General features: G+C 52.1%; 46 protein-coding genes and 2 pseudogenes. 28 read left to right on the top strand and 20 right to left on the bottom strand.

What is annotated here, in order from left to right:
* Positions 1 to 130: 130 nt before the first annotated feature.
* Complete coding sequence (locus HMPREF1051_RS05520) at positions 131 to 790, top strand: cytochrome b/b6 domain-containing protein (protein WP_003765509.1); 660 nt, start codon at positions 131 to 133, stop codon at positions 788 to 790.
* A 75-nt stretch (positions 791 to 865) separates the two neighbouring features.
* Here the strand turns inward: HMPREF1051_RS05520 and aspA are convergent, their stop codons facing one another.
* From aspA to ybaK, 4 genes are all read right to left on the bottom strand, one after another.
* Positions 866 to 2,263: an aspartate ammonia-lyase gene (gene aspA / locus HMPREF1051_RS05515; RefSeq protein ID WP_003765511.1), complete on the bottom strand. Its 1,398-nt coding sequence runs from the start codon at positions 2,261 to 2,263 to the stop codon at positions 866 to 868.
* Between the two features lie 178 nt (positions 2,264 to 2,441).
* Entirely contained in the window at positions 2,442 to 3,317 is an 876-nt protein-coding gene (locus HMPREF1051_RS05510; RefSeq protein ID WP_003765469.1) for a DMT family transporter, read from the bottom strand.
* A 160-nt stretch (positions 3,318 to 3,477) separates the two neighbouring features.
* Positions 3,478 to 4,089, bottom strand: coding sequence for a DnaJ domain-containing protein (locus HMPREF1051_RS05505; protein ID WP_003765505.1), 612 nt, complete (start codon positions 4,087 to 4,089; stop codon positions 3,478 to 3,480).
* A gap of 174 nt (positions 4,090 to 4,263) precedes the next feature.
* Complete coding sequence (gene ybaK, locus HMPREF1051_RS05500; RefSeq protein ID WP_003765517.1) at positions 4,264 to 4,746, bottom strand: Cys-tRNA(Pro) deacylase; 483 nt, start codon at positions 4,744 to 4,746, stop codon at positions 4,264 to 4,266.
* A gap of 237 nt (positions 4,747 to 4,983) precedes the next feature.
* On the opposite strand from ybaK, the gene HMPREF1051_RS05495 reads away from it, so the two are divergent.
* Together HMPREF1051_RS05495 and recA are read left to right on the top strand one after the other, a co-directional pair.
* Positions 4,984 to 5,334, top strand: coding sequence for a RidA family protein (locus HMPREF1051_RS05495; RefSeq protein WP_003765530.1), 351 nt, complete (start codon positions 4,984 to 4,986; stop codon positions 5,332 to 5,334).
* A 262-nt stretch (positions 5,335 to 5,596) separates the two neighbouring features.
* Complete coding sequence (gene recA, locus HMPREF1051_RS05490) at positions 5,597 to 6,643, top strand: recombinase RecA (protein ID WP_003758619.1); 1,047 nt, start codon at positions 5,597 to 5,599, stop codon at positions 6,641 to 6,643.
* Between the two features lie 83 nt (positions 6,644 to 6,726).
* On the opposite strand, the gene grxD is transcribed toward recA, so the two are convergent.
* Positions 6,727 to 7,038 carry a Grx4 family monothiol glutaredoxin gene (gene grxD, locus HMPREF1051_RS05485; RefSeq protein ID WP_003758621.1) on the bottom strand — a complete coding sequence of 104 codons (312 nt, stop codon included), beginning with the start codon at positions 7,036 to 7,038 and terminating at the stop codon, positions 6,727 to 6,729.
* Positions 7,039 to 7,329: 291 nt separating this feature from the next.
* Here grxD and HMPREF1051_RS05480 point away from each other — a divergent pair, with 291 nt between their 5' ends.
* The 3 genes from HMPREF1051_RS05480 to HMPREF1051_RS05470 are packed head-to-tail and all read left to right on the top strand — an operon-like array spanning position 7,330 to position 9,853.
* Positions 7,330 to 7,602 (top strand): ACT domain-containing protein, encoded by a 273-nt coding sequence (locus HMPREF1051_RS05480; protein ID WP_003765481.1) that lies wholly within the window; start codon positions 7,330 to 7,332, stop codon positions 7,600 to 7,602.
* A 19-nt stretch (positions 7,603 to 7,621) separates the two neighbouring features.
* Entirely contained in the window at positions 7,622 to 8,440 is an 819-nt protein-coding gene (locus HMPREF1051_RS05475; protein ID WP_003765467.1) for an NYN domain-containing protein, read from the top strand.
* A gap of 54 nt (positions 8,441 to 8,494) precedes the next feature.
* Complete coding sequence (locus HMPREF1051_RS05470; protein ID WP_003765496.1) at positions 8,495 to 9,853, top strand: PFL family protein; 1,359 nt, start codon at positions 8,495 to 8,497, stop codon at positions 9,851 to 9,853.
* 90 nt (positions 9,854 to 9,943) lie between these two features.
* Here HMPREF1051_RS05470 and era read toward each other — a convergent pair whose 3' ends face one another.
* The 3 genes and pseudogenes from era to HMPREF1051_RS14285 all read right to left on the bottom strand — a co-directional run.
* The gene (gene era, locus HMPREF1051_RS05465; protein WP_003765450.1) at positions 9,944 to 10,870 is read right to left on the bottom strand and encodes a GTPase Era; all 927 of its coding nucleotides are present in this window, start codon (positions 10,868 to 10,870) and stop codon (positions 9,944 to 9,946) included.
* A 67-nt stretch (positions 10,871 to 10,937) separates the two neighbouring features.
* Positions 10,938 to 11,657: a ribonuclease III gene (gene rnc / locus HMPREF1051_RS05460; RefSeq protein ID WP_003758637.1), complete on the bottom strand. Its 720-nt coding sequence runs from the start codon at positions 11,655 to 11,657 to the stop codon at positions 10,938 to 10,940.
* Positions 11,658 to 11,823: 166 nt separating this feature from the next.
* A pseudogene (locus HMPREF1051_RS14285) lies at positions 11,824 to 11,961 on the bottom strand (IS5/IS1182 family transposase); the annotation flags it as partial.
* A gap of 72 nt (positions 11,962 to 12,033) precedes the next feature.
* Between HMPREF1051_RS14285 and HMPREF1051_RS05455 the strand changes: the two are divergent.
* On the top strand, positions 12,034 to 12,357 hold the full coding sequence (locus HMPREF1051_RS05455; RefSeq protein ID WP_003765484.1) for a DUF2185 domain-containing protein: 324 nt from the start codon (positions 12,034 to 12,036) through the stop codon (positions 12,355 to 12,357).
* A gap of 76 nt (positions 12,358 to 12,433) precedes the next feature.
* On the top strand, positions 12,434 to 12,913 hold the full coding sequence (ribH, locus tag HMPREF1051_RS05450) for a 6,7-dimethyl-8-ribityllumazine synthase (protein WP_003765527.1): 480 nt from the start codon (positions 12,434 to 12,436) through the stop codon (positions 12,911 to 12,913).
* A 17-nt stretch (positions 12,914 to 12,930) separates the two neighbouring features.
* Here the strand turns inward: ribH and HMPREF1051_RS15455 are convergent, their stop codons facing one another.
* Complete coding sequence (locus HMPREF1051_RS15455; RefSeq protein ID WP_269208437.1) at positions 12,931 to 13,059, bottom strand: hypothetical protein; 129 nt, start codon at positions 13,057 to 13,059, stop codon at positions 12,931 to 12,933.
* Between HMPREF1051_RS15455 and nusB the strand changes: the two genes are divergently transcribed.
* The 5 genes from nusB to HMPREF1051_RS05425 all read left to right on the top strand — a co-directional run bounded on the left by nusB (position 13,058) and on the right by HMPREF1051_RS05425 (position 18,120).
* Positions 13,058 to 13,489: a transcription antitermination factor NusB gene (gene nusB, locus HMPREF1051_RS05445; protein ID WP_003758641.1), complete on the top strand. Its 432-nt coding sequence runs from the start codon at positions 13,058 to 13,060 to the stop codon at positions 13,487 to 13,489. The two genes, HMPREF1051_RS15455 and nusB, sit on opposite strands and share 2 nt — an antisense overlap.
* 6 nt (positions 13,490 to 13,495) lie before the next feature.
* On the top strand, positions 13,496 to 13,846 hold the full coding sequence (locus HMPREF1051_RS05440; protein ID WP_003765519.1) for a hypothetical protein: 351 nt from the start codon (positions 13,496 to 13,498) through the stop codon (positions 13,844 to 13,846).
* A 492-nt stretch (positions 13,847 to 14,338) separates the two neighbouring features.
* Complete coding sequence (locus HMPREF1051_RS05435) at positions 14,339 to 16,420, top strand: carbon starvation CstA family protein (protein WP_003758652.1); 2,082 nt, start codon at positions 14,339 to 14,341, stop codon at positions 16,418 to 16,420.
* On the top strand, positions 16,410 to 16,604 hold the full coding sequence (locus HMPREF1051_RS05430) for a YbdD/YjiX family protein (protein ID WP_003744600.1): 195 nt from the start codon (positions 16,410 to 16,412) through the stop codon (positions 16,602 to 16,604). The genes HMPREF1051_RS05435 and HMPREF1051_RS05430 overlap by 11 nt, the downstream gene beginning before the upstream one ends.
* A gap of 247 nt (positions 16,605 to 16,851) precedes the next feature.
* On the top strand, positions 16,852 to 18,120 hold the full coding sequence (locus HMPREF1051_RS05425; RefSeq protein ID WP_003765486.1) for a DUF945 family protein: 1,269 nt from the start codon (positions 16,852 to 16,854) through the stop codon (positions 18,118 to 18,120).
* A 298-nt stretch (positions 18,121 to 18,418) separates the two neighbouring features.
* Here the strand turns inward: HMPREF1051_RS05425 and HMPREF1051_RS05420 are convergent, their stop codons facing one another.
* The 3 genes from HMPREF1051_RS05420 to HMPREF1051_RS05410 form a co-directional block, all read right to left on the bottom strand.
* Positions 18,419 to 18,829 (bottom strand): MliC family protein, encoded by a 411-nt coding sequence (locus HMPREF1051_RS05420; protein WP_003761628.1) that lies wholly within the window; start codon positions 18,827 to 18,829, stop codon positions 18,419 to 18,421.
* 273 nt (positions 18,830 to 19,102) lie between these two features.
* Entirely contained in the window at positions 19,103 to 19,228 is a 126-nt protein-coding gene (ykgO, locus tag HMPREF1051_RS05415) for a type B 50S ribosomal protein L36 (RefSeq protein ID WP_003685279.1), read from the bottom strand.
* Positions 19,228 to 19,503: a type B 50S ribosomal protein L31 gene (locus tag HMPREF1051_RS05410; RefSeq protein WP_003765525.1), complete on the bottom strand. Its 276-nt coding sequence runs from the start codon at positions 19,501 to 19,503 to the stop codon at positions 19,228 to 19,230. The genes ykgO and HMPREF1051_RS05410 overlap by 1 nt, the downstream gene beginning before the upstream one ends.
* Before the next feature lie 150 nt (positions 19,504 to 19,653).
* On the opposite strand from HMPREF1051_RS05410, the gene hemH reads away from it, so the two are divergent.
* Complete coding sequence (gene hemH, locus HMPREF1051_RS05405; protein ID WP_003765500.1) at positions 19,654 to 20,664, top strand: ferrochelatase; 1,011 nt, start codon at positions 19,654 to 19,656, stop codon at positions 20,662 to 20,664.
* A gap of 213 nt (positions 20,665 to 20,877) precedes the next feature.
* The gene (locus HMPREF1051_RS05400; protein ID WP_003765473.1) at positions 20,878 to 21,279 is read left to right on the top strand and encodes a c-type cytochrome; all 402 of its coding nucleotides are present in this window, start codon (positions 20,878 to 20,880) and stop codon (positions 21,277 to 21,279) included.
* A gap of 82 nt (positions 21,280 to 21,361) precedes the next feature.
* Here the strand turns inward: HMPREF1051_RS05400 and rpoH are convergent, their stop codons facing one another.
* The 5 genes and pseudogenes from rpoH to cueR all read right to left on the bottom strand — a co-directional run bounded on the left by rpoH (position 21,362) and on the right by cueR (position 26,214).
* Positions 21,362 to 22,225, bottom strand: a complete 864-nt coding sequence (gene rpoH, locus HMPREF1051_RS05395; RefSeq protein ID WP_003744881.1) for an RNA polymerase sigma factor RpoH — start codon at positions 22,223 to 22,225, stop codon at positions 21,362 to 21,364.
* A gap of 273 nt (positions 22,226 to 22,498) precedes the next feature.
* Positions 22,499 to 24,040 carry an apolipoprotein N-acyltransferase gene (lnt, locus tag HMPREF1051_RS05390; RefSeq protein ID WP_036492030.1) on the bottom strand — a complete coding sequence of 514 codons (1,542 nt, stop codon included), beginning with the start codon at positions 24,038 to 24,040 and terminating at the stop codon, positions 22,499 to 22,501.
* 81 nt (positions 24,041 to 24,121) lie between these two features.
* Positions 24,122 to 24,988: a DUF808 domain-containing protein gene (locus tag HMPREF1051_RS05385; protein ID WP_003765458.1), complete on the bottom strand. Its 867-nt coding sequence runs from the start codon at positions 24,986 to 24,988 to the stop codon at positions 24,122 to 24,124.
* A 443-nt stretch (positions 24,989 to 25,431) separates the two neighbouring features.
* A pseudogene (locus HMPREF1051_RS05380) lies at positions 25,432 to 25,811 on the bottom strand (transposase); the annotation flags it as partial.
* Between the two features lie 10 nt (positions 25,812 to 25,821).
* Complete coding sequence (gene cueR, locus HMPREF1051_RS05375; protein WP_009311410.1) at positions 25,822 to 26,214, bottom strand: Cu(I)-responsive transcriptional regulator; 393 nt, start codon at positions 26,212 to 26,214, stop codon at positions 25,822 to 25,824.
* A gap of 147 nt (positions 26,215 to 26,361) precedes the next feature.
* Between cueR and HMPREF1051_RS05370 the strand changes: the two genes are divergently transcribed.
* From HMPREF1051_RS05370 to hisH, 3 genes are all read left to right on the top strand, one after another.
* Complete coding sequence (locus tag HMPREF1051_RS05370) at positions 26,362 to 26,571, top strand: heavy-metal-associated domain-containing protein (RefSeq protein WP_003674677.1); 210 nt, start codon at positions 26,362 to 26,364, stop codon at positions 26,569 to 26,571.
* Positions 26,572 to 26,670: 99 nt separating this feature from the next.
* Positions 26,671 to 28,836, top strand: a complete 2,166-nt coding sequence (locus HMPREF1051_RS05365) for a heavy metal translocating P-type ATPase (protein ID WP_003765507.1) — start codon at positions 26,671 to 26,673, stop codon at positions 28,834 to 28,836.
* A 347-nt stretch (positions 28,837 to 29,183) separates the two neighbouring features.
* Entirely contained in the window at positions 29,184 to 29,828 is a 645-nt protein-coding gene (hisH, locus tag HMPREF1051_RS05360; protein WP_003765462.1) for an imidazole glycerol phosphate synthase subunit HisH, read from the top strand.
* Positions 29,829 to 29,965: 137 nt separating this feature from the next.
* Here the strand turns inward: hisH and HMPREF1051_RS05355 are convergent, their stop codons facing one another.
* The 3 genes from HMPREF1051_RS05355 to gshA form a co-directional block, all read right to left on the bottom strand.
* Positions 29,966 to 30,685: an SDR family oxidoreductase gene (locus HMPREF1051_RS05355; protein ID WP_003761605.1), complete on the bottom strand. Its 720-nt coding sequence runs from the start codon at positions 30,683 to 30,685 to the stop codon at positions 29,966 to 29,968.
* A gap of 393 nt (positions 30,686 to 31,078) precedes the next feature.
* Positions 31,079 to 33,853, bottom strand: a complete 2,775-nt coding sequence (gene gyrA, locus HMPREF1051_RS05350; RefSeq protein ID WP_003765478.1) for a DNA gyrase subunit A — start codon at positions 33,851 to 33,853, stop codon at positions 31,079 to 31,081.
* Positions 33,854 to 34,105: 252 nt separating this feature from the next.
* Positions 34,106 to 35,458, bottom strand: a complete 1,353-nt coding sequence (gene gshA / locus HMPREF1051_RS05345; RefSeq protein WP_036492022.1) for a glutamate--cysteine ligase — start codon at positions 35,456 to 35,458, stop codon at positions 34,106 to 34,108.
* A 268-nt stretch (positions 35,459 to 35,726) separates the two neighbouring features.
* Between gshA and leuC the strand changes: the two genes are divergently transcribed.
* The 10 genes from leuC (at position 35,727) to HMPREF1051_RS05300 (ending at position 42,702) form a co-directional block, all read left to right on the top strand.
* A complete protein-coding gene (gene leuC, locus HMPREF1051_RS05340; protein WP_003765512.1) occupies positions 35,727 to 37,136 on the top strand; it encodes a 3-isopropylmalate dehydratase large subunit in 1,410 nt (469 codons plus the stop codon).
* Positions 37,137 to 37,260: 124 nt separating this feature from the next.
* Positions 37,261 to 37,482 carry a hypothetical protein gene (locus tag HMPREF1051_RS05335; RefSeq protein WP_003765475.1) on the top strand — a complete coding sequence of 74 codons (222 nt, stop codon included), beginning with the start codon at positions 37,261 to 37,263 and terminating at the stop codon, positions 37,480 to 37,482.
* Positions 37,483 to 37,590: 108 nt separating this feature from the next.
* Complete coding sequence (locus tag HMPREF1051_RS05330) at positions 37,591 to 37,956, top strand: VOC family protein (RefSeq protein WP_003765521.1); 366 nt, start codon at positions 37,591 to 37,593, stop codon at positions 37,954 to 37,956.
* A 54-nt stretch (positions 37,957 to 38,010) separates the two neighbouring features.
* On the top strand, positions 38,011 to 38,652 hold the full coding sequence (leuD, locus tag HMPREF1051_RS05325) for a 3-isopropylmalate dehydratase small subunit (protein WP_003742170.1): 642 nt from the start codon (positions 38,011 to 38,013) through the stop codon (positions 38,650 to 38,652).
* 104 nt (positions 38,653 to 38,756) lie between these two features.
* A complete protein-coding gene (locus tag HMPREF1051_RS05320; RefSeq protein ID WP_003765515.1) occupies positions 38,757 to 39,425 on the top strand; it encodes a DUF2625 domain-containing protein in 669 nt (222 codons plus the stop codon).
* Between the two features lie 37 nt (positions 39,426 to 39,462).
* Complete coding sequence (locus tag HMPREF1051_RS05315) at positions 39,463 to 39,924, top strand: YhcH/YjgK/YiaL family protein (RefSeq protein ID WP_003765492.1); 462 nt, start codon at positions 39,463 to 39,465, stop codon at positions 39,922 to 39,924.
* Between the two features lie 99 nt (positions 39,925 to 40,023).
* A complete protein-coding gene (locus HMPREF1051_RS15450; protein WP_003765453.1) occupies positions 40,024 to 40,155 on the top strand; it encodes a hypothetical protein in 132 nt (43 codons plus the stop codon).
* Positions 40,156 to 40,165: 10 nt separating this feature from the next.
* Positions 40,166 to 41,236, top strand: coding sequence for a 3-isopropylmalate dehydrogenase (leuB, locus tag HMPREF1051_RS05310; protein ID WP_003765488.1), 1,071 nt, complete (start codon positions 40,166 to 40,168; stop codon positions 41,234 to 41,236).
* A 186-nt stretch (positions 41,237 to 41,422) separates the two neighbouring features.
* Entirely contained in the window at positions 41,423 to 41,986 is a 564-nt protein-coding gene (locus HMPREF1051_RS05305) for a YceI family protein (RefSeq protein ID WP_003765464.1), read from the top strand.
* A 149-nt stretch (positions 41,987 to 42,135) separates the two neighbouring features.
* On the top strand, positions 42,136 to 42,702 hold the full coding sequence (locus tag HMPREF1051_RS05300; RefSeq protein ID WP_003765470.1) for a peptidylprolyl isomerase: 567 nt from the start codon (positions 42,136 to 42,138) through the stop codon (positions 42,700 to 42,702).
* Positions 42,703 to 42,799: the final 97 nt, after the last annotated feature.

Below are 42,799 nucleotides of genomic sequence, written 5' to 3'. Positions count from 1 at the left end.
CAGTACAGATAGTACGGCAAGGCGAGGCAACGCCGTACTGGTTTAAAGTTAATCCACTATATCGACTGTTGTTTTCACGATTCTACCGCCCCGTATAGGAACACTACAACCGCACAACAAGGAATATTTAATGAAACAAAAAGTCAAAGTCTGGGATTTGCCAACGCGCCTGTTTCACTGGCTCTTGGTCTTGTCGGTCGGATTTATGTGGTACAGCGCGCAGGCAGGCGGCGGGATGCTGGTTTGGCACTTGCGCTGCGGGCTGCTGGTGGCGGGGCTGATTATCTTCCGCCTGTGTTGGGGCTTGTGGGGCAGCGATACGGCGCGGTTTTCGCAATTCGTGCGCGGTCCGTCGTCCATCCGCCGCTACCTGCAAGGCAGCCTGACGGAAAATGAGCAGCCCGGACACAACCCTTTGGGCGCGCTGATGGTCATTGCGCTGATTGCGGCGGTTTTGCTGCAAGCGACGACGGGCTTGTTTGCCGCCGATGAAAACACGTTTACCGACAGCGGCTATCTGAACCATCTGGTCAGCTCGAACACGGGCAGCCTGATGCGCAAAATCCACGTCAATTTCTTCAACCTACTGGCGGCATTGGCAGGGCTACACATCGTTACGGTCTTGGCGTATAAGTTTTTGAAGAAAAAAGATTTGATCCGCCCGATGATCAGCGGCTACAAGTATATCGAGGGGCAAACCGTTGCCTTGAAATTTGCTTCCGCTGCCAAACTGATTGCTGCCTTAGTAGTCACGGCTGCGGCGGTGGCTGCGATTTTGATGTTGAAATAACAATTTAAACAAATAGAAAAAGGTCGTCTGAAACGGCAATTCCGTTTTCAGACGACCTTTTCTTTATGCCCTATCTTACAAATGCGGGTTCATCAGGTTTTCGGGCGACAGGATGCGGTCGAGTTCCGCTTCGCTCAACAGGCCGCGTTCGAGTACGACTTCGCGCACGCCTTTGCCGGTTTGGGCGCAGATTTTGCCGACCAAATCGCCGTTGCCGTGTCCGATATACGGGTTCAGGTAAGTGACCAAGCCGATGGAGTTGAACACATAACGTTCGCAGATTTCTCGGTTGACGGTAATGCCTTTGACGCATTTTTCGGCGAGGTTTACCGCAGCGTTGCCCAAGAGGGAGATGGTTTCAAACATACATTGTGCGATGACCGGCTCCATCACGTTTAATTGCAACTGCCCCGCTTCGGCGGCGAAGGTGATGGTGGTGTCGTTGCCGATGACTTTGAAGCAGACTTGGTTGACCACTTCGGGAATCACGGGGTTGACTTTGGCGGGCATAATCGACGAGCCTGCCTGCATTTCCGGCAGGTTAATCTCTTTCAAACCGGCGCGCGGACCGGATGACAAAAGGCGCAGGTCGTTACAGATTTTCGATAATTTCACCGCCGTTCGCTTCAATGCGCCGTGTACCATCACATACGCGCCGCAGTCGGAAGTCGCTTCAATCAGGTTTTCAGTCAGTTTGCAATCCAAGCCGCTGACTTCGGACAATTTTTTCACCGCCAAAGCCGCGTAGCCTTTCGGCGTGTTCACACCCGTGCCGATGGCGGTTGCGCCCAAGTTGACTTCCAACAACAAGGCGCGCGTGCGGTCCAGATTCAAAATCTCTTCTTCCAGCAACACTTGGAAAGATTGAAACTCCTGCCCCGCCGTCATCGGTACGGCATCTTGAAGCTGGGTGCGCCCCATTTTCAAAACATCTTTAAATTCATCGGCTTTGGCGGCAAACGCGTCTTTCAGCAACGCCAGTTTTTCCAGCAGTTCGCCGATACTGTAATACACCGCCAGCCTGAAGCCGGTCGGATACGCGTCGTTGGTGGACTGGCTGGCGTTCACATGGTCCATCGGATTGACGATGTCGTAGCGGCCTTTTTCGTAGCCCAATATTTCCAAAGCAAGGTTGGCGATGACTTCGTTGGTGTTCATGTTGACCGAAGTTCCCGCGCCGCCCTGATACACGTCGGACGGGAATTGGTCGAGGCAGCGGCCTTTGAGCAACACTTCGTCGCAAGCCTTTTCAATGGCGGCAGCGATTTCGGGTTTCACCGCACCCAGTTCGCCGTTTGCCTGCGCGGTCGCTTTTTTCACCATCACCATGCTGCGGACAAACTGCGGCACGTCGGAAATTTTTTGATTGGAAATTTTAAAGTTTTCCACCGCGCGCAAAGTATGGATGCCCCAATACGCCTCAGCGGGGATTTCGCGGTCGCCCAGCAAATCGTGTTCGATACGGACAGTCATTTCTCTTACCTTCTCATTCGTTGGTTTATCAAGTAATGTGCATATGCAGGCGGAACATTAGACCGTTTTGCATGGGTTGTCTAGCTGCAAATGCACCGTTGTTATCAAAGTAGGAAAAACACTCCCACCCGAAAGACAAAAGGTCGTCTGAAACCTTTTCAGACGACCTTTTACATGCTTACATACCGACCAGTCCCCGTAGCTGCGGCCAGTAAAACAAACAGGCGATGGCGCAGACGGCGACGCTGATGCCTGCGGCGTTGATGCTGCTGATTTTCTCTTTAAACGCCATCGCGCCGACCAGCGTACCCAAGACGATGACGCCGATGTTCATCCCTGCGAAGACCAGCGTCGGGTTTTCTTTCATCATTTGGTGGGCGGTGATGTAGGTAACGATGTTGGCAAAGTTCAAACCGCCCAAAACGATGCCACCGATAATGCCTTCTTTCGTCCATTTGGTCGATTGGGAGAAAAGGTAGCCGAACATCAAAATACCGGCGAGGCTGAAGGCGACCAAGAGGTTGCCTGAAAACGCCGTACCACTTTTGGCAAGCTGTTTGAAGAGGATGTCGATGATGCCGTAGCCCGCCCAAACGCCCGCAAGCAGCGTGATTTGCGTACCCAATCCGCCCGATTTCTTGCCGCCGTCGGCTTTCCACAACAGGCAGAACAGAGCCACAAACGCCAAAACGATGCCTATCAGCCTGCCTTCGGTCAACGCTTCGCCAAAAATCACGAACGCGGAAATAATCGGCAATATCAAAGACAAACGCTGCGCCGCATCGGACTTGACGATACCCGCCGCATCGACCGCCTTGCCCATAATCACAAACACCGAAGGCAGCAGCACGCCCAGTGCGCCAAACAGCCACCAAGTCGGCAAAAAGGCTTTCGGGTTGCTCAAATCGGGTTTCAACACCCAAGCCGTCAACGCCACTGCGACGATGTAGTTTACCGCCACCGCCTGCGCGACGTCGATTTTGTTCTTACGCGCCAATTTGAGCAATACCGACACAGACACGCTGCACAGTATGCTTGCCAATAAATAAATCATGTTTTTCCTTTGATTGAATGTGTCGGATGCGTGGACAAATTTTCAGACAACCTTCTTGGTGTCCTGTTTTGATATTTAGTTTTCCGCAAACGACCCATACAAAAATTTCAGACGACCCCGGGATGCGAAGGTCGTCTGAAAACAAGGCGGGCGGTTGCGCTTAGAACCAAGTATCCAAAGACATACGCTTGTTGTCCGTCAGTCTGACGAAACCTGCCGCCAGACGGTAAGCAAACCAAACCGATACCAAAAACAGCAGCACGGAGTCGATGCCGATAAACGCGGTAATTTTACTCAAAACAAACCCCGCCAGACCGCCCCAGAAGGTTTTAATCAGATAGTCTGCATGGTTATTATAAACCGAGTCGCCCATATCGCCACGTTTTACATACGCCAAAACGATGCCGGCAACAGGCATTACCAAGGTCGCAAATGCCAAGGCAAACAAGGCATACATCGCCATCACATAAGTCCGGTCGCCGTCTTGGCGCGGCGCTTCCGCCGTATGTTCGCTACCGGTCTGCTGGCTGGCGGTCTGCCCGCTTCTACCGCTGAATTCACGGAGCGACTCGTCGTACCATGCCCGACGTTCGGGATCGACCAGCGTATCGTAAGCCTGACGGATTTCCTTAAAACGCTCTTCCGCTTCGGGATTGCCGGGATTACGATCGGGATGGTATTTCATTGCCGAATCGCGATAGGCTTTTCTGATTTCTGCAATGTCCGCATCCGCCGAAATGCCGAGAATTTCATAAAAATTACGGTTTTCCATATTAGGGTGTGCCTCTTTGGTTTGTGTTTGCCAAAGCCCGATACCGTGAAATCACGCCAACAGGCTGTTTGACAGAATGAAAACAGATATAAAATCAGGCATTGTGTTCTTTTTATAAAACCTTCAAATTTGCCCGAATCTGCGTTTCCCGACTTAAAACCGTTTTGCATCCCTTTAGACGGCGACCTGTACATCCTGCGGATTCAAAGCCCGCAAAGCCTGCGGACTGACACCGATGATAAATCCGCGCTTGCCGCCGTTGATATAAACTTTCTCCAAATCCCAAATACTTTTTTCAACATAAACCGGCAACCGGGTTTTCATACCGAAAGGCGTCGTCCCGCCCACCAGATAGCCCGTCCATTTGTTTGCCTGTTTCGGATCGGCAGGCTCGATGTGTTTCATGCCCAAATCGCGTGCCAGATTGCGGGTCGAAATCTGCTTGTCGCCGTGCATCACGACGACCAGCCCTTTCTTCGCTTCGTTTTGCAGCACGATGGTTTTGACTACCTGATGCTCGTCCACGCCGAACAACTGTGCAAACTGCCCTGTCCCGCCGTGTTCCTCATAAACATAAATATAAGGCTCAAAATCAATTTGATGTGTACGCAAGAAACGGACGGCAGGAGTAACCGGATAATCGGTATTTTTGCTCATGATGCAGTTCCAATAATATTCAGACGACCTAAAATTAATATGACAATGACGCGTAAAAATAGTTTCCGCATCTTTTCAAAAACAACAAAACCGCCCGCCTGCTGTGGCAGACAATCAAGCTGAATGTTACCATAAGCCCCTGCCCAATATCCGCCGTCCTGTTCCGACAAAATCGGAAAGCCGAAATCCGACAACAGGACAGAATGCCCCGTACGCCCCAACCTCAAGGAATATCAAATGAATATCCGATACCTCGGTACCACCGAACGCTACTCCGAAGCCGTCTGCGCCGGAGGATTCGTCTTCCTCTCAGGCATGGTTCCCGAAAATCCCGAAGCCGATGCCAAAGCCCAGACCGAAAACGTTTTGGCGCAAATCGACCGCTGGCTTGAAGAATGCGGCTCCGACAAAGCACACATCCTCGAAGCCACCATCTTCCTGACCGATATGAACGACTACGCCGCCATGAACGAAGCCTGGGATGCCTGGACAGCCACCGGCCGCACCCCTGCCCGCGCCTGCATCGAAGCCAAACTCGCCAAACCGGAATGGGCGGTCGAAATCAAAGTATCTGCCGTGTGCAAGTGATTGGATTGGACAAGGGGTCGTCTGAAAACTGTCGCTGATTTTCAGACGACCTCTGCGACAAATAAAATCTGCAACAACGATACGCTCAAAAACCAGAAAACATTTAATTTTATTAGAAACAAATAGTTATTTAAAATCTTCCGAGTAAACCCGCCTACACTTCAAAATAAAATCGAAATAAACTATACTTTTTCTTAATTTATGAGATAATAGCTAAACAAATTCTTAGCTAAATTCATCAACATCAAACGAGAACAACACTATGTCAGACGAAAAAAGCAAAGCCCTAGCCGCCGCCCTTGCCCAAATTGAAAAAAACTTCGGCAAAGGTTCCATCATGAAAATGGACGGCAGCCAGCAAGAAGAAAACCTTGACGTCATCTCCACCGGTTCGCTCGGTGTGGACTTGGCGCTCGGCGTCGGCGGTCTGCCGCGCGGTCGCGTTGTCGAAATCTTCGGCCCTGAATCCTCCGGTAAAACCACGCTCTGTCTCGAAGCCATCGCCCAATGCCAAAAAAACGGCGGTATCTGCGCCTTTATCGACGCCGAACACGCCTTCGACCCCGTTTACGCCCGCAAACTCGGCGTTAAAGTAGAAGAACTCTACCTCTCCCAACCCGACACCGGCGAGCAGGCTCTGGAAATCTGCGACACGCTGGTACGTTCCGGCGGCGTGGACATGGTCGTTGTCGACTCCGTAGCCGCCCTCGTGCCCAAAGCCGAAATCGAAGGCGAAATGGGCGACAGCCACGTCGGCCTGCAAGCCCGTCTGATGAGCCAAGCCCTGCGCAAACTGACCGGCCACATCAAACGCACCAACACACTGGTCGTCTTCATCAACCAAATCCGCATGAAAATCGGCGTGATGTTCGGCAGCCCCGAAACCACCACCGGCGGTAACGCCCTCAAATTCTACGCCTCCGTCCGCCTTGACATCCGCCGAACCGGACAAATCAAAAAAGGCGACGACGTCATCGGCAACGAAACCAAAGTCAAAGTCATCAAAAACAAAGTCGCCCCTCCGTTCCGCCAAGCCGAATTCGATATCCTGTACGGCGAAGGCGTAAGCTGGGAAGGCGAACTGATCGACCTCGGTGTCAAATACGACATCGTTGAAAAATCAGGCGCATGGTACAGCTACAACGGCGCCAAAATCGGACAAGGCAAAGACAACGTCCGCGTATGGTTGAAAGAAAACCCGGAAATCGCTAACGAAATCGACGCCAAAATCCGCGCTGCCGTGGGCATCAACATCGATATCACCGAAGGCAAACTGGACGACACCGACGGCGAACGTCCCGAGGAATAAACCCCTCTTGAGTCTTGGTTAAAATGAAAAGAGGTCGTCTGAAATATTTCAGACGACCTCTTCATGATTCCGTATCAGACAAATCAAGCTTTCAGCAATTCTTGCAGCTCACCTGCTTCGTACATTTCCATCAAAATATCGGAACCGCCGACAAACTCTCCGTTTACGTAGAGTTGCGGGATGGTCGGCCAATCGCTGTATTCTTTGATACCTTGGCGGACAGCATCGTTTTCCAAAACATTCACGGTAACGTAATCAGTGCAGCCTGCGGCGCTGAGGATTTGTACGGCGCGTGAAGAGAAGCCGCATTGCGGAAACTGCTTCGTACCCTTCATAAACAAAACAACGCGGTGTGTGGTAACAACTTCTTTGATTTGGTCGTGGATAGATGTCATGGTTTAATCCTTATTTACATGAATCGGTTAATCGGAATTTGCGCCATTATACGCAAATTGACGTGTTTGGGTACGCCTGTTTGCATGGATATTTGAACAAATTAATATCGGTTTACCCAAAATCCCCCAATCGCAAACCTGCCGATCATCCTCAGCCCATCCTATTCAATACGCAGCCGCCCCAACCGACAGAACCTGAAAATTGTCAACAATCCAAGCCATCTTATTTTAAAGCGGTGCTATAATTCCCGAACCAGATTTTTCAGACGACCCCTGCAAGGACCCTGACTTATGAACAATTCAGTCATCACTGTCATCGGCAAAGACCGCGTCGGCATCGTGTACGACGTTTCCAGAATTTTGGCGGAAAACCAAATCAACATCCTCAATATCAGCCAGCAGCTGATGGACGATTTCTTCACCATGATTATCTTGGTGGATACCTCGAAATGCCCCAAATCGCGGCAGGAAATGCTGGATTTGTTTGCGGAAGAGAGCAAAAAACTCGCGCTCGACATCCGCATGCAAAACGAAGAAATCTTCCAAGCCATGCATCGCATTTGATTTTAGGAACTCTAAAATTATGTCAAAAAATAAAATTAGTTTTAATGTAGCTGAAGAGAAATCTGCACGGCTGGCTGTTTTAATTGATGCTGATAATGCGTCAGCGCAAACCATTGATGCGATTTTAGAAGAAACAACTAAATTCGGTGAAGCAATGGTAAAACGCATCTATGGTAACTTTGTTGGTGACAACGGTAAATGGAAAGCTGTCATTAATGAGCATGCTATCAAACCTATGCAGCAATTCGCCTACACCACAGGTAAAAATGCCACTGACGGTTTTATGATTATTGATGCGATGGATTTACTCTATACCGGCCGTTTTGATGGTTTTTGTTTGGTATCTAGTGATAGTGACTTTACTGCACTGGCTATCCGGTTGAAGGAACAAGGTGTAACAGTTTACGGTTTCGGCAAAAAGCAAACGCCTGAAGCTTTCCGTAATGCGTGCAGCCAATTTATCTATGTAGAAAACTTGATGCCTGAACCCGCACAAAAAGAAACAGTAACCGATAAACCACAGAAACCAGCAGAGAAACAGATTCAAACAGCCTCTCCCGAAAATGCTCAAGCTCAACCGAAAATTGCCGAACAATTTGAGCACAAACTACCGTTGGAAACTATACATAAAATTTTCGAACATGCGGATAGTGAATGGATGGCTATGACTGCATTCGGTGCCACTTGGAAACGCTTGCAGGTAGATTTTGACCCACGTAATTACGGTTGTAAGAAATTTACCGATTTAGTAAAAAAATATTCTGATGTGTTTGATTACGAGATGCGAAAAACTGCTGAAGGCACGCAAGAGCATATGTATGTCAAGCTTAAAGTCTAATCGAAGGTCGTCTAAAAATATTTTTCAGACGACCTGCAAGAAAGGCCGAGTCCCATGAACAATTTCCACAGTAATGAGATACTTGAAACCGTCAAAATGGTTGCCGACCAGCATTTCGACGTCCGCACTATTACCATAGGCATTGATTTGCACGACTGTATCAGCACCGACATCGATGTGTTGAACCAAAACATTTACAACAAAATCACCACCGTCGGCAAAGATTTGGTCGCTACGGCGAAACACCTTTCCGCCAAATACGGCGTGCCGATTGTGAATCAGCGTATTTCCGTCACGCCGATTGCCCAAATCGCGGCGGCAACCAAAGCCGATTCTTACGTCAGCGTGGCGCAGACTTTGGACAAGGCAGCCAAAGCCATCGGCGTGTCTTTTATCGGCGGCTTTTCCGCGCTGGTGCAAAAAGGCATGTCGCCTTCAGACGAGGTGTTAATCCGCTCCATTCCCGAAGCGATGAAGACCACCGACATCGTGTGCAGCTCCATCAATATCGGCAGCACGCGCGCCGGTATCAATATGGATGCGGTCAGACTGGCGGGCGAAACCATCAAACGCACGGCTGAAATCACGCCCGAAGGTTTCGGCTGCGCCAAAATCGTCGTGTTCTGCAACGCAGTAGAAGACAACCCGTTTATGGCGGGCGCGTTTCATGGCTCTGGAGAGGCGGACGCCGTCATCAACGTCGGCATATCGGGGCCGGGCGTGGTCAAAGCCGCGCTGGAAAATTCGGACGCGGTCAGCCTGACCGAAGTCGCCGAAGTTGTGAAGAAAACCGCCTTCAAAATCACCCGCGTGGGCGAACTCATCGGCCGCGAAGCCTCGAAAATACTGGGCATCCCGTTCGGCATTCTCGATTTATCGCTGGCACCGACCCCCGCCGTCGGCGACTCGGTGGCACGCATCCTTGAAGAAATGGGTTTAAGCGTTTGCGGTACGCACGGCACGACGGCTGCCTTGGCATTGTTGAACGATGCCGTGAAAAAAGGCGGCATGATGGCTTCCAGCGCGGTCGGCGGCCTGAGCGGCGCGTTTATCCCCGTTTCCGAAGACGAAGGCATGATTGCCGCCGCCGAAGCAGGCGTGCTGACGCTGGACAAACTTGAAGCGATGACCGCCGTCTGCTCGGTCGGGCTGGACATGATTGCTGTTCCCGGCGATACGCCCGCGCACACGATTTCCGGCATTATCGCCGACGAAGCCGCCATCGGCATGATCAACAGCAAAACCACCGCCGTGCGCATCATTCCGGTAACGGGCAAAACCGTCGGCGACAGCGTCGAGTTTGGCGGCCTGCTGGGCTACGCGCCCGTGATGCCGGTTAAAGAAGGTTCGTGCGAAGTGTTCGTCAACCGCGGCGGCAGGATTCCCGCGCCGGTGCAGTCGATGAAGAACTGATTGCTTAACCATAAAAAAGGTCGTCTGAAAACTTGCAATGCTTGTTTTCAGACGACCTTTTGTTTATTTGAGACTGTATTTTCAGACGACCTATAAACCCAATTCCCTGAGGAAGCGCACGTCGTCCGCCCAGCCTGATTTGACCTTGACCCAAACCTTTAAAAACACTTTAGTATCAAACAGTTTTTCCATATCGAGGCGGGCTTCGGTAGAGATTTTTTTCAGCTTCTCCCCGCCTTTGCCAATTAAGATGGCTTTTTGGCTGTCTTTATCGACCAATACGGCGATGTAGATTCGGTAGAGGCCGTTTTCCTCTTCTTCGAATTGTTCGATTTCCACATTCATGGCGTAGGGCAGCTCTTCGCCGAGGTAGCGGAACAGTTTTTCGCGCACGATTTCGGTGGCGAGGAAACGGCTGGAACGGTCGGTCACCATTTCTTCCGGATACATCGGCACGCTTTGGGGCAGGTAAGGTCTGAGGCGCGCGAGCAGGTTGGCGATGCCCAATCCGTGTTTGGCGCTGACGGTTTCATGCCCTGCAAATTTGAATTCTGCGCTGATTTGGTCGATAAATTCCTGCAAACCGCTGCTGCCCGCTTTGTTTTTGTCGATTTTGTTGATGACGAGGATGACGGGCGTGTTTGTCGGCAGTTGTTTCATCACGATGCGGTCGGCATCGGTAAAGCGCATGGCTTCGACGACGAAAACGACGGCATCGACGCCGCTCAACGCTTCGGTGACGTTTTGATTGAGGCGGTCGTTCAGGGCGTTGCGGTGTTTGGTTTGGAAGCCGGGGGTATCGACGAAAACGAATTGGGCGGTGTCGTCGGTGTAAATGCCGGTAACGCGGTTGCGCGTGGTTTGGGCTTTTTTGCTGGTGATGCTGATTTTTTGTCCGATAAGGTGGTTCATCAGCGTGGATTTGCCGACGTTGGGGCGGCCGACGATGGCGACGAAGCCGCAGCGGTAGTCGGTGGGATGGCTGGATTCGTTTTGCAGGAAGGTTTCGATGTCCATGATGGCTTTCTGTTTGAAGTTTCAGACGACTTTTTTGTATCCATAGGTCGTCTGAAAAATAAATCGGCTATTTTTTTGCTTTTTTCAAAGGATGGTGTTGCTCGAGCCATTGCAGCGCTTCTTTGGCAGCTTGCTGCTCGGCAACTTTGCGGCTGCTGCCTTGTGCTTTGCAGATGAAACCCAGTTCGCCCAAGTCGCATGAAATCAGGAACATACTGTCATTGGCATGACCGATTTGTTCTTCGATACGGTATTTGGGTAGGGCAAGGCGGCGGGCTTGGAGGGCTTCTTGCAGGGCGGTTTTGTTGTCTTTGCCCTGCGTCTTGAAATCGGCGCGTTTGACGCGTTCGGCGAACAAGTGCCGCACCACTTTCTCCGCCTCGGCGAAATCCGCATCAAAGCTGACGGCGGCAAACATCGCTTCCATAGCATCGGCAAGGATGGAGGGTCGTCTGAATCCGCCGCTTTTCAACTCGCCCGCGCCCAAATAAAGCCCGTCACCGACATTCATTTCCAAAGCGATTTCCGCCAACACGCCTTCATTGACCAAGCTCGCGCGCAAACGCGACAACTCGCCTTCGGTCAGCTTGGGGAACGCGTCAAACAACATTTTGGCGACGGTGTAGTTCAAAATCGAATCGCCGACAAACTCAAAACGCTCGTTGTTTTTCGCATGGTAGCTGCGGTGGGTCAGCGCCTGCTGCAAAAGCGCGGTATCTTTGAAATGGTAACCCAGTTTATTCTGAATGGCGGCATGCGCCTGCTGTTTTAACACATCTGTTTTCATGAGGACGTTTGTCTTTCTTCTTGCTTCGGCGTATCGGGTGGGAGGCGGCAAAAATTCAGCCTCCCAAACCAACCCGAATGCGTTTCGGCACTTCATGCAAATACGGAAACACTTTAGGGCTGCAACAGTCGTCTGAAACACAGTTCAGCGCGTTTCAGACGACCAGCATTGTACCATCAAACCATAAGCGGCAAATATATAGTGGATTAACTTTAAACCAGTACGGCGTTACCTCGCCTTGCCGTACTATCTGTACTGTCTGCGGCTTCGTCGCCTTGTCCTGATTTAAAGTTAATCCACTATAAAGATACACGGTGCAGAGGCTGCCCTAATCATGATAAAATCCGCACAATTTTTACGGCATGCACACACCGCAATGAATAAATTTGCCCAAGCCCTCTCAGCTGCCCTCGACCGCTGCATCGTGACCAATACGGTAGCCAAACAAGGCGAACCCGTCGGCTTCCTCTACCGCGAAGCCCCCGTTTTCGAAAACGACAGCGGCTGGCGTTTCTTCAGCGGCGACGAAACCGACGAATACACCGACGATCCCGACAATTTCAGCGTCGTCAGCCTTTCCGAAATCACCCAGTCCAATCCCGCCATCGCCGCGCTGATAACCCAACCCGAAGGCAGCGCATGGGAAATCGGCGAAGACGGCGAGTTTCAAGCCGTTGCCGACTGGCAGCCGCAGGAATAAATCCCCCAATATCGTTTTCAGAAAAGCCAAACGTCGTCTGAAAACCCGTTTACCGCTCAAAATACAAGGAAACACCATGAACATCATCGCCCCGAACCTGGACGGCGCACACCTGCGCATCGGCATCGTACAAGCCCGCTTTACCAACGAAATCGGCAGCGAAATGCTCAAAGTCTGCTGCCGCACCCTGCAAGAATTGGGCGTAGCCGACAACAACATCACCGTCGCCACCGTACCCGGCGCGCTCGAAGTGCCGCTCGTCCTGCAAAACATGGCAGCCTCCGAGCAATACGACGCGCTGATTGCCATCGGCGTCGTCATCCGCGGCGAAACCTACCACTTCGAACTCGTTTCCAACGAATCCGGTTCAGGCGTAACCCGTGTCGGACTCGACTACAACATCCCCATCGCCAACGCCATCCTGACCACCGAAAACGACGAACAAGCCGTCGCGCGCATTGAAGAAAAAGCCGCCGACGCCGCCAAAGTCGCCGTCGAGTGCGCCAACCTCGTCAACCGTCTGATCGAAGAGCAGTTTGACGACGAAGAAGAATAAGCCCGAACGCGAAACCCTTAGCTTTGCCGCATTCCGGTTTCGCCCCGCCTGTCGGACAAACCGTTTTCAGACGACCCGTCATCCGACAGAGGTCGTCTGAAACATTCATTACCGCACCACCGTGCCGCCAACGAAGGAATCCCCATGAAAACCCCACGCCGCCGCGCCCGCGAGTTAGCCGTACAAGCCCTCTACCAAGCCGGCATCAACAACACCGCCGCCCCCGAAATCGCTAAAAACATCCAAGACCAGCCCGACTTCGCCAAAGCGGACGAAGAGCTGTTCAACAAACTCTTCTTCGGCACGCACACCCATGCCGCCGAATACATCCAGCAAATCCGCCCCCTGCTCGACCGCGACGAAAAAGACCTCAGCCCCATCGAACGCGCCGTCCTGCTGATGGCATGCCACGAATTGAGCGCGATGCCCGAAACCCCCTACCCCGTCATCATCAACGAAGCCATCGAAGTGACCAAAACCTTCGGCGGCACCGACGGACACAAATTCGTCAACGGCATCCTCGACAAACTCGCCGCCCAACTGCGCCCGAACGACCCGAAACGCGGCAACGCGTAATTTAATATGAAAACTTCCCTCCAACTTCTAACCGCCGCCGCTCTGATGTTGTCGACACAGGCATTTGCCAAAACCCCGCCTCCCGGCGTTTACATGACCATGGATTCGCAGCTTGTCGGTATCCTGGCAAATGGCAGCTATTGCATGGTTGTGCAAAACGAGGTCAAAAACGGCCGCTGGCAAAAAACACCAAACAGCCTAAAGCTGGACGACAACAAAACGGTCATCTCCGATGAGGGCAGCGACGGCTACGCCCTCAACGGCGAACCGGTCATGCTCATGAACGGCGGCAACACTGCCGGCATGTGTGCCACCATCAAAGAACACGCCGACAGAAAACGGCATACCCAACCGTAAACCGGAAGCAACTCTTTCACCGCTTTCGCTCCCCCATGCAAAAAGGTCGTCTGAAAACCCAAATTCGGTTTTCAGACGACCTTTCTCTTTTGTCAGGATATTGTATAAAGAATTTGTCAAAAAATAAGCGGTAATATAGTGGATTAAATTTAAATCAGGACAAGGCGACGAAGCCGCAGACAGTACAGATAGTACGGCAAGGCGAGGCAACGCCGTACTGGTTTAAAGTTAATCCACTATATCGTAATGAATGACGATTGCTTGAGTTAAATCTAGCCCGCACGTTATCGGATTGTGTTAACCTTACGCTAGACTTGATGATAGTTAACATTCTAGGGTTTTGGTTCCCTTGTTTATTAATTATCTCAAGCCAGGGTTCCCGCACCATCATCGCTTCATTTTTTTCTTCCATAAATGCTTCGGGATGCAGTTTGTCCCCCCGCAACAATAAGAACCCGAACATTCTCACTCTTGTATTTTAAGGATTAAACAATGAAATCGCTCAAAACGTTCCTTATTTGGGGCATTGTGGTTTTGGTCGGCGTAGCGTCCTTTACCACTTTGGCCATCAGTCGGGGCGAGCAGGTCAGCGCGGTATGGATGGTCACCGCCGCCGTATCGGTGTACTGCATCGCCTACCGTTTTTACAGTCTCTACATCGCCAAATATGTGATGCAGCTTGATCCGAACCGCCTCACGCCCGCCGAGCGGCACAATGACGGTTTGGACTATGTGCCGACACACAAAGGCGTATTGTTCGGACACCACTTTGCCGCGATTGCGGGCGCAGGCCCCTTGGTCGGTCCCGTGCTGGCTGCGCAAATGGGTTATCTGCCGGGTACGCTGTGGATTATCTTCGGCGTAGTGTTTGCCGGCGCGGTACAAGACATGATGGTCTTGTTCGTCTCCATGCGCCGCGACGGTAAGTCTTTGGGCGATATCGTAAAACAAGAACTCGGCACCGTCCCCGGCGTGATCGCGTCCATCGGTATTTTGATGATTATGGTCATCATCATGGCGGTGTTGGCGCTGATTGTGGTGAAAGCACTGGTTCACAGCCCTTGGGGTACGTTTACGATTGCCGCCACCATGCCGATTGCGCTGTTTATGGGTATTTACACCCGCTATATCCGTCCGGGCAAAATCGGCGAGATTTCCATCGTCGGCTTTATCCTGCTGATGCTGGCGGTCATTTACGGCGACAATGTGGCGCACAGCTCCATCGGTCATTGGTTTGACCTTGACGGCATCCAACTCACTTGGGCGATTATGATTTACGGTTTCGTGGCTTCGGTATTGCCGGTATGGCTGCTGCTGACTCCGCGCGACTATCTCTCTACCTTCCTGAAAATCGGTACGATTGTCGCCCTCGCCATCGGCATCCTCATCGTCAGCCCTGCGCTGCAAATGCCTGCCGTGACCCACTTTATCGACGGCTCCGGTCCGGTATTCTCAGGCGCATTGTTCCCGTTCCTCTTCATTACCATCGCCTGTGGTGCGGTTTCGGGCTTCCATGCGCTGATTTCTTCCGGTACCACGCCGAAAATGCTGGAAAACGAAACCCACGTCCGCATGATCGGTTACGGCGGTATGATTATGGAAAGCTTCGTGGCGATTATGGCCTTGGCTGCCGCGTCATCGCTTGATCCCGGCGTGTATTTCGCCATGAACAGTCCTGCCGCCCTAATCGGTACAGATGCCAATACCGCCGCCGAAGTGATTACAACCAAGCTGCAATTCCCTGTCGATGCCGCAACCCTGTTGCACACCGCTAAGGAAGTGGGCGAAAACACCATTCTGTCCCGTGCGGGCGGTGCGCCAACCCTCGCAGTCGGTATGGCACACATCATGAGCCGCCTGATTCCGGGCGAAGCCATGATGGCATTCTGGTATCACTTTGCCCTGTTGTTTGAAGCCTTGTTCATCCTGACCGCCGTCGATGCCGGTACGCGCGTCGCACGTTTCATGATTCAAGACTTGGGCAGTATCTTCTACAAACCTTTCGGCAACACCGACTCCATCCCTGCCAACCTGATTGCGACCTTCTTTGCCGTGGCATTGTGGGGCTACTTCCTCTACACCGGCGTGACCGACCCGTTGGGCGGCATCAACTCGCTCTGGCCTTTGTTCGGCATCGCCAACCAAATGCTGGCAGGCGTAGCCTTGATTATGTGTGCCGTTGTGCTGATTAAGATGAAACGCGACCGTTATGTCTGGGTGGCACTCGTTCCTGCCGTCGGCGTACTGTTTGTAACCTGCTACGCCGGTCTGCAAAAACTGTTCCACAGCGACCCGCGCGTCAGCTTCCTCGCCCATGCCGGCAAATACAGCGACGCATTGGCTAAAAACGAAGTCCTCGCACCCGCTAAAGACATCGGCGAAATGGCGCAAATCATCTTCAACGACAAAATCAATGCCGGCTTGACCGCATTGTTCCTCTCCGTCGTCGTCATCGTTGCCATCTACGGCGTACGTACCGCCATGAAAGCACGCAAAGTCGGCTGGCCGACCGCCAAAGAAATTCCGGCAGTGTACCGCGACGGCAAACAACCGGAGGCACAAGGTGAAGCGTAAACTCGCCGCTTGGTGGAAAACCGCCAAACTTACCGCCAACCTCATGGCAGGTGTGCCCGATTATGAAAACTACGTTGCCCAACAGCGCAAACATAATCCCAACGCCCCCGTCATGACCGAGCTGCAATTTCAAGACTACTGCCGCAAACGCCGCTGCGGCGCAAACGGCGGAAGATGTTGTTAATCGCTTAAAAGGTTGAAAAAAGGTCGTCTGAAAGTTTTCAGACGACCTTTTTATATTACAATATTGGCATTTTTAAAATCGGCATAGGCAAATACCGTCAGTTGATCCAATTTCCGCCAAAGCGCAACCCGGCAGCGTCGCAGTTTGAGTCCAACTGGAAAACTGCCCTATCTTGCGCAAAGCCGATTCGAATCTACCCGATTCCAATCCATCCATTACATTTTTACCACCTGCTTAAGGACAAGACATGAAAAAAAGCATCATTGCGACATTAGTCGGCATCGCCGCATTGGGAGGAGCAACCGTTGGCGGTGGCATTTATGCCGACAACAAATTGAAACAGGAATACTATTTCCAAAACAATCCCGATGCCGACAAACGCCTGAAAATCACTCTGGATAAATTCGACATGGGCCTCACTTCGGGTAAAGCTTCATGGAGGGGCGACATCACGCCCGACTTGTGCCATCAGGACACAAAATTCTCAATACGCGGCGAGGACATCATCACCCGCGGTCTGAACGGCTACACCATCCAAACCAAACTCTATCTGATTGGAGATGACAATAAAGAAATATTCCGATTGGACGGCAATACCGTGCTTTCTTGGGGTGGCGAATTAGAGGGCAAACTGACCGCACCGGCAGGCTCATTAAACATCGATTCCGACGAAGTCAAATGGGAAACGGCGACTTTGGCTGTCAAAGGCCACAAATCCGACCATCAGTACCATCTCGATAATTTCAATTTCGAATGGCCCGGCATGACTGCCTCACACCCTGACAAACCTGATAGCCCGGGATACCAATTTAGTTTGAAAAACGTTAAATATCAGGCCGATATGGAAAAAGGTGACACCACTGCATTGCGCAACGGTACATCCCTCTTCACCGTAGACTCTGCCGCATTCAAAATGGGCAACCAAACCTTTGATTTCTCTGTCGACAAAATCAAAGCAGGAAGCAAACAGTCTGCAAAAGACAACAAATACGCTATGGAAGGACAAAGCGAAGTCGAAAACTTCCGCATCAACAACATCAAATTCGACCGCATCCATTACAACTTCAACCTCCGCGATATCAATGGTGAAGGTATCGACCGCATCAATAAATTCTTCGACCGTCAAGGTAAAGAGTGCGTCGATATGAACAGCCCCGACACACAAAAAGAACTGATGGAAGCCGCAAAAACCTTTTTAAAAACCGGCATCAAATTCGACTCAAAAGGCAATCAAATCTACTTGAACAACAGCGCGGTCAAAGCCGACGCAGACGCCTCCATTCCGCCTATCGAATATAAAAACGACGAGCAGCTTCAACAAGACCTCCTCAGTAAGCTGAAATACAACGTCAACGCGGAGGTCGATAAAAACTTCATCAGAGAAGTGCTCAAACTGGCTTCTCAATACGATCCCAATATCAAAGAAAGCGATTTGGACAACGTCGTCAAAGAAATGGCAACCGCGCTCAATGCCGAAGTCACCGAAGACAAGCTGATTATCAAACGCAGCCAATAATCCGCCGGCAAACCTGTTAGAAAATATAGGGGATTAAATTTAAATCAGGACAAGGCGACGAAGCCGCAGACAGTACAGATAGTACGGAACCGATTCACTTGGTGCTTCAGCACCTTAGAGAATCGTTCTCTTTGAGCTAAGGCGAGGCAACGCCGTACTGGTTTAAAGTTAATCCACTATACCGACAGGTTTCGCATTTACCCATAGCAAAAGGTCGTCTGAAATTTTCAGACGACCTTTTTGGTTTCACGGAGATAGGCATCGCAAACCCGCCATCCCCTAACAATTCACGCAGTCATTAACGCTGATTGCAAGAAGTGTCTACTTTGTTGCCATAAGGATCAACGAAGCTGAAGAAGGCTTGGCTGCCTTTTTGATGCCATTCCGCACCTTTACCGAACAAGCCGCGGTTGGAAACATAACGCTCGCCGGAACCGGAAACCGCAGAAGACAAGACAGCACGTTTGTCATCCAGGCTCAACTCGACGCGGTTGGTGTCCAGATTGCGTACAGTCACAGACAAACCGTTTTCACACTCAAAAGATTGGGGCGAACGGCGGTCGCTAGACTGACCACGATCATCATAGTTGCGATCTCCATGGTCATGACGGTGCTCGTGGCGAGGAGCATCATTATCATCATAATCAGGGGCAGCACAAGCGCCCAAGGACAAAACAGCCGCTACGGCCAATACAGCTTTAAGTTTCATATTAATACTCCTGAAAAATGTGGAACTGCATAACAGTCGTTCCATGTTATAAACATCCTTATAGTCTAGCAAGGGAGCTTACCCTAATTTACCTGCACGCCCCCGAATGTAGCTTTTTCCAAAGCTCCGTAGTTTTTTCGCAAACATTAAAACTTCCCTCAACCATTGCTTCACACTTACCCGACCGTCCGAGGTCGTCTGAAAACAAAAAAACCGCCCGCGAAAATCATCGCGAGCGGCAATCCATTGAGAGCATTACAAAATATGAAAACATTACCGCTGACGGGCTTTGAAGCGGGGATTGCTTTTACAGATGACGTAAACTTTACCTTTGCGTCGAACGATTTGACAATCGCGATGGCGCTTTTTCGCTGTTTTCAATGAAGACAAAACCTGCATTATTTATCCTTTCTAAAAGACGAAATCATAGATTGGAACCTTTGGTTGAACTTGCTGGCGCGGCCTTCGATATTCACATTGCGCTGTTTGCCCGTATAGACGGGATGCGAAGCAGAAGACGTATCCAAAGAAAATAAAGGATATTCTTTACCATCGTTCCAAACCATCGTTTTGCCGTGTGTATCCGCACAAGAACGGATCAGCCAGCCTTCATTGGCACCACTGTCGTAAAAAAGCACAGTACGGTAATTTTCAGGGTGGATATTCGCTTTCATCATTCCTCCGATAAATGTTATGGTATAACATTATACATCATAAACTTTAAAACACAACCCCGAAAAAAGGTCGTCTGAAAACGCAGACCATATTCAGACGACCTTCACATTGCTACAATACGGGCTTCCACTCCAATCCAAAGGCACATCATGCCGCTTTTCCACGTCGAACCCTCCCTGTCTTACACTCAGCAAAACCGTGTAGGCATCCTCCTCCTCAATCTCGGCACGCCCGATGCCCCGACCGCCGCCGCCGTCAAACCATATCTTCGAGAATTTCTATCGGACCAACGCGTCGTCGAACTGCCCAAACTACTTTGGCAGCCGATTTTGCATGGCTTGGTCCTGACACTGCGTCCCAAGAAAAGCGCACATGCTTACGCCAAAATCTGGTTTGAACAAGGCTCTCCGCTTGCCGTCTATACCCAACGTCAAGCAGATGCCCTCGCCAAAGCCATACCCGACACCATCGTCCGCCATGCCATGACCTATGGCAACCCGGGCATCGAAACCGTCCTTGCCGAAATGAAAGCCCAAGGCGTAGGCAGATTGCTGATTGTCCCTTTATATCCGCAATACGCCGCCTCCAGCACCGGCGCGGCATTAGACAAAGTGTTCCAACAACTGCTGAAGCAGCGCAATCAAATGAGCCTGCGTACCGTTTCGCGTTTTTACGACGACGCAGCCTATATTGATGCCATGAAACAACACATTGAAGCATATTGGAAAGAACACGGACGCGGCGAGAAACTCATGTTGAGCTTTCACGGCATTCCGCAAAAAAATTACGACGACGGCGACCCTTATCCCGACGAATGCCGCCATACCGCGAAACTTCTTGCCCAAGCACTCAACCTAAACGAGCAAGAATACATCGTTTCCTTCCAAAGCCAATTTGGCAAAGCAAAATGGGTGACGCCCAGCACACAGGCCCTGTTTGACCAACTGCCCAAACAAGGCGTCAGCAAATTAGATGTATTCTGTCCGGGCTTTATGGCGGATTGTCTGGAAACCATGGAAGAGATTGCCATCATGGGGCGCGAACAATTTCACGCAGCCGGAGGCAAAGAATACCGCTACATCCCCTGCTTGAACGACCACCCCGCATGGATTCTCGCCCTGACCGAACTGGTCAAAAACAACCTGCAAGGCTGGCAATAACCGGATACATCATCCGACAAGGGATATTGGTGATCACTGATGGACTTTAAACCCAAACCAAGCTGCGACAGCATCCTCATTTAAAACCTATCTGCGGTTTTCCACTGAAAGCGTTACATTTGATTTAAGTCTAAGGTCGTCTGAAAAATCTGTTTTCAGACGACCTTTATTGTATTATCGATAAACAGACCACACCGATAAAAAGGACACATCATGACCACAACAAAAAAAATATTGGCGGCTGCAATTTTTACCCTGTCCGTCCACAGCACCTTTGCCGCCGATGCTGCCCAAATGACGCAAGGCCAAAAAATTTATGAAAGCAACTGCGCCGCCTGCCACGGTAAAAAAGGGGAAGGCAGGGGAACCATGTTTCCCCCTCTTTACCAATCAGACTATATTATGAAAAAACCGCAGGTATTGCTGCAAAGCATGACCAAAGGCATCAACGGTCCCATCAAAGTCAACGGTAAACCTTACAACGGCTTTATGCCCGCAACCGCCATCAACGATGCCGATCTCGCTGCCGTTGCCACCTATATCATGAATGCGTTTAACAACGGCGGCGGTACCATTACCGAAAAAGACGCCAAACAGGCTAAAGCGAAAAAATAAGGCATCCATACACAAAAAAGGTCGTCTGAAACCGAGATTTCGGGTTTCAGACGACCTTTTTCCTTCTACTGAACTGTTTTTTTTAAACCGCTTCCGCTTCTTCCGCGAGGAAACCGCGCAGTTTTTGCATGGCTTTGGCTTCGATTTGGCGGATGCGCTCGGCAGACACGCCGTATTCGGCTGCCAGCTCGTGCAGGGTCAATCCGCCATCGTCTTGCAGCCAGCGGCTTTCTACGATGCGGCGGCTACGGTCGTCCAGTTGAGCCAATGCGTTTTGCAAACCTTCGGTTTGCAGGGCGTAATGGGCTTGTTTGGACAGTTGGCGGCTGGGTTCGGCATCGTGGTCGGCAAGCCAGTCGATGGGGGCGAAGCTGTCTTCGTCATCGTTGTTGTCTGCCATGATAGCGATGTCGTGTCCGGTCATGCGTTGTTCCATTTCCATGACTTCGGACAATTTGACGCCCAAATCGTCGGCGATGTCTTGCGCTTCTTTCGGAGACAAGGCATTCAGGTTTTTACGCATACTGCGCAGATTGAAGAACAGTTTGCGTTGCGGTTTGGTGGTCGCTACGCGCACCAGTCGCCAGTTGCGCAGGATAAATTCGTGGATTTCGGCCTTAATCCAGTGTACGGCGAATGAAAACAGGCGCGCGCCACGGCTGGGCTCGTAGCGTTTGACCGCTTTCATCAGTCCGATGTTGCCTTCTTGGATAAGATCGGCTTGGTTCAGGCCATAGCCGTCGTAGCCTCGTGCGATGGATACGACGACGCGCAAATGGGAAAGAATGAGTTGTTTGGCGGCGTTAAGGTCGCCTTTTTGCTGACGCTCCGCGAGTTGGCTTTCTTCTTCGGGCGTCAACATGGGAATGCTGTTGACGGTATGAATGTATTGCTCAAGGCTGCCGTTGCCGCTGTGGATGACGGGTAATGCAAAGGCGTTATTCATGAGAGTTGCTTTCCTTTATATGATGTAGAGACTATTGTTTACTTGTTGTTTGCTGTGCAGTATATCACTGCCTGTTGCCCTATCGTATGCTGTCAAATGCCTTTTTCTGTAAAAGACTGTTTGATAGGTGGATTTTCTTGCTTTTTGAAATTCGATTGATTTTGAAAATTTGACTGTTTTACTGGGAATAAGTTCAGTATATTACAAACATTCTTGTATGTAAATATTAAAGTTCAAGAAAAACGGCCTTATAAAAAGACCGCTTTTTCAAACTCAATCTGCTTTTTTCCTGATTAAAAACAGTGTGATGGCAATGATTGACAATACTCCGATCAGCCACAACGAACCGCCTGCCTTCATATAAGGGGTTTCGCCGATATAGCCTTTGATATGCCCTTCCAAGACGGCATCGGTATTGGGTTCGCTCTCGGCGATGATGCTGCCTTTGGGAGAAATAATGGCGGTTGCACCGGTATTGGTGGCACGGACCATATAGCGTCCAAGCTCCATCGCGCGGGCTTGGGATTGCTGGAGCTGTTGGTACATGGCGTTGGAATCGCCGTACCACGCCATATTGCTGACGTTGGCAAGCAGCGTAGCGTTTTTGGCGGTAGCAATGAGTTCGTCGCCAAAGCCGTCTTCATAGCAGATGTTGAAGGCGACTTTTTGATCTTTCATCGTCAAGGGAGCCTGCCCCGCTCCGCCGCGACGGAAGTCGGCAAGCGGCATATTCATCAGTTTGTACAACGGTTCTGTCAAAAAAGGCAGCGGTTTGTATTCGCCAAAGGGAACCAGATGATTCTTGGCGTAATACGGGAGGTCGTCTGAAATATCATCGTAGTCGCTCAAATTGATTACGGCATTTTCGTATCCGCTGCCGTCGGCTGTATATTGACCGATACCGACGGCCAACGCGCTGCCGTTCGTGCGCGCCTGCTCGGCAAACTGGGTCAGGATATTTTCCGGCAAATCCTGACGCATTACAGGCAGAGCGGTTTCCGGCAGGATAACGATGTCGGCGGATGTTTTGCTGATTTGACCGTAGTATTTCTGAATGGTGGGGACAACTTGTTCTTCATTCCATTTCAGGTTCTGCTCGATATTGCCCTGCACGAGCGCGACGGTACTGGTGCTGCCATCGGGTTTGGTAAAGTCGGTTTGCTGGGCGATATAGCCGACGGTACACAGCATGACAATCATGCACATCGGCAGCAGGCGTTGTTTCAGACGACCCGTATTGTCAATCAGCAACACCAGCCATGCGCTGACAAATGCCGTCGCCAGCGTCACCAGATGAATACCGCCCAAAGGCGCAAAGCCGGCAAGCGGGCTTTCTTTGACGATTTGGGAATAGCCGATTGCCCCCCAGCCGAAGCCGGTCAACAGGCGTTCGCGGGCAAATTCCGCCAGCGTCCACAAAATCGGCAAAACGATGCCGACCTTAACCCAGCGTGGCAGATGAAACTTCTTCCACAACCAAAAACAGGCGGCGGGATACAGCGCGAGAAACGCCGGCAGCAGGAAAGTCAGCGGAATCGCGTATAAATTAGGCAGGCCGGAAACATCGTGCAGCGCGGTATGTATCCAATAAAACTGCGCCGTATAAGCAATCAGCCCAAACAGATAGGCAGTGGAAACAGCAAAGCGCGGACGCAGTTCAATCAGTCGGATCAGCGCGCCAAACAGCAAAGGCATCAGCCAAAAATGGTAATAAGGCGCGAAAGTCAACGGCGTGGCGGCGGCAATCAGGATCACCAGCGGCCAGTACAGCACAGGATGCTGCCAATATTGTTCGAGTTTGCGGAAAATGTTCATTGCAGAGAAAAGAAAATAAGAGGTCGTCTGAAAATACAGCTTCAACAAAGTTAAACCATTTTCAGACGACGTATCGATTGTTTAGTGTTTTTGAAACAGCTTCATCAATGGCAGAGCAACAGCGCAGGCGACGGCGCCGGCAATCAGCCCGACGGCAAGGTTGGCGATATGCTCCATCAAGCCGCTGTCCCAATGTTGCGCGTGTAAGAAATCATGCAAAAAGCCCAAGTTGTGGGTAATCAGACCGCCGCCGACAAGGAACATGGCAAGCGTACCCACCACGCTCAAACCGCGCATGAACCAAGGCATAAAGGCAATCAAGCCGCGTCCGACCGTTTGGATGCCCGTGCTTTTTTGACGCATCAGCAGCATACCGAAGTCGTCGAGTTTGACGATAATGCCGACCAAACCGTACACAAAAGCGGTCATACCGATGCCGATTGCCGCCATCACCAGCGAACGGGTCATCAGCTCGTATTTTTCGACCACGCCCAAAGCAATAATAATGATTTCGGCAGACAGGATGAAATCCGTACGAATCGCGCCTTTAATCTTGGTTTTTTCGTCCAGCGTTTCGGCGGCAGCCTCCTCGTCTTCATGCGCTTCGTGGCGGTGTAAAAACTTATGCAGCAGCTTTTCCACGCCCTCGAAACACAAATAAATCCCGCCTATCATCAATAAAGGCGTAATCAGCTTCGGCAAGAAGGCAGACAGCAGCAAAGCCAGCGGCACCAAAATCAGCTTGTTCACCAAAGAACCTTTCGCCACCGCCCAAATAATCGGCAGCTCGCGTTCCGCCGACACGCCGGTAACCTGATTCGCATTAAGCGCCAAATCATCGCCGACCACGCCCGCCGTTTTCTTGGCAGCCATTTTGGTCATCAGGGCAACGTCGTCCAAGACAGCGGTAATATCGTCCAAAAGGGTGAAAAGCGAGGCAAATGCCATGATATATTTCCGAAAAAGGGTCAGATTGAAGAAGCCGGCTATTATAACCGAGAAAGTATGACACCGAAGGCTTTCAGACGACCTTTAATGGAAATTAACGGAATTTGGCGCGGCTTAATTGAAAACCTGCCGCCTCGGCATCAGATATCGCTTGGGAAAGATTTGAATCGGATGGCAAGACAGCACTTCGCCAACTCAAAAAGGTCGTCTGAAAACCGCCCTCCTCTTTTGAACTGCACCCCAAAAGTTGGACACATCCCCTCCAACTCACAAGGTGCAGTTTTTTTATGAGCAGAGACCTTTGCAAAAAAGCCCTTCCCCCGACAGACGAAACCCAAACACAGGTTTTCGGCTATTTCCCTCCCCCAATACCTCCTGATTTTACCCAAATACCCCCCTTAATCCTCCCCGGATACCCCATAATCAGGCATCCGAGCCGCCTTTTAGGCGCAAACAGGCGCACTTAGCCTGTTAGCCGCTTTCAACAGGTTCAAACACATCGCCTTCAGATGGCTTTGCGCACTCACTTTGAGCAGACCAAAATAGGCTGCCCGGGCATAGCGGAATTTACGGTGCAGCGTCCCGAAGCTTTGTTCGACCACATAACGGGTCTTTGACAAATAGCGGTTACGTTTGGTTTGCGCTTCCGTCAGCGGACGGTTGCGGTGGGCTTTGCGCATAATGCCGTCCAACAACTGATGTTCTTTCAGATGTTGCCGGTTTTCCTTACTGTCATAGCCTTTATCGGCATAGACGGTCGTACCTTCCCTTCGGCAATGCCTTCCAACAAAGGCAACAGGTGGTTGCACTCATGTGTATTGGCCCCAAGCCGCCTAACGCTCCTCCAGCCCGGCCAAAATCGCACAATCCGGGCAGTCGTCTCCCGCGCAGGCATCGTGCCAGCGTTGCAGCTCGGCCACCATGCCCTGCAAGCGTTCGATTTTGGCTTCCAGCTCGGCGATGTGCCGCGCGGTGAGCGTTTTCACTTCGCGGCTGGTGCGCTGCGGGTTGTGTTGCAGGCTCAAAAGCTGCCCGATCTGCGGCAGCGAAAAGCCCACTTCCCGCGCATGGCGGATAAAGCGCAGCCGGGCAAGGTCGGCCTGTCCGTAGCGGCGGTAGCCCGCTTCGCTGCGCGCGGCCGGGGCGATTAGGCCGTGCTTTTCGTAGTCGCGGATTTGTTTGGCGGAAAGGCTGCTCTCGGCCGCGGCCTGGCTGATGTTCATCATGATGCTTGACCTTTACTTCGGGTGAAGCTTTATAGTGGTGGCACTTAGCGGGAAAGCAAGAGCAGACCCATCATTTCAGGCTACCTGAAAGCTTTGGCTGCAACGGACTTTAAAACCTCAGCCTCATTCCAACAGAAAGGAAACCCTATGCAAACCATCACATTAAACATCGAAGGCATGACCTGCGGCGGCTGCGTGAAAAGCGTTACCAGCATCCTCGAAGGCGTAAACGGCGTGGACAAGGCCGAAGTGAGCCTGGAAAACAAGAACGCCGTCGTGGAATTCGACCCCGCCCAAACCAACCCCGCCGCGCTGATAGAAGCGGTGGAAGACGGCGGCTTTGATGCGGCTTTGTAAATCGAATCGCAACAAATCGACTGCAACACCCCAAAGGCTACCTGAAAACCCTGCTCCGCTTTTTTCAGGTAGCCCAACCACATTCAGAAGGAAGAAACCATGCAACAAAAAGTCCGTTTCCAAATCGAAGGCATGACCTGTCAGGCATGTGCTTCGCGCATTGAAAAAGTGTTGAACAAAAAAGATTTTGTCGAATCGGCGGGAGTGAACTTCGCCAGCGAGGAGGCACAGGTGGTGTTTGACGACAGCCAAACCTCCGCCGCCGACATCGCCAAAATCATCGAGAAAACCGGTTACGGCGCAAAGGAGAAGACGGAAGACGCGCTGCCTCAGCCTGAAGAAACCGCGCATGTAAGCTGGCGGCTGTGGCTGCTGTTCGCCATCAATATTCCGTTCCTTATCGGCATGGCAGGGATGATGCTCGGGCGGCACGATTGGATGCTGCCGCCGTTGTGGCAGTTTGCGCTGGCGAGCGTGGTGCAGCTTTGGCTGGCGGTGCCGTTTTACAAAAGCGCGTGGGCGAGCATTAAAGGCGGGCTGGCGAATATGGACGTGCTCGTTACCATCGGCACGGTATCGATTTACCTGTATTCCGTCTATATGTTGTTTTTCAGCCCGCACGCGGCGCACGGCATGGCGCATGTGTATTTTGAAGCGGGCGTGATGGTGATTGGTTTTGTGTCGCTGGGCAAATTTTTGGAACACCGCACCAAAAAATCCAGCCTGAACAGCTTGGGCTTGCTGCTGAAACTCACGCCGACCCAAGTCAACGTGCAACGCGAAGGCGAATGGAAACAACTGCCCATCGACCAAGTGCAAATCGGCGACCTAATCCGAGCCAACCACGGCGAACGCATTGCCGCCGACGGCATTATCGAAAGCGGCAGCGGCTGGGCGGACGAGAGCCACCTCACCGGCGAATCCAACCCCGAAGAGAAAAAGGCGGGCGGCAAAGTGTTGGCGGGCGCGCTGATGACCGAAGGCAGCGTGGTGTACCGCGCCACGCAGCTCGGCAGCCAAACCCTGCTCGGCGACATGATGAACGCGCTGTCCGAAGCGCAAGGCAGCAAAGCGCCGATTGCGCGCGTGGCGGACAAGGCAGCGGCGGTGTTCGTGCCTGCCGTCGTGGGCATCGCACTTCTGACTTTTATCGCCACTTGGCTGGTGAAAGGCGATTGGACGGTTGCGCTGATGCACGCCGTTGCCGTTTTGGTGATTGCCTGCCCGTGCGCGCTCGGTCTGGCGACGCCCGCCGCGATTATGGTCGGCATGGGCAAAGCGGTGAAACACGGCATTTGGTTCAAAGACGCGGCGGCGATGGAAGAAGCTGCCCACGTCGATGCCGTCGTATTGGACAAAACCGGCACGCTGACCGAAGGCAGGCCACAGGTTGCCGCCGTTTATTGCGTTCCCGACAGCGGCTTTGACGAAGACGCTTTGTACCGCATTGCCGCCGCTGTTGAACAAAACGCCGCCCACCCGCTCGCCCGCGCCATCGTCTCCGCCGCCCAAGCACGCGGCTTGGACATTCCCGCCGCACAAAACGCGCAAACCGTCGTCGGCGCAGGCATTACCGCCGAAGTTGAAGGCGTGGGTTTGGTGAAAGCGGGTAAACTTGATTTTGCCGAATTAAAGTTGCCTGAAAACCTTTCAGACGACGTCTGGCGCATCGCAAGCATTGTCGCCGTTTCCACCAACAGCAAACCCATCGGCGCATTCGCGCTTGCCGACGCATTGAAAACCGACACCGCCGAAGCCATAGGTCGTCTGAAAAAACACGGCATCGACGTTTACATCATGAGTGGCGACAACCAAGGCACGGTCGAATACGTCGCCAAACAACTGGGTATCGCACACGCCTTCGGCAACATGAGTCCGCGTGACAAGGCCGCCGAAGTGCAAAAACTCAAAGCCGCCGGCAAAACCGTGGCGATGGTCGGCGACGGCATCAACGACGCGCCCGCCCTCGCCGCCGCCAACGTCAGTTTCGCCATGAAAGGCGGTGCGGACGTTGCCGAACACACCGCGTCCGCCACGCTGATGCAGCATTCGGTCAACCAGCTCGCCGATGCCCTGCTGGTGTCGCAAGCGACTTTGAAAAACATCAAACAAAACCTGTTTTTCGCCTTCTTCTACAATATCTTGGGCATCCCGCTCGCCGCTCTCGGCTTCTTAAACCCCGTCATCGCAGGCGCGGCAATGGCGGCAAGCTCGGTGTCGGTGTTGGGCAATGCGTTGAGGTTGAAACGGGTGAAGATTGAGTAATATGGAAAAGGTCGTCTGAAACAAGGTTTTCTCTTTCAGTTGCCTATTTCAGACGACCCATCATCCTGTAAACGATATAAAGAGCCAAGTTTTCAAACTTGGCTTTGTATAGTGGATTAACTTTAAACCAGTACGGCGTTGCCTCGCCTTGTCGTACTATCTGTACTGTCTGCGGCTTCGTCGCCTTGTCCTGATTTAAATTTAATCCACTATAACATATATAGTGCCGCCCCACCCTCACCGCCGCTCAACGCAACGATTTTCCGCGTTCGGGGTTTGCTATAAAATCATTACCATCGCAATGCCCTTCCCCGCCTTGCCCCGTTATCCAAAACTAAGGAGAAAACATGAAAACCGCTATTGTCGATTACGGCATGGGCAACCTGCATTCCGTCCTCAAATCCGTACAGGCCGCGCAAGCCTTGTCCGGCAAAGCTGCTGAAATTTATCTGACCGACCGCCCCGAAGACATCTTCGCTGCCGACAAAATCATTTTCCCCGGTCAGGGCGCGATGCCCGACTGTATGGCGGCGCTGCGGCAAAGCGGTTTGGGCGAGGCAGTGGAAGACGGATTGAAAAACAAACCGTTTTTCGGCATCTGCGTCGGCGCGCAATTATTGTTCGAACACAGCGAAGAAGGTGATACTGCCGGACTGGGCTGGTTTAAAGGCAGGGTCAAACGCTTCGCCGCCAATCAAACCGATGGACACGGAGGTCGTCTGAAAGTGCCGCACATGGGCTGGAATACAGTACGCCAAACCCGCCCGCACCCGCTGTTTAAAGACATCGGGCAAGAAACGCGCTTTTACTTCGTCCACAGCTACTACTTCGCCCCCGAAGACCCCGAAACCATCCTTGCTACCAGCGAATATCCGCACGAATTTGCCTGCATCGTCGGCAAAGACAATGTGTTCGCCACCCAGTTCCACACGGAAAAAAGCCACAACGCAGGATTGTTGCTGTTGCGTAACTTCTTGGATTGGCAGCCCTAGCAGTCTGTTTATAGCAGAAGGTCGTCTGAAATTTTTCAGACGACCTTTTGCATTGCTTGCCTGATACAACAATAATGTTTTGAAAATCAAAACGCGGCATTCATCAAATGATGATTTTGCCGCGTTACCGTTCAAACTTAGAGGTACACAATCTCGCCGCTGCGCCCTTTGCTTTCCTGACTTGCCCACCACACAAACTGCGGCAATACGTCGGTATAGTTTTTACGTTCGCTTTTCGACTCGCCCGGATGGGACTTGATGCGTTGAGGCGAGTTAATCGGACCCGGAATCAGAACATTGGCGCGCAGGTTGTCAAAACGTTCCCACTCGTCGGCAGCGACTTTGCACAAATAATTCAACGCGGCTTTAGACGCGCCGAACCCACCCCAATAAGCCTTGGGATCTTCGCCATGACTTTCTCCGACAAAAATCACGGAAGCATCGGAAGAAGCTTTGAGCAAAGGCAGCATTGCGCGTGTCAAACCCATCGGCGCAACGGTATTGATCCGATATTGGTTGACCCATTCCGATACGGTCTGGAAATCCAAAGGAGAAAGTGCATAGAAATAGCTGGCACAATGCACGATACCGTCCAAACGTCCGCCGGTCGCCTCGGAAATGGTTGCGGCAAATTGGTCAAACTCTTTTTCTTCGGCGCTCATTAAGTCGAAGCAGATGGCAAAGGGTTCGGGATAGCCGGCATCGACAATGGCATCATAAACTTTTTCCAACTTCTTTTGATGACGCGCCACCAAAATGACGGTCGCGCCGGCCGCCGCATAAGCCTTGGCAACCTGCTCGCCCAAACCTTGGGATGCGCCGGTTACCATGATGATTTTATCGGATAAAGTTGACATGATTTCTCCATTTTTTAGATTTATAGTGGATTAACTTTAAACCAGTACGGCGTTGCCTCGCCTTAGCCCAAAGAGAACGATTCTCTAAGGTGCTGAAGCACCAAGTGAATCGGTTTCGTACTATCTGTACTGTCTGCGGCTTCGTCGCCTTGTTCTGATTTAAATTTAATCCACTATATCAATAAATTATCGAAAATCTGAAAGAAGGCTGAGACAGGGCGGGTATATTAAAAAACCAATTTTGAAACCATTTGGTTTATTGCCTGCTCAACCACTCTTTCTATTGAAATAGAAACGATGAACAGGCAATCGTTCAGCCGATATTCTTAATATCGTGAAACCTATCGTTTCAGACGCCCCTGCCAATCGGCTCCGGTCAATCGGAAGCTTGATTTACGCTTCGCCACCTTCAATATCCGATACGGTGTTCTCGGCTTCATTGCCTTCCGGATTTTCCGCCTCGGGATTTTCATCTTCCGCTTCTTCGGCAACACGTTCCAGCGATACCAAGGTTTCGCCTTCGTCCAGATTAATCAGGCGTACGCCTGCTGCGGCGCGGCCGGTTTCGCGGATTTGTTGGACTTTGGTACGGATGAGGACGCCGCCGCTGGTAATCAGCATTAGGTCATCGGTTTCGCCGACTAGGGTTGCAGCGACCAAATCGCCGTTGCGCTCGCCGGTGTTGATGGCGATATTGCCTTGTCCACCTTTGTTTTTGCGGCTGTAATCGGCAATCGGGGTACGTTTGCCGTAGCCGTTGGCGGTGGCGGTCAGCACTTGCAAATCGCTTTGAGCGGCTTCGGGGGCAAAGGTAATCAGGCTGACGATTTTGCCGTCGGCAGGCAGGCGCATACCGCGCAGGCCGCCGCTGCCGCGACCGGACGGACGGACGCCATGTTTGCCGCTTGGCAGGGCATTTTCGTTGTCGGCGGTTTCGTCTTCGAGGTCGTCTGAAATCTCGGTTTCGATGTCGGCATCTTCCGCTTCGTCGTTACCAGATTTTTCCCAGTATTCGTTGAAGCGGATGGCTTTACCCAAGTTGGAGAACAGCATGATGTCGTCCGAGCCGCTGGTTTGCGCGGCGCCGACGAGGTAGTCGCCTTCTTTGAGCGCGATGGCTTTGATGCCTTGGCTGCGGACGTTTTTGAAGGCGGAAAGCTGGACTTTTTTTACCATGCCTTGTGCGGTGGCGAAGAAGACGTATTGGTCTTCGGGGAACTCGCGCACGGCGAGGATGGCGCTGACTTTTTCGCCTTCTTCCAACTGGATAACGTTGTTAATCGGACGGCCGCGGCTGTTGCGTCCGCCTTCGGGCAGTTTGTAAACCTTAATCCAGTGGCACTTGCCGAGGTTGGTGAAACACATCAAATAGTCATGCGTGTTCGCAACGAACAGGGTTTCGATGAAGTCTTCGTCTTTGGTGGCCGCCGCCTGTTTGCCGCGCCCGCCGCGACGCTGCGCCTGATAGTCGGTGGTCGGCTGGGTTTTGATATAGCCACCGTGAGTCAGGGTAACGACCATTTCGCGTTGCGGAATCAGGTCTTCATCGGCAATGTCGCCGCCGAACGGGTTGATTTCGCTGCGGCGTTCGTCGCCGAAATTGGTTTTGGTTTCTTCCAATTCTTCGCGGATGATTTGGGTGATGCGTTCCGGTTTCGCCAAAATGTCCAAAAAGTCGATGATTTTTGCCATGATGTTTTTGTAGTCGCCGACGATTTCTTCTTGGTCGAGGCCGGTCAGGTTGCGCAGGCTCATGCGCAGGATGGCGTCGGCTTGGATTTCGCTCAGATAATAGCCTTGTTCCTGCAAGCCGAGGTTGGCAGGCAGACCTTCGGGGCGCGCCATGCGCAGGTCGAGGTCGGTACGGCTCAACATGTCTTCCACCAAACCGCTGCGCCATGCGCGGGACAGCAGTTTTTCTTTGGCCTCGGGCGCGTCGGCGGATTCTTTGATGAGGCGAATCATCTCGTCGATATTGGACAGTGCAACGGCTTTACCTTCGGCGATATGGCCTTCATGACGCGCTTTTTTCAAGCGGAACAAGGTGCGGCGGGTAACGACTTCGCGACGGTGGCGCAGGAATTCTGCCAAAATCTGTTTCAGGTTCAACAGGCGCGGCTGACCGTCAACCAAAGCAACCATGTTGATGCCGAAACTGTCTTGAAGCTGGGTGAGTTTATAGAGTTGGTTTAAAACGACTTCGGCGTTTTCGTTACGTTTCAATTCGATAACAACGCGCATACCGGATTTGTCGGATTCGTCGCGCAGGTCGGATACGCCTTCCAACGTTTTTTCGCGCACCAGTTCGCCGATTTTTTCCACCAGCTTGGCTTTGTTCACCTGATACGGGATTTCGTCGATGATGATGGCTTCGCGTTCGCCGTTTTTGCCTATCGGTTCGATATGGGTTTTACCGCGCATAACGACGCGGCCGCGGCCGGTTTTATAGCCTTCGCGCACGCCGCTCAAGCCGTAGATGGTTGCGCCGGTCGGGAAATCGGGGGCTTGCAGGATGTTGATCAATTCGTCGATTTCAGTTTCGGGTTCGTCCAAAAGACGCAGACAGGCGTTGATGGTGTCGGTGAGGTTGTGCGGCGGGATGTTGGTCGCCATACCGACGGCGATACCGGACGAGCCGTTGACCAACAGCGCGGGAAAGCGGGTCGGCAACACCAGCGGTTCGTGTTCGCTGCCGTCGTAGTTCGGGCCGAAATTGACGGTTTCTTCTTCGATGTCCGCCAACATTTCGTGGGCGATTTTCGCCATGCGGATTTCGGTATAACGCATGGCCGCGGCGCCGTCGCCGTCAACCGAACCGAAGTTGCCCTGACCGTCGATTAAGACGTAGCGCATCGAAAAATCCTGCGCCATGCGCACGATGGTGTCGTAAACCGCGGAATCGCCGTGCGGATGGTATTTACCGATGACGTCGCCGACGATACGCGCCGATTTTTTGTAGGCGGCATTCCAGTTGTTTTTCAGCTCGTGCATGGCGTAAAGCACGCGGCGGTGCACCGGCTTCAAACCGTCGCGCACATCGGGCAGCGCGCGGCCGACAATCACGCTCATGGCGTAATCGAGATAGCTTTTGCGCATTTCGTCTTCAAGGCTGACGGGCAGGGTTTCGAGTGCGAATTTATGGTCGTTGCGGATAGTTGCGTCGGTCATGGTTTTCTTTATTTCGTATGGCAAAAATAGATGGGAATTTTAGCATAAAACCGCGCTTTTCGGGCTTTTTGCATCCCTTTTGAATCATATGGCGAATAAACTGATTTTTCGCCGCAACTACCGTACTGTCCGTACCATCCGCGGCTTGTTGCTTTAATGATTGTCTGCTATTCCTACCTGCCCACATAAAAAGGTCGTCTGAAAACTTAAACTATGGTTTTCAGACGACCTTTCACTATTTTAAGTAATCCTTTACGGGGCGGTTTGTTCCAACTCAAGTGCGGCGGCAAGCAGCGACAAACGAGCCATTACGCCGTAAACGTAGAGGCGGTTGTGTTCGTTGTCCACGTCGCAGTCTTTTTCGGAGCGCGGCATACCGAGCGAGTCCCATTGTTCAAATACGCGTTTGCAGGCTTCGGGGGCTTCTTGGGAGTTGTCGCCGCTGCCGGTGGGAATGCTGTTGGACAGCGGGACGAACACCATGCCGCCGGCGTTGAGGTTTTCGTCCGCGCCGCGTCCTTCGTGTACGCGGAAGAAGCCGCCGATAACGAAACGGTCCATCATATAAACGACGGGTTCGCACACGGCGCCGTTCATGGTTTCATAGGTATAAATGCCTTCTTGGACAATCACTTCGCTGACTTCCAAGCCTTCTTTCACCTTCGCCATTTTGTTGCGGTTTTTGCGGTTCAGCCCGCGCACTTCATCGGCGGATTTGACGCTCATCACGCCCATGCCGTAAGTACCCGCGTCGGCTTTGACAATCACGAAAGGCTGGTCGGTAATGCCCAATTCGTCGTATTTGGCTTGAATTTTCGCCAGCACGCGTTCTACCGCTTCCGCCAACGCGTCTTCGCCTTCGCGCTCTTGGAAGTCCAACCCGCCGATTTTTTCGAAATACGGGTTAATCCGCCATTCGTCGATGTCAATCAGCTTGGCAAATTCGGCGGCGACTTGGTTGTATGCGCTGAAATGTTCTGTTTTACGGCGCGTCGTCCAACCGCCGTGCAGCGGAGGCAATACGGTTTGGCTGATGTCTTTGAGAATGTAGGGAACGCCCGCGGACAAGTCGTTGTTCAACAAGACGACGCAAGGCGAGAAGCCGTCGGCAAGATGGACGCGCTCGCGGGTACGCAATAAAGGTTCCAGCAGGATTTTATCGCCCAACGCGGTTTCAAACTCAGTCGGCTCGGTAACTTCCGGATTCAGGCTGCCCAAACGGACTTCATACCCTGCCGAGCGCAAAATCTCGCTGAGTGCGTAAACGTTTTGCAGGTAAAACGTGTTGCGGGTATGGTTTTCGGGAATAATCAATACGGATTTTGCCGTTTCGCAGGCACGTTGTACCGCATCTTGCGCCGCAACTGCCGCCAGCGGGATGAAATTCGGATTCAGATTGTTGAAACCGCCGGGAAACAGGTTCATATCAATAGACGAAATTTTGTAACCGGCATTGCGGATGTCGACCGAACCGTAAAACGGCGGGCGGTGCGCGTTCCATTGCGAACGGAACCATGCTTCGATTTTGGCGTGGTTGCACAAGATTTTCGCTTCAAACGCCTGAAGTTGCGACAGATGTTCGGCAGCCATAACCGGTAATTTCATTCTCTATACCTCTGTTGTCGGATGTGGGATACGGATGGAAATGATAGTGCTTTTTTAGGCGGTACGACAAGCATTGTTTCAAATAAAATACCTCTTTTTGTCAACAATTCTACAATTTGTCCAATTTTTGAAAGTTATTTTTAGATTTTTACGGGAAAATGTAGAAATTAGACAAATTTCTATTGCACTACCCCTGTAAAAAGCCTAAAATCCGCCCATCAAAACAAACCATCTACCCCTATTATTAATAAGCAAAGATAACCCCATCATGAGCGCACAAACCCTCTACGACAAACTCTGGAACAGCCACGTCGTCCGCGAAGAAGAAGACGGCACTGTCCTGCTTTACATCGACCGTCATCTAGTGCACGAAGTCACCAGCCCGCAGGCATTTGAAGGTCTGAAAATGGCGGGACGCAAGCTGTGGCGTATCGACAGCGTCGTCTCCACCGCCGACCACAACACCCCGACCGGCGATTGGGACAAAGGCATCCAAGACCCGATTTCCAAGCTGCAAGTCGATACTTTGGACAAAAATATCAAAGAGTTTGGCGCACTCGCCTACTTCCCGTTCATGGATAAAGGTCAGGGCATCGTTCATGTCATGGGTCCGGAACAAGGCGCGACCCTGCCCGGCATGACCGTCGTCTGCGGTGACTCGCACACCTCTACCCACGGCGCGTTCGGCGCGCTGGCACACGGTATCGGCACTTCCGAAGTCGAACACACCATGGCAACCCAGTGCATTACCGCGAAAAAATCCAAATCCATGCTGATTGCCGTTGAAGGTCGTCTGAAACCGGGCGTTACCGCCAAAGACGTCGCCCTCTACATCATCGGACAAATCGGCACGGCAGGCGGCACGGGCTATGCCATCGAGTTCGGTGGCGAAGCCATCCGCAGCCTTTCGATGGAAGGCCGCATGACCCTGTGCAACATGGCGATCGAAGCAGGAGCGCGCTCCGGCATGGTTGCCGTCGATCAAACCACCATCGACTATGTTAAAGACAAACCCTTCGCACCCAAAGGCGAAGCATGGGACAAAGCCGTCGAATACTGGCGCACGCTGGTTTCCGACGAAGGCGCAGTATTCGACAAAGAATACCGTTTCAAAGCCGAAGACATCGAACCACAAGTAACATGGGGCACATCGCCTGAAATGGTTTTGGACATCAGCGGCAAAGTACCGAATCCTGCCGAAGAAACCGATCCCGTCAAACGCAGCGGCATGGAACGCGCCCTCGAATACATGGGTTTGGAAGCCGGTACGCCACTGAACGAAATCCCCGTCGACATCGTATTCATCGGTTCCTGCACCAACAGCCGCATTGAAGACTTGCGCGAGGCCGCCGCCGTCGCCAAAGGCCGTAAAAAAGCCGACAACGTACAGCGCGTGTTAATCGTTCCCGGTTCCGGCTTGGTTAAACGGCAGGCGGAACAGGAAGGCTTAGACAAAATCTTCATCGACGCCGGTTTCGAATGGCGCGAACCGGGCTGCTCAATGTGCCTCGCCATGAACGCCGACCGCCTCACTCCGGGTCAACGCTGCGCCTCCACTTCCAACCGCAACTTCGAAGGCCGCCAAGGCAACGGCGGGCGCACGCACCTTGTCAGCCCTGCTATGGCTGCTGCCGCTGCGGTCAACGGTAAATTTACCGATATCCGCACCATGGCATAATCTTTCAGACGATCTCATCAATAGAGGTCGTCTGAAAACGATACGTTGCTCAAGCAAATCTCCCCATCGTTGCGCAAAACGTCTGAAACCTTTTCAATCATTTATCACTTGAAAGGAATCCATTATGAAAAAACTTTTTGCATTGGCTGCCGCAGCTTTCATCTTGTCTGCCTGTTCCAGCACTTGGTCCGGAGCAAAAGATGACACCAGCCGCAACTGGGACAAAACCAAAGAAACTGCCGAGCACGTAGCCGACAAGACCGAGGAAACCGTTAAAAAAGGCGGCAACGCCGTAGGCCGCGGAATGAGCAATGTAGGCAGCAAAATCGAAGCCGCTACCGAATAAACCGGCAGCCGAGGTCGTCTGAAAATCCAAACCCTTTTTTCAGACGACCTCTAACCCTACATTAGTAATACAACTGAAATTTTCAGCATTCCATGCAAAGAAAGAACCATGAGTAATCCGTCAAGCTGGTTTGGCATACATGCCCAAGATTTGGATCGAGCCAAAGCATTTTACGAATCCGTCTTCGGCAAACCTTTGCAAGACATCGGCGGTAACGACTTCCGTTTCATCATTTTCCCAGCCGATTACACGCAACACGGCACTGCCGGCATGATTTGGCACGACAGCAACGCCCAACCCAGCCACGGCGGTACAACCATATTCTTCAATTGTCCGGATTGTGCCGAGACCGCAGAAAAAGCCGTTTCGGCAGGCGGTAAATTGTTGCAGGGGAAATTCCCCATCGCCAACGGCTTTGCCGCCTTTATCGAAGATACAGAAGGCAACCGAATCGGTTTGCACAGCACACGTTAATCCAACCCGCCAAACAACCATCATTTTTTCACATTATTCCTATAAGAATCTGACATGAAAGCCTTTACCAAAATCACCGCCATCGTCGCCCCGCTCGACCGCAGCAACGTCGATACCGACGCCATCATCCCCAAACAATTTTTAAAATCCATCAAACGAAGCGGCTTCGGTCCCAATGCCTTTGACGAATGGCGTTACCTCGACCACGGCGAACCGGGTATGGACAACAGCAAACGCCCGCTGAACCCCGATTTCTCGCTGAACCAGCCGCGTTACCAAGGCGCGCAAATCCTGTTGACGCGCAAAAACTTCGGCTGCGGCTCCTCGCGCGAACACGCCCCTTGGGCATTGGACGACTACGGCTTCCGTGCCGTTATCGCCCCCAGCTTCGCCGATATCTTCTTCAACAACTGCTACAAAAACGGCCTCCTGCCCATCGTGTTAACCGAAGAACAAGTCGACCAGCTTTTCAAAGAAGTCGAGGCCAATGAAGGCTATCAACTCTCCATCGACCTTGCCGAACAAACCCTGACCACACCAAGCGGCGAAACGTTCAAATTCGACATTACCGAACACCGCAAACACTGCCTCTTAAACGGCTTGGACGAAATCGGACTAACCCTGCAACACGCCGACGAAATCCGCGATTTCGAAGAAAAACGCCGCCAAAGCCAGCCTTGGCTGTTTAACGGTTAAAACAGCAGGCAGCCTACAATGATTGTGCAGGCTGCCTGTTTTTTGTGCGTCAGACCAAATGCAGAGAATAGAAGCCTGCTCCGCTCATTTTCAATTGATCCCAAATGAAAACATTATCCGAACTCATCAATACCGCCGACCCCGCATGGCCGTTGATTCAAGAGTGGCTTTCTGAAGCTGCCCATCCCGTAGAAATCCTGCCGCGCGACTCTGCCGCTGCAGAAGTCGAACTCTTAAAAACACAAGTAACCACACGTTCATTTATGGGTGCGGTCGTTTATGAAACCGGCGGCATCCTGATTGACGACGGCTGGTTGCGGATACTGGGTTCGGGCAGCGCAAAACTGCCTCGCGGACTGGGAAGCTGGAATCTCGGCCGCACACAATCCGAACCTGCCGCGCCCGCGCCCTATTACCTGATTGCCGATGACGCCGCAGGCGGCTACTTTGCCATCAACGGCGGCGGATTGGACGGCACACCCGGCAATGTGTTCTACCTCCCGCCAGATACTCTCGAATGGGAAGATTGCGAAAAAGGCTATGGCGATTTTTTGCATTGGGCATTAGTAGGCGACCTGCAGATGTATTATGAAAACCTACGTTGGCAAAATTGGCGCGAAGAAATCCGCAATTTGAGTGGCGACAATGTTTATACGTTCTTTCCATTTTTATTTACCGAAGAAGGTGACGACATCGACCAAGTCAGCCGCAAGCCTATCCCCATTGCCGAACATTATGCTGCCACTTTAGATTTACAAAAAACCATCCAGTAAGGAATGCTTTTTCAGACGACCTTTCCAATCAAAAACCATGATTACCGACACCATCACCAACGCCGCTCGCTACGCCGCGCTGCACCCCGACTTTGCCGATGCCGTCCACCTGCTGCAAACGCTGGATTTCGCCGCCCTGCCCGACGGACAAGTGCCGTGCGCAAACCCCAATATCCGCCTTTTTGTCGGCAGCGAACCGATGAGGAGCAAAGCCGAAGCCAAGCCCGAAGCACATTTGAAACACATCGATATCCAAGTTCCTATCAGCGGGGAAGAAACCTACGGCTGGATAGACAGGGGTCGTCTGAAAAACGGTTTGGGCTACGACGAAAAGCGCGACATCGAATTTTTCGACTGTGAACCGGAAACCTGGCTCACGCTCCAACCGGGCGAGTTCGCCCTCTTCTTTCCCAACGACGCGCACGCCCCGTTGGTGGGCGACGAAAAGTCCATACGCAAAGCCGTCTTTAAAATCCGTATCGAAGCAGAACGCTACTGATTTCCTTCAACCCTTCGCAACTAATGTAAAACTTGGCTGCCCATCGCGTTCCCGAAGAATCCGCCCGCATGATTTCCAAGCGGCTTTCTCGATGCCGCAATGGTACAATCAGCCTCGTTCAAGCAAACCGACCTGCAAACAGACACAAAAGGTCGTCTGAAAACACCATCCTTACAAATGGAAAACGCTTTGCCGTTTTCAGACGACCTCCCCTTTTCCAAACCCTCATAAGGATTTTGCCATGACCAAACATATCGCCATCCTCCGAGGCGACGGCATCGGCCCCGAAATCGTCGCCGAAACCGTCCGCGTACTCGACAAACTCATCGCCCAAGGCTTGGACGCCAGCTACGAATACGCCCCACTAGGCGGCGAAGCCTACGACGAATACGGCCATCCCTATCCCGAATTCACACAAAACCTCTGCCGCAAAGCCGATGCCGTCCTGCTCGGCGCAGTCGGCAGCCCGCAATACGACAACCTCGACCGCCCGCTGCGCCCCGAACGCGGACTATTGGCCATCCGCAAAGACTTAAACCTGTTTGCCAACCTGCGCCCCGCCATCCTCTATCCCGAGCTTGCCAACGCCTCCACGCTCAAACCCGAAATCGTCGCAGGCCTCGACATCCTCATCGTGCGCGAACTCACCGGCGACATCTACTTCGGCGAACCGCGCGGCATCCGCGTTTTGGAAAACGGCGAACGCGAAGGCTACAACACCATGAAATACAGCGAAAGCGAAATCCGCCGCATCGCCCACGTCGCCTTCCAATCCGCCCAAAAACGCAGCAAAAAAGTCTGCTCCGTCGGCAAAGCCAACGTCTTGGAAACCACCGAACTGTGGCGCGAAATCTTTGAAGAAATCGGCAAACAATACCCCGACGTCGAACTCTCCCACATGTATGTGGACAACGCCGCCATGCAGCTCGTGCGCGCGCCCAAACAATTCGACGTCATCGCCACCGGCAACATCTTCGGCGACATCCTCTCCGACGAAGCCTCCATGCTGACCGGCTCCATCGGTATGCTGCCCTCCGCCTCCCTGGACGAAAACGGCAAAGGCCTGTACGAACCGTCACACGGCTCCGCACCCGACATCGCCGGACAAAACAAAGCTAACCCGCTGGCTACCATCCTCTCGCTTGCCATGCTGCTGCGTTACAGCCTGAACGACGAAGCCCGCGCGCAACAAGTCGAAAACGCCGTCCAAAAAGTGCTGCAACAAGGCTTGCGCACCGGCGACATTTACGAAGAAGGCACGAAACTCGTTTCCTGCTCCGAAATGGGCGACGCAGTACTCGCCGCCTTGTAAAAGGTCGTCTGAAAACCAAAAGCGCGGATAACACCGCGCTTTTTTGATTAATATTACCCTTCTCAGGTTTCAGACGACCCCATCATCAAACCCAAGTAAATCCACCGTTCACCCGTAAGAAATGATATGCATTCTTTCCTATGTTAAGATAAACGTCTTTACAACCTCACACAAAGGACAAGAATCATGAAAAAAATCATCTTCGCCGCACTCGCAGCAGCAGCCATCGGTACTGCCTCCGCCGCCACTTACAAAGTGGACGAACACCACGCCAACGCCCGTTTCGCCATCGACCATTTCAACACCAGTACCAACGTCGGCGGTTTCTACGGTCTGACCGGCTCCGTCGATTTCGACCAAGCCAAACGCACCGGCAAAATCGACATTACCATTCCCGTTGCCAACCTGCAAAGCGGTTCGCAACACTTTACCGACCACCTGAAATCTGCCGACATCTTTGACGCTGCCAAATACCCGAACATCCGCTTCGTTTCCACCAAGTTCAACTTCAACGGCAAAAAACTGCTCTCCGTTGACGGCAACCTGACCATGCACGGCAAAACCGCCCCCGTCAAACTCAAAGCCGAAAAATTCAACTGCTACCAAAGCCCAATGGCGAAAACCGAAGTGTGCGGCGGCGACTTCAGCACCACCATCGACCGCACCAAATGGGGCGTGGACTATCTGGTTGATGCAGGCATGACCAAAAACGTCCGCATCGACATCCAAATCGAAGCCGCCAAACAATAAGCCGCTGCGCAACACAAAAGGTCGTCTGAAAACGAAGTTTGCTGTATCCGTTTTCAGACGACCTTAAAATATTTCACAACGCCTTTTAGAGATTTCACATAAAATCCGCGATAATAACGTTTGATTTTCACACTACGAGAAACACTCAAATGAACAAAACCCTCAAACTCACTTTCGCCGCCCTTGCACTTGCCGCAGCCTTCAACGCCCAAGCCGAGACACACGCCGTCATCGAAACCAATATGGGCAACATCAGCCTGTCGCTCGACGAAACCAAAGCACCCAAAACCGTCGCCAACTTCGTCAACTACGCCCGCAAAGGCTTTTACGACAACACCGTCTTCCACCGCGTTATCGACGGCTTCATGATCCAAGGCGGCGGCTTTACCGCAGACCTTGCCCAAAAAGCCACAGATAAAGCCATCAACAACGAAGCGGACAACGGCTTGAAAAACACCGTCGGCACCATCGCCATGGCGCGTACCGGCGATCCTAATTCCGCCACCAGCCAGTTCTTCATCAACACTGCCGACAACGCATTCCTCGACTTCAAAAACAAAACCCCGCAAGGCTACGGCTATGCCGTCTTCGGCAAAGTGACTTCGGGCATGGATGTCGTGCAGCAAATCAGCAAAACCCCGACTGCGACACGCGGCTTCCATCAAAACGTCCCCGTCAAACCGGTCATCATCAAGCGCGTCACCATCGGCAAATAAATTATAGTGGATTAAAATTGCAATGATACGGCGTTGCCAACGCCCTTATGTACTATCCGTACACGGCGGGCGTTGCCGCCTTGTCTCATTTTTATTT

Origin of the sequence: Neisseria sicca VK64, from assembly GCF_000260655.1 — a bacterium.
Taxonomy (GTDB): domain Bacteria; phylum Pseudomonadota; class Gammaproteobacteria; order Burkholderiales; family Neisseriaceae; genus Neisseria; species Neisseria sicca_B.
This window is presented reverse-complemented; position numbering and strand designations above follow the sequence as displayed.

Bases quoted from the DNA above. Each gene is read 5' to 3' on its own strand.
- HMPREF1051_RS05520 (WP_003765509.1), top strand. From the start codon at position 131: ATGAAACAAAAAGTCAAAGTCTGGGATTTGCCAACGCGCCTGTTTCAC.
- aspA (WP_003765511.1), bottom strand. From the start codon at position 2,263: ATGACTGTCCGTATCGAACACGATTTGCTGGGCGACCGCGAAATCCCC.
- HMPREF1051_RS05510 (WP_003765469.1), bottom strand. From the start codon at position 3,317: ATGATTTATTTATTGGCAAGCATACTGTGCAGCGTGTCTGTGTCGGTA.
- HMPREF1051_RS05505 (WP_003765505.1), bottom strand. From the start codon at position 4,089: ATGGAAAACCGTAATTTTTATGAAATTCTCGGCATTTCGGCGGATGCG.
- ybaK (WP_003765517.1), bottom strand. From the start codon at position 4,746: ATGAGCAAAAATACCGATTATCCGGTTACTCCTGCCGTCCGTTTCTTG.
- HMPREF1051_RS05495 (WP_003765530.1), top strand. From the start codon at position 4,984: ATGAATATCCGATACCTCGGTACCACCGAACGCTACTCCGAAGCCGTC.
- recA (WP_003758619.1), top strand. From the start codon at position 5,597: ATGTCAGACGAAAAAAGCAAAGCCCTAGCCGCCGCCCTTGCCCAAATT.
- grxD (WP_003758621.1), bottom strand. From the start codon at position 7,038: ATGACATCTATCCACGACCAAATCAAAGAAGTTGTTACCACACACCGC.
- HMPREF1051_RS05480 (WP_003765481.1), top strand. From the start codon at position 7,330: ATGAACAATTCAGTCATCACTGTCATCGGCAAAGACCGCGTCGGCATC.
- HMPREF1051_RS05475 (WP_003765467.1), top strand. From the start codon at position 7,622: ATGTCAAAAAATAAAATTAGTTTTAATGTAGCTGAAGAGAAATCTGCA.
- HMPREF1051_RS05470 (WP_003765496.1), top strand. From the start codon at position 8,495: ATGAACAATTTCCACAGTAATGAGATACTTGAAACCGTCAAAATGGTT.
- era (WP_003765450.1), bottom strand. From the start codon at position 10,870: ATGGACATCGAAACCTTCCTGCAAAACGAATCCAGCCATCCCACCGAC.
- rnc (WP_003758637.1), bottom strand. From the start codon at position 11,657: ATGAAAACAGATGTGTTAAAACAGCAGGCGCATGCCGCCATTCAGAAT.
- HMPREF1051_RS05455 (WP_003765484.1), top strand. From the start codon at position 12,034: ATGAATAAATTTGCCCAAGCCCTCTCAGCTGCCCTCGACCGCTGCATC.
- ribH (WP_003765527.1), top strand. From the start codon at position 12,434: ATGAACATCATCGCCCCGAACCTGGACGGCGCACACCTGCGCATCGGC.
- nusB (WP_003758641.1), top strand. From the start codon at position 13,058: ATGAAAACCCCACGCCGCCGCGCCCGCGAGTTAGCCGTACAAGCCCTC.
- HMPREF1051_RS15455 (WP_269208437.1), bottom strand. From the start codon at position 13,059: ATGGGGATTCCTTCGTTGGCGGCACGGTGGTGCGGTAATGAATGTTTC.
- HMPREF1051_RS05440 (WP_003765519.1), top strand. From the start codon at position 13,496: ATGAAAACTTCCCTCCAACTTCTAACCGCCGCCGCTCTGATGTTGTCG.
- HMPREF1051_RS05435 (WP_003758652.1), top strand. From the start codon at position 14,339: ATGAAATCGCTCAAAACGTTCCTTATTTGGGGCATTGTGGTTTTGGTC.
- HMPREF1051_RS05425 (WP_003765486.1), top strand. From the start codon at position 16,852: ATGAAAAAAAGCATCATTGCGACATTAGTCGGCATCGCCGCATTGGGA.
- HMPREF1051_RS05420 (WP_003761628.1), bottom strand. From the start codon at position 18,829: ATGAAACTTAAAGCTGTATTGGCCGTAGCGGCTGTTTTGTCCTTGGGC.
- ykgO (WP_003685279.1), bottom strand. From the start codon at position 19,228: ATGCAGGTTTTGTCTTCATTGAAAACAGCGAAAAAGCGCCATCGCGAT.
- HMPREF1051_RS05410 (WP_003765525.1), bottom strand. From the start codon at position 19,503: ATGAAAGCGAATATCCACCCTGAAAATTACCGTACTGTGCTTTTTTAC.
- hemH (WP_003765500.1), top strand. From the start codon at position 19,654: ATGCCGCTTTTCCACGTCGAACCCTCCCTGTCTTACACTCAGCAAAAC.
- HMPREF1051_RS05400 (WP_003765473.1), top strand. From the start codon at position 20,878: ATGACCACAACAAAAAAAATATTGGCGGCTGCAATTTTTACCCTGTCC.
- rpoH (WP_003744881.1), bottom strand. From the start codon at position 22,225: ATGAATAACGCCTTTGCATTACCCGTCATCCACAGCGGCAACGGCAGC.
- lnt (WP_036492030.1), bottom strand. From the start codon at position 24,040: ATGAACATTTTCCGCAAACTCGAACAATATTGGCAGCATCCTGTGCTG.
- HMPREF1051_RS05385 (WP_003765458.1), bottom strand. From the start codon at position 24,988: ATGGCATTTGCCTCGCTTTTCACCCTTTTGGACGATATTACCGCTGTC.
- cueR (WP_009311410.1), bottom strand. From the start codon at position 26,214: ATGATGAACATCAGCCAGGCCGCGGCCGAGAGCAGCCTTTCCGCCAAA.
- HMPREF1051_RS05370 (WP_003674677.1), top strand. From the start codon at position 26,362: ATGCAAACCATCACATTAAACATCGAAGGCATGACCTGCGGCGGCTGC.
- HMPREF1051_RS05365 (WP_003765507.1), top strand. From the start codon at position 26,671: ATGCAACAAAAAGTCCGTTTCCAAATCGAAGGCATGACCTGTCAGGCA.
- hisH (WP_003765462.1), top strand. From the start codon at position 29,184: ATGAAAACCGCTATTGTCGATTACGGCATGGGCAACCTGCATTCCGTC.
- HMPREF1051_RS05355 (WP_003761605.1), bottom strand. From the start codon at position 30,685: ATGTCAACTTTATCCGATAAAATCATCATGGTAACCGGCGCATCCCAA.
- gyrA (WP_003765478.1), bottom strand. From the start codon at position 33,853: ATGACCGACGCAACTATCCGCAACGACCATAAATTCGCACTCGAAACC.
- gshA (WP_036492022.1), bottom strand. From the start codon at position 35,458: ATGAAATTACCGGTTATGGCTGCCGAACATCTGTCGCAACTTCAGGCG.
- leuC (WP_003765512.1), top strand. From the start codon at position 35,727: ATGAGCGCACAAACCCTCTACGACAAACTCTGGAACAGCCACGTCGTC.
- HMPREF1051_RS05335 (WP_003765475.1), top strand. From the start codon at position 37,261: ATGAAAAAACTTTTTGCATTGGCTGCCGCAGCTTTCATCTTGTCTGCC.
- HMPREF1051_RS05330 (WP_003765521.1), top strand. From the start codon at position 37,591: ATGAGTAATCCGTCAAGCTGGTTTGGCATACATGCCCAAGATTTGGAT.
- leuD (WP_003742170.1), top strand. From the start codon at position 38,011: ATGAAAGCCTTTACCAAAATCACCGCCATCGTCGCCCCGCTCGACCGC.
- HMPREF1051_RS05320 (WP_003765515.1), top strand. From the start codon at position 38,757: ATGAAAACATTATCCGAACTCATCAATACCGCCGACCCCGCATGGCCG.
- HMPREF1051_RS05315 (WP_003765492.1), top strand. From the start codon at position 39,463: ATGATTACCGACACCATCACCAACGCCGCTCGCTACGCCGCGCTGCAC.
- HMPREF1051_RS15450 (WP_003765453.1), top strand. From the start codon at position 40,024: ATGGTACAATCAGCCTCGTTCAAGCAAACCGACCTGCAAACAGACACA.
- leuB (WP_003765488.1), top strand. From the start codon at position 40,166: ATGACCAAACATATCGCCATCCTCCGAGGCGACGGCATCGGCCCCGAA.
- HMPREF1051_RS05305 (WP_003765464.1), top strand. From the start codon at position 41,423: ATGAAAAAAATCATCTTCGCCGCACTCGCAGCAGCAGCCATCGGTACT.
- HMPREF1051_RS05300 (WP_003765470.1), top strand. From the start codon at position 42,136: ATGAACAAAACCCTCAAACTCACTTTCGCCGCCCTTGCACTTGCCGCA.